This is a genomic window from Brevundimonas vesicularis NBRC 12165 (genome assembly GCF_001592205.1).
Classification (GTDB): domain Bacteria; phylum Pseudomonadota; class Alphaproteobacteria; order Caulobacterales; family Caulobacteraceae; genus Brevundimonas; species Brevundimonas vesicularis.
Genome location: NZ_BCWM01000011.1, coordinates 53949 through 108387 on the forward strand (window position 1 = coordinate 53949; position 54439 = coordinate 108387).

The 54439-nt window shown below is 67.5% G+C and carries 55 protein-coding genes (2 of these 55 only partly in view); 20 read left to right on the forward strand and 35 right to left on the reverse strand.

Features of this window, described 5'->3' with window-relative positions:
• The 3 genes in view from murJ to typA are tightly spaced (at most 51 nt apart) and all read right to left on the reverse strand, a layout consistent with a single transcriptional unit that may run on beyond the window.
• Positions 1 to 205, reverse strand: the start of a protein-coding gene (gene murJ / locus BVE01S_RS10350; protein ID WP_066627185.1) for a murein biosynthesis integral membrane protein MurJ. Its footprint begins 1391 nt before the window's first position; only the first 205 of its 1596 coding nucleotides appear in the window; its start codon is at positions 203 to 205; its stop codon lies beyond the left edge, outside the window.
• 36 nt (positions 206 to 241) lie between these two features.
• On the reverse strand, positions 242 to 2947 hold the full coding sequence (glnD, locus tag BVE01S_RS10355) for a [protein-PII] uridylyltransferase (protein ID WP_066627193.1): 2706 nt from the start codon (positions 2945 to 2947) through the stop codon (positions 242 to 244).
• A 51-nt stretch (positions 2948 to 2998) separates the two neighbouring features.
• On the reverse strand, positions 2999 to 4831 hold the full coding sequence (gene typA / locus BVE01S_RS10360; RefSeq protein WP_055755091.1) for a translational GTPase TypA: 1833 nt from the start codon (positions 4829 to 4831) through the stop codon (positions 2999 to 3001).
• Between the two features lie 233 nt (positions 4832 to 5064).
• Between typA and BVE01S_RS10365 the strand changes: the two genes are divergently transcribed.
• Positions 5065 to 5370 (forward strand): UrcA family protein, encoded by a 306-nt coding sequence (locus BVE01S_RS10365; RefSeq protein WP_167544801.1) that lies wholly within the window; start codon positions 5065 to 5067, stop codon positions 5368 to 5370.
• On the opposite strand, the gene BVE01S_RS10370 is transcribed toward BVE01S_RS10365, so the two are convergent.
• From BVE01S_RS10370 to BVE01S_RS10390, 5 genes are all read right to left on the reverse strand, one after another.
• On the reverse strand, positions 5367 to 5864 hold the full coding sequence (locus BVE01S_RS10370; protein ID WP_066627198.1) for a GNAT family N-acetyltransferase: 498 nt from the start codon (positions 5862 to 5864) through the stop codon (positions 5367 to 5369). The two genes, BVE01S_RS10365 and BVE01S_RS10370, sit on opposite strands and share 4 nt — an antisense overlap.
• The gene (locus tag BVE01S_RS10375) at positions 5864 to 6298 is read right to left on the reverse strand and encodes a DUF1178 family protein (RefSeq protein ID WP_066627203.1); all 435 of its coding nucleotides are present in this window, start codon (positions 6296 to 6298) and stop codon (positions 5864 to 5866) included. The genes BVE01S_RS10370 and BVE01S_RS10375 overlap by 1 nt, the downstream gene beginning before the upstream one ends.
• Positions 6299 to 6304: 6 nt before the next feature.
• A complete protein-coding gene (locus BVE01S_RS10380) occupies positions 6305 to 7144 on the reverse strand; it encodes a carbon-nitrogen hydrolase family protein (RefSeq protein ID WP_066627205.1) in 840 nt (279 codons plus the stop codon).
• Between the two features lie 3 nt (positions 7145 to 7147).
• Positions 7148 to 7405 carry a glutaredoxin 3 gene (gene grxC / locus BVE01S_RS10385; RefSeq protein WP_066627207.1) on the reverse strand — a complete coding sequence of 86 codons (258 nt, stop codon included), beginning with the start codon at positions 7403 to 7405 and terminating at the stop codon, positions 7148 to 7150.
• Between the two features lie 72 nt (positions 7406 to 7477).
• Entirely contained in the window at positions 7478 to 8272 is a 795-nt protein-coding gene (locus BVE01S_RS10390; protein ID WP_066627210.1) for a ComF family protein, read from the reverse strand.
• On the opposite strand from BVE01S_RS10390, the gene BVE01S_RS10395 reads away from it, so the two are divergent.
• Positions 8271 to 9173, forward strand: a complete 903-nt coding sequence (locus BVE01S_RS10395; RefSeq protein WP_066627214.1) for a methyltransferase domain-containing protein — start codon at positions 8271 to 8273, stop codon at positions 9171 to 9173. The two genes, BVE01S_RS10390 and BVE01S_RS10395, sit on opposite strands and share 2 nt — an antisense overlap.
• Here BVE01S_RS10395 and BVE01S_RS10400 read toward each other — a convergent pair.
• Genes BVE01S_RS10400 through BVE01S_RS10415 form a run of 4 tightly spaced genes read right to left on the reverse strand, consistent with a single transcriptional unit; the run spans position 9170 to position 12086 of the window.
• The gene (locus tag BVE01S_RS10400; protein ID WP_039246696.1) at positions 9170 to 9358 is read right to left on the reverse strand and encodes a Flp family type IVb pilin; all 189 of its coding nucleotides are present in this window, start codon (positions 9356 to 9358) and stop codon (positions 9170 to 9172) included. The genes BVE01S_RS10395 and BVE01S_RS10400 overlap by 4 nt on opposite strands.
• 25 nt (positions 9359 to 9383) lie before the next feature.
• Positions 9384 to 9797, reverse strand: a complete 414-nt coding sequence (locus BVE01S_RS10405; RefSeq protein WP_066627217.1) for a (deoxy)nucleoside triphosphate pyrophosphohydrolase — start codon at positions 9795 to 9797, stop codon at positions 9384 to 9386.
• Positions 9794 to 11188, reverse strand: coding sequence for a bifunctional glutamate N-acetyltransferase/amino-acid acetyltransferase ArgJ (gene argJ, locus BVE01S_RS10410; RefSeq protein ID WP_066627219.1), 1395 nt, complete (start codon positions 11186 to 11188; stop codon positions 9794 to 9796). The genes BVE01S_RS10405 and argJ overlap by 4 nt, the downstream gene beginning before the upstream one ends.
• A gap of 1 nt (position 11189) precedes the next feature.
• Positions 11190 to 12086: a peptidylprolyl isomerase gene (locus BVE01S_RS10415; protein ID WP_205678552.1), complete on the reverse strand. Its 897-nt coding sequence runs from the start codon at positions 12084 to 12086 to the stop codon at positions 11190 to 11192.
• A gap of 244 nt (positions 12087 to 12330) precedes the next feature.
• Here BVE01S_RS10415 and secA point away from each other — a divergent pair, with 244 nt between their 5' ends.
• Entirely contained in the window at positions 12331 to 15180 is a 2850-nt protein-coding gene (secA, locus tag BVE01S_RS10420; RefSeq protein ID WP_066627223.1) for a preprotein translocase subunit SecA, read from the forward strand.
• 83 nt (positions 15181 to 15263) lie between these two features.
• Complete coding sequence (locus BVE01S_RS10425) at positions 15264 to 16424, forward strand: aminotransferase class V-fold PLP-dependent enzyme (RefSeq protein WP_066627225.1); 1161 nt, start codon at positions 15264 to 15266, stop codon at positions 16422 to 16424.
• Here the strand turns inward: BVE01S_RS10425 and BVE01S_RS10430 are convergent, their stop codons facing one another.
• A complete protein-coding gene (locus BVE01S_RS10430; protein WP_066627227.1) occupies positions 16425 to 17321 on the reverse strand; it encodes a hypothetical protein in 897 nt (298 codons plus the stop codon).
• 449 nt (positions 17322 to 17770) lie between these two features.
• Between BVE01S_RS10430 and BVE01S_RS10435 the strand changes: the two genes are divergently transcribed.
• Positions 17771 to 22627, forward strand: a complete 4857-nt coding sequence (locus BVE01S_RS10435; protein WP_066627229.1) for an NAD-glutamate dehydrogenase — start codon at positions 17771 to 17773, stop codon at positions 22625 to 22627.
• A 73-nt stretch (positions 22628 to 22700) separates the two neighbouring features.
• Positions 22701 to 23168 carry a universal stress protein gene (locus tag BVE01S_RS10440; RefSeq protein ID WP_055809688.1) on the forward strand — a complete coding sequence of 156 codons (468 nt, stop codon included), beginning with the start codon at positions 22701 to 22703 and terminating at the stop codon, positions 23166 to 23168.
• Here BVE01S_RS10440 and BVE01S_RS10445 read toward each other — a convergent pair.
• A complete protein-coding gene (locus BVE01S_RS10445) occupies positions 23165 to 23632 on the reverse strand; it encodes a MarR family winged helix-turn-helix transcriptional regulator (RefSeq protein WP_066627232.1) in 468 nt (155 codons plus the stop codon). The genes BVE01S_RS10440 and BVE01S_RS10445 overlap by 4 nt on opposite strands.
• A gap of 126 nt (positions 23633 to 23758) precedes the next feature.
• Between BVE01S_RS10445 and BVE01S_RS10450 the strand changes: the two genes are divergently transcribed.
• Entirely contained in the window at positions 23759 to 24178 is a 420-nt protein-coding gene (locus BVE01S_RS10450; RefSeq protein ID WP_370667558.1) for an organic hydroperoxide resistance protein, read from the forward strand.
• Here the strand turns inward: BVE01S_RS10450 and BVE01S_RS10455 are convergent.
• Positions 24175 to 25299, reverse strand: a complete 1125-nt coding sequence (locus BVE01S_RS10455; protein ID WP_066627236.1) for an MltA domain-containing protein — start codon at positions 25297 to 25299, stop codon at positions 24175 to 24177. The genes BVE01S_RS10450 and BVE01S_RS10455 overlap by 4 nt on opposite strands.
• The gene (gene timA, locus BVE01S_RS10460; RefSeq protein WP_066627246.1) at positions 25299 to 25937 is read right to left on the reverse strand and encodes a TIM44-related membrane protein TimA; all 639 of its coding nucleotides are present in this window, start codon (positions 25935 to 25937) and stop codon (positions 25299 to 25301) included. The genes BVE01S_RS10455 and timA overlap by 1 nt, the downstream gene beginning before the upstream one ends.
• 198 nt (positions 25938 to 26135) lie before the next feature.
• Between timA and secB the strand changes: the two genes are divergently transcribed.
• Together secB and BVE01S_RS10470 are read left to right on the forward strand one after the other, a co-directional pair.
• Entirely contained in the window at positions 26136 to 26648 is a 513-nt protein-coding gene (secB, locus tag BVE01S_RS10465) for a protein-export chaperone SecB (RefSeq protein ID WP_017505358.1), read from the forward strand.
• 9 nt (positions 26649 to 26657) lie between these two features.
• Positions 26658 to 27608, forward strand: a complete 951-nt coding sequence (locus tag BVE01S_RS10470; protein WP_066627248.1) for a DMT family transporter — start codon at positions 26658 to 26660, stop codon at positions 27606 to 27608.
• Between the two features lie 4 nt (positions 27609 to 27612).
• On the opposite strand, the gene dut is transcribed toward BVE01S_RS10470, so the two are convergent.
• Together dut and coaBC are read right to left on the reverse strand one after the other, a co-directional pair.
• Entirely contained in the window at positions 27613 to 28068 is a 456-nt protein-coding gene (dut, locus tag BVE01S_RS10475) for a dUTP diphosphatase (protein WP_066627250.1), read from the reverse strand.
• Positions 28065 to 29294, reverse strand: coding sequence for a bifunctional phosphopantothenoylcysteine decarboxylase/phosphopantothenate--cysteine ligase CoaBC (gene coaBC, locus BVE01S_RS10480; protein WP_066627253.1), 1230 nt, complete (start codon positions 29292 to 29294; stop codon positions 28065 to 28067). The genes dut and coaBC overlap by 4 nt, the downstream gene beginning before the upstream one ends.
• Positions 29295 to 29396: 102 nt before the next feature.
• Between coaBC and BVE01S_RS10485 the strand changes: the two genes are divergently transcribed.
• Both BVE01S_RS10485 and BVE01S_RS10490 read left to right on the forward strand, forming a co-directional pair.
• Positions 29397 to 29909, forward strand: a complete 513-nt coding sequence (locus tag BVE01S_RS10485) for an S-type pyocin family protein (protein WP_066627256.1) — start codon at positions 29397 to 29399, stop codon at positions 29907 to 29909.
• Between the two features lie 34 nt (positions 29910 to 29943).
• Complete coding sequence (locus BVE01S_RS10490) at positions 29944 to 30813, forward strand: HAD family hydrolase (RefSeq protein ID WP_066627259.1); 870 nt, start codon at positions 29944 to 29946, stop codon at positions 30811 to 30813.
• Between the two features lie 9 nt (positions 30814 to 30822).
• On the opposite strand, the gene BVE01S_RS10495 is transcribed toward BVE01S_RS10490, so the two are convergent.
• From BVE01S_RS10495 to BVE01S_RS10505, 3 genes are read right to left on the reverse strand one after another with little or no spacing between them, the layout of a single operon-like run.
• Positions 30823 to 31185 carry a PilZ domain-containing protein gene (locus BVE01S_RS10495; RefSeq protein WP_240612164.1) on the reverse strand — a complete coding sequence of 121 codons (363 nt, stop codon included), beginning with the start codon at positions 31183 to 31185 and terminating at the stop codon, positions 30823 to 30825.
• Positions 31186 to 31194: 9 nt separating this feature from the next.
• Positions 31195 to 32010, reverse strand: coding sequence for a kinase (locus BVE01S_RS10500; protein ID WP_084375374.1), 816 nt, complete (start codon positions 32008 to 32010; stop codon positions 31195 to 31197).
• Position 32011: 1 nt separating this feature from the next.
• The gene (locus BVE01S_RS10505; RefSeq protein WP_066627263.1) at positions 32012 to 32332 is read right to left on the reverse strand and encodes a 2Fe-2S iron-sulfur cluster-binding protein; all 321 of its coding nucleotides are present in this window, start codon (positions 32330 to 32332) and stop codon (positions 32012 to 32014) included.
• Positions 32333 to 32419: 87 nt separating this feature from the next.
• On the opposite strand from BVE01S_RS10505, the gene BVE01S_RS17040 reads away from it, so the two are divergent.
• Together BVE01S_RS17040 and BVE01S_RS17045 are read left to right on the forward strand one after the other, a co-directional pair.
• Positions 32420 to 32641: a hypothetical protein gene (locus tag BVE01S_RS17040; protein WP_167544800.1), complete on the forward strand. Its 222-nt coding sequence runs from the start codon at positions 32420 to 32422 to the stop codon at positions 32639 to 32641.
• Positions 32638 to 33015: a PIN domain-containing protein gene (locus BVE01S_RS17045; protein ID WP_066627271.1), complete on the forward strand. Its 378-nt coding sequence runs from the start codon at positions 32638 to 32640 to the stop codon at positions 33013 to 33015. Before BVE01S_RS17040 ends, BVE01S_RS17045 begins: the two co-directional genes overlap by 4 nt.
• Positions 33016 to 33060: 45 nt before the next feature.
• Here the strand turns inward: BVE01S_RS17045 and BVE01S_RS10520 are convergent, their stop codons facing one another.
• The 4 genes from BVE01S_RS10520 to sdhC are packed head-to-tail and all read right to left on the reverse strand — an operon-like array spanning position 33061 to position 36514.
• Positions 33061 to 33855, reverse strand: a complete 795-nt coding sequence (locus BVE01S_RS10520; protein WP_066627273.1) for a succinate dehydrogenase iron-sulfur subunit — start codon at positions 33853 to 33855, stop codon at positions 33061 to 33063.
• A gap of 1 nt (position 33856) precedes the next feature.
• Complete coding sequence (gene sdhA / locus BVE01S_RS10525) at positions 33857 to 35641, reverse strand: succinate dehydrogenase flavoprotein subunit (protein WP_055809722.1); 1785 nt, start codon at positions 35639 to 35641, stop codon at positions 33857 to 33859.
• A gap of 7 nt (positions 35642 to 35648) precedes the next feature.
• Positions 35649 to 36053, reverse strand: a complete 405-nt coding sequence (sdhD, locus tag BVE01S_RS10530; protein WP_066627276.1) for a succinate dehydrogenase, hydrophobic membrane anchor protein — start codon at positions 36051 to 36053, stop codon at positions 35649 to 35651.
• On the reverse strand, positions 36050 to 36514 hold the full coding sequence (sdhC, locus tag BVE01S_RS10535; protein WP_017506653.1) for a succinate dehydrogenase, cytochrome b556 subunit: 465 nt from the start codon (positions 36512 to 36514) through the stop codon (positions 36050 to 36052). Before sdhC ends, sdhD begins: the two co-directional genes overlap by 4 nt.
• A 206-nt stretch (positions 36515 to 36720) precedes the next feature.
• Between sdhC and BVE01S_RS10540 the strand changes: the two genes are divergently transcribed.
• From BVE01S_RS10540 to alaS, 4 genes are all read left to right on the forward strand, one after another.
• Positions 36721 to 37314, forward strand: a complete 594-nt coding sequence (locus BVE01S_RS10540; RefSeq protein WP_066627279.1) for a hypothetical protein — start codon at positions 36721 to 36723, stop codon at positions 37312 to 37314.
• Between the two features lie 52 nt (positions 37315 to 37366).
• Positions 37367 to 38227 carry a pirin family protein gene (locus BVE01S_RS10545; RefSeq protein ID WP_066627282.1) on the forward strand — a complete coding sequence of 287 codons (861 nt, stop codon included), beginning with the start codon at positions 37367 to 37369 and terminating at the stop codon, positions 38225 to 38227.
• A gap of 100 nt (positions 38228 to 38327) precedes the next feature.
• Positions 38328 to 38498, forward strand: coding sequence for a hypothetical protein (locus tag BVE01S_RS16810; protein WP_157076453.1), 171 nt, complete (start codon positions 38328 to 38330; stop codon positions 38496 to 38498).
• A 239-nt stretch (positions 38499 to 38737) separates the two neighbouring features.
• A complete protein-coding gene (gene alaS, locus BVE01S_RS10550; RefSeq protein ID WP_066627284.1) occupies positions 38738 to 41383 on the forward strand; it encodes an alanine--tRNA ligase in 2646 nt (881 codons plus the stop codon).
• Positions 41384 to 41765: 382 nt separating this feature from the next.
• Here the strand turns inward: alaS and BVE01S_RS10555 are convergent, their stop codons facing one another.
• From BVE01S_RS10555 to BVE01S_RS10565, 3 genes are all read right to left on the reverse strand, one after another.
• Entirely contained in the window at positions 41766 to 42320 is a 555-nt protein-coding gene (locus BVE01S_RS10555; RefSeq protein WP_066627286.1) for a DUF2939 domain-containing protein, read from the reverse strand.
• Between the two features lie 50 nt (positions 42321 to 42370).
• Positions 42371 to 42952, reverse strand: coding sequence for a DUF2939 domain-containing protein (locus BVE01S_RS10560; RefSeq protein ID WP_218015925.1), 582 nt, complete (start codon positions 42950 to 42952; stop codon positions 42371 to 42373).
• A 207-nt stretch (positions 42953 to 43159) separates the two neighbouring features.
• Positions 43160 to 44380, reverse strand: a complete 1221-nt coding sequence (locus tag BVE01S_RS10565) for an NADP-dependent isocitrate dehydrogenase (protein WP_066627292.1) — start codon at positions 44378 to 44380, stop codon at positions 43160 to 43162.
• A gap of 308 nt (positions 44381 to 44688) precedes the next feature.
• On the opposite strand from BVE01S_RS10565, the gene BVE01S_RS10570 reads away from it, so the two are divergent.
• The 3 genes from BVE01S_RS10570 to BVE01S_RS10580 are packed head-to-tail and all read left to right on the forward strand — an operon-like array spanning position 44689 to position 46966.
• Positions 44689 to 44901: a hypervirulence associated TUDOR domain-containing protein gene (locus BVE01S_RS10570; RefSeq protein WP_066627295.1), complete on the forward strand. Its 213-nt coding sequence runs from the start codon at positions 44689 to 44691 to the stop codon at positions 44899 to 44901.
• Entirely contained in the window at positions 44898 to 46061 is a 1164-nt protein-coding gene (locus tag BVE01S_RS10575) for a DUF1176 domain-containing protein (RefSeq protein WP_066627299.1), read from the forward strand. Before BVE01S_RS10570 ends, BVE01S_RS10575 begins: the two co-directional genes overlap by 4 nt.
• A complete protein-coding gene (locus BVE01S_RS10580) occupies positions 46058 to 46966 on the forward strand; it encodes an NAD(P)/FAD-dependent oxidoreductase (RefSeq protein ID WP_240612163.1) in 909 nt (302 codons plus the stop codon). Before BVE01S_RS10575 ends, BVE01S_RS10580 begins: the two co-directional genes overlap by 4 nt.
• Before the next feature lie 9 nt (positions 46967 to 46975).
• Here BVE01S_RS10580 and BVE01S_RS10585 read toward each other — a convergent pair whose 3' ends face one another.
• The 7 genes from BVE01S_RS10585 to BVE01S_RS10615 all read right to left on the reverse strand — a co-directional run.
• The gene (locus BVE01S_RS10585; RefSeq protein ID WP_066627305.1) at positions 46976 to 48808 is read right to left on the reverse strand and encodes a DUF885 domain-containing protein; all 1833 of its coding nucleotides are present in this window, start codon (positions 48806 to 48808) and stop codon (positions 46976 to 46978) included.
• Positions 48809 to 48956: 148 nt separating this feature from the next.
• Positions 48957 to 51191, reverse strand: a complete 2235-nt coding sequence (gene pnp / locus BVE01S_RS10590) for a polyribonucleotide nucleotidyltransferase (RefSeq protein WP_066627313.1) — start codon at positions 51189 to 51191, stop codon at positions 48957 to 48959.
• Positions 51192 to 51488: 297 nt separating this feature from the next.
• Positions 51489 to 51758 (reverse strand): 30S ribosomal protein S15, encoded by a 270-nt coding sequence (gene rpsO / locus BVE01S_RS10595; RefSeq protein ID WP_017506665.1) that lies wholly within the window; start codon positions 51756 to 51758, stop codon positions 51489 to 51491.
• Between the two features lie 73 nt (positions 51759 to 51831).
• Entirely contained in the window at positions 51832 to 52764 is a 933-nt protein-coding gene (gene truB, locus BVE01S_RS10600) for a tRNA pseudouridine(55) synthase TruB (RefSeq protein WP_066627315.1), read from the reverse strand.
• Positions 52765 to 52909: 145 nt separating this feature from the next.
• Positions 52910 to 53362 (reverse strand): 30S ribosome-binding factor RbfA, encoded by a 453-nt coding sequence (gene rbfA, locus BVE01S_RS10605; protein ID WP_066627318.1) that lies wholly within the window; start codon positions 53360 to 53362, stop codon positions 52910 to 52912.
• A gap of 65 nt (positions 53363 to 53427) precedes the next feature.
• A complete protein-coding gene (locus BVE01S_RS10610; RefSeq protein ID WP_066627321.1) occupies positions 53428 to 54111 on the reverse strand; it encodes a DUF2459 domain-containing protein in 684 nt (227 codons plus the stop codon).
• Positions 54108 to 54439, reverse strand: the 3' portion of a protein-coding gene (locus tag BVE01S_RS10615; protein WP_066627324.1) for a hypothetical protein. Its footprint extends 220 nt past the window's final position; 332 of the gene's 552 nt are visible here — the last part of the coding sequence; the start codon falls outside the window, past its right edge; the stop codon is at positions 54108 to 54110. The genes BVE01S_RS10610 and BVE01S_RS10615 overlap by 4 nt, the downstream gene beginning before the upstream one ends.

Sequence of the window (54439 nt, forward strand, 5' to 3'; positions counted from 1 at the left end):
CATAGACCGGCACGAAGGCCTGGGCGAAGGCGCCCTCGGCGAACAGGCGGCGGAACATGTTGGGCAGCATCAACGCCGTGGTGAAGGCGTCCATCATCGGTCCCTGGCCGAAGCGCGCCGCCAGCGCCATGTCGCGCACGAAGCCGAGAATTCGACTGCCCAGCGTCAGGGTCGACTGCACCAGGGTGTTTCGGGCGAGGCTCATGCGGACATTCGACAGGGCGCGGAGGAAGGGTGTCGCTTAGCGCGCTTGTTCGCCGGGCGATACGGGCTTTGCGCGCGGGCTGCGGCGGCCCAGGTCGGAGACGTCGCGCGCACTGGCGCGGGCTGAGGCGACCTTGCGTCCGGCGGGCGCGGGCGCGCGACTGTCCAGCACGGCCTCAAGCGCGGTGCGCAGTTCGGCGATCCGCTGTTCCGAGGTGATCTTTCGCCCTTTGCGATCCACGACGTAAAAACTGTCCACCGCCCGCTCGCCATAGCTGGCGACGTGGGCGGAGCGGATGCTCAGGCCTTCGTCGTTGAACACGCGCGACAGGTCCGCCAGCAGCCCCGGTCGGTCTGCACAGGACACCTCGACCACGGTGGCGACCTCGCTGGCATGGTGATCGACCATGACCACGGGCCGGACTTCGAAGGCGGCCTTGCGCGCATTGCCGGTCGGATCGGGCGCCTGGCCGATGCGACCCTCGCCCCGCGCAGCCTTTTCCAGCGCCTCGACCAGGGCCTTCAGGCGACGCGGTTCAGCCTGGCCATAGGGCAGGCCCGCTCCGTCCTGAACGCGAAACACGTCCAGGACGACGCCGTCCTCGGTCGCCACCCGGGCGTCGGTCACGTCGGCGCCCAGGGCGGCCATGGTCTGGGCCAGGTCGGCGAACAGGCCCGGTCGGTCGGCGGCGGCGATGGAGATTTCGGTCGTCTGGACCGTCAGCCCCTGCACCGGCGCGGTGGGCGCGCTCTCGGCGGCCGCGCCCGTTTCGCGCGCCCGCTGGACCAGGGCCGGGTGCGCCGCCAGCGGATCCTCGCGCGTCACGTCCTCACCCCGGAACAGGGCGGCGACCTGGTTGTAGAGGGTGCGCATCAGCTGACCCTTCCAGCCGTTCCACACGCCCGGCCCCACGGCCCGAATATCGGCCACGGTCAGGACCAGCAGCATCCGCAGGCGCTCGGGATCGCCGACCAGTTCGGCGAAGGCGCGGATGGTCGCCGGGTCCGACAGATCGCGCTTCTGGGCATAGTCCGACAACGCCAGATGGCTGCGCACCAGCCAGACAACCAGTTCGATCCGGCGCGGATCGACGCCCAGCCGTTCGCACGCCCGACGCGCGGCGATGGCGCCGTCCTCCAGCTGCCCCCGTTCGCCACCCTTGCCCACATCGTGCAGCAGCATGCCCAGCATCAGGGCTTCCATGTCCGAGATCAGATGCACGATCTCGCTGGCCATCGGGTGGTCGGTCTTCAGCTTGCCGCGCGCGATGTCGTTGATGATGCCGATGGCCTGAAGCGTGTGCTCGTCGACCGTATAGGCGTGGTACATGTTGAACTGGGTCTGGCCGACGATCCGCCCCCATTCGGGCAGGAACCGGCCCAACAGGCCCGTCTCGTTCATGATGGTCAGGACGCGATAAGGCCGCTGCCCGTGCGCCAGAACGTCCAGGAAGGCGCGCGTCGCCGCCGGATCGCGCCTCAGCCGGGGCGTCACCAGCGACAGCGACCGCGTCACCGCCGAAAAGGCGTCCGGATGCAAATCCAGGTCGTGCTTGTCGGCGCAGACGAACAGGGTCAGCAGCTTGACCGGATCGGCGGCGAACACCTCCGGCCCCTCGACCGACAGACGCCCCTGATCGATCCAGAACCCCTCGACCTCCAGCTTGCGCCGGGGGGCGGGCCGGAACGGCGCCATCAGACGCGACAGGCCGTGCGCCGTCTTCTGGTGGCGCGCCTCCAGCTTAGCCGACATGGCGCGCGTCAGGGCGCCGACGTCGCGGGCCACCAGAAAGTATCGCCGCATGAACCGCTCGACCGCCGGTTCGTCGCCGCGCCCGCGCCAGCCCATACGTCGGGCCACCTCGGGCTGCATGTCGAACGTCAGCTTCTCTTCGGCCCGGCCCGCGATCAGATGCAGATGGATGCGGACACGCCACAGGAAGTCGAACGCCTCGTCCGACGTCCGTCGCTCGCGCGGGGTGAACAGCTCGTCCATCACCGTGGCGCCCAGCCGGCTTTCGGGCGCCAGGGACCGGGCGATCCAGTACAGGGTGTTCAGGTCGCGCAAGCCCCCCTTGCCGTCCTTGACGTTGGGTTCGACCTTGTAGCGGGTCGAGCCGGCCTTTTCGTGCCGGGCGGCCCGCTCCTCCAGCTTGGCGGCGATGAAGGGGCGCGGATCGGATTTCGACACCATGTCGCGAAACCGGCCGATCATCAGCTGGGCCAGCGCCTCGTCCCCCGCCAGCGGACGCGCCTCCAGCAGGGTCGTCCGCACCGTCATGTCGGTGCGCGACAGGCTCAGACACTCTTCGACCGAGCGCACCGCCGACCCAACCTTGGCCCCTAGGTCCCACAGCACATAGAGGACGAACTGGATCACCTGCTCGCCGCGCGGCGTCGCTTTGGACGATCTCAGAAACAGCAGGTCGAGATCGGAATGGGGCGCCAGCACGCCCCGGCCGTAGCCGCCGACCGCGACCAGGGCCAGCCGCTCGGCCTCGACCGGCGAGGTCGGCCACAGCGTCTGGGTCGCCACCCGCCACAGGCCGGCCAGCATCTCGTCGGCCGCGGCGGCGTACAGACGCGCCACATCGCGGCCCTTCATGCCGCCGTCCAGCTTGCGCTCCGCCCGGGCGCGGGCGGCGTCATAGGTCTCGCGCAAAACGACAGAGACCGCTGCGCGCGGGTCTTCCGCGCGGGCGGCCTCGTCAAGGCGGTCATCCAGACTGGGCGAGGCGTTCATGTCAGCCGTCTATAGGCCGCATCCCACCGCACGTCAGTCAGGGATTGCTGACTACTCCGGGCGAACGCGCTTCTTGCGGAACGACGGGTTCAGCGTCTGCTTGCGCAGGCGGATGGACTTGGGCGTCACTTCAACCAGTTCATCGTCGTCGATATAGGCGATGGCCTGTTCCAGCGACATCTGGCGCGGCGGCGTCAGGCGAACGGCCTCGTCCTTGCCGGAGGCGCGGACGTTGGTCAGCTGCTTGCCCTTGATCGGGTTGACGTCCAGGTCGTCCCAGCGCGCGTTCTCGCCGATGATCATGCCCTGATAGGTCTTTTCGCCGGCGCCGACGAACATGATGCCGCGGTCTTCTAGGTTCCACAGTGCGAAGGCGGCGGTTTCACCGTCCGAGTTCGAGATCAGAACGCCCTTCAGACGACCGGCGATCGCGCCCTTGTGCGGCTCATAGTGGCTGAACACGCGGTTCAGTACGCCCGAACCGCGGGTGTCGGTCAGGAACTCGCCCTGATAGCCGATCAGCGAACGCGACGGCGCCTTCAGGCTGATGCGGGTCTTGCCGGCGCCCGACGGGCCCATGTCGGTCATTTCGGCCTTACGGGCCGACAGCTTCTCAATGACGATGCCCGAGAACTCGTCGTCGACGTCGATCATGACGTCTTCGATCGGCTCCAGCTTCTCGCCGTTCTCGCCGGTCTGGAACACCACGCGCGGACGCGAGATCGAAACCTCGAAGCCTTCGCGGCGCATGTTCTCGATCAGAACGCCCAACTGCAGTTCGCCACGGCCGGCGACTTCATAGGCGTCGCCGCCTTCGGTCGTGGTCACGCGGATGGCGACGTTGGCCTCGGCCTCCTTCAGAAGGCGATCACGGATGACGCGCGACTGGACCTTGTCGCCTTCGCGACCGGCCAGGGGGCTGTCGTTGACCGAGACGGTCATGGAGATGGTGGGCGGATCGATCGGCTGGGCGGGCAGAGGCTCGGTGACTTCCATCGCGCACAGGGTGTCGGCCACGGTCGCCTTGGACATGCCGGCGATGGCGACGATGTCGCCCGCTTCCGAACCCTCGTCCAAGGCCTGACGCTTCAGGCCGCGGAAGGCCAGCACCTTGGTGATGCGGCCGCGTTCGATTTCCTTGCCTTCACGGTCCAGGGCGTGGATCGCCATGCCGGGAACGGCCTTGCCGCTCTCGATGCGGCCGGTCAGCAGACGGCCCAGGAACGGATCGCTTTCGATCAGCACGTCCAGCATGCGGAAGGGCTTGTCGCGGTTGGCCTGGACGGCGGGCGGCGGGACGTGATCGACGATCAGGTCGAACAGCGGGGCCAGATTGTCGTTGGGCTGGTTCAGGTCCAGCGTCGCCCAGCCGTTGCGGCCCGAGGCGTAGATGTGCGGGAAGTCCAGCTGCTCGTCCGTCGCGCCGATGGCGGCGAACAGGTCGAAGGTCTCGTTGTGGACGCGGTCCGGATCGGCGTGGGCGCGGTCGACCTTGTTGATGCACAGGATCGGGCGCAGGCCCATCTTCAGCGCCTTGGTCAGCACGAACTTGGTCTGGGGCATGACGCCCTCTTCGGCATCCACCAGGATGACGCAGCCGTCCACCATGCCCAGGATGCGCTCGACCTCGCCGCCGAAGTCGGCGTGGCCGGGGGTGTCGATGATGTTGATGCGGGTTTCGCCCGCCTTGCCGTTCCAGAGCACCGAGGTGCACTTGGCCAGGATGGTGATGCCGCGCTCTTTTTCCTGGTCGTTGGAGTCCATCGCGCGCTCGGTCTGCGCCTCGTTGGCTCGGAAGACGCCGGACTGGGCGAGCAGTTGGTCCACCAGGGTCGTCTTGCCGTGGTCGACGTGGGCGATGATGGCGACGTTGCGCAGGTTCATTTGAGTATCGCGAAAAGGCGCGGCCGGCATACGGGCGGCCGCTGGTCATGAAAAGGCATGCGGGAGGCGCGCGCCTCTTACAGGCATGTGGACAGAAAGACCAGAGCGGGCGTTCGCCGCGCTGATCGCCGCCTTACCGATATTTCATCCGCGACGCCGCATCTGACGCCGCTGACGGACGCCTCCCTCCTACGACGGGCCTGACGCAGGCCCATTCCGATGGGGAGATGACGATGGGTTTGATGATCGCAGCCGCGCTTGCCGCCGCCCTTGCCGCGGGCGAGGCGCCGGACATGCATGTGGATGCCGAGGGGCTGAACATGGCCCGACCGGGCGAGGCGATGATCCTGGCCGGCCGCATCCGCGCCGCCAGCCGCGACTGGTGCGCCGTCCATCGCGCGGTCCTGACCCCCGACAGCCTTGGCGACGCCAGCGTCTGCGAGCGTGAAATGAGACGCCGGGCCTATGTCGCCCTGCCCCGTCCTCAACGCATCTATTTCGTGCGCGCGGGCGGCCAGACCGCGCTCAATCGGCGCTAGAGCGGTCGCAGCATATAGCGGGCGTCGGCGCCGTAGCTGGCCAGTTTGGCCGCCATGGCCTCGGCGGGTTGCTCGACGAAATCTTGTCGCGACCAGAATCCGACAGCGTCATTGACCGCGACCAGGGCGATGGCGGGCCAGCCGTCTTCCGTCGCCTGTTCGGCCAGCCGCTCAACGATGGCGCCGGTCACGCCCCCGCCCCGCGCCTCGGGGTGCAGAGCAAGATCGTGCAGATAGATCAAATCCGGCTGGGGCGGCAGGCCTTCGATCACCGTGTTCAGCGGCGGCGCGCTCTCGGCCTTCCACGGATAGGCGATCAGATAGCCCCGCGCGGCGCCCTCGCTCTCCGCCAGCACGAAACAGCCGCGCGGATAAAGCGCCAGCCGGTTTTGGAAACAGGCGCGATCCTCGAAATGGTCGGGAAACGACAGCCGCGCCACCTCCACCACCGCATCGATGTCCGTCGGCCGCATAGGCCGCCATTGCACGGTCATCAGTTCACCTTGGACGGGTCTGGCAGAGCGTCAGGCAGGGCGGAAACCGGAACGCCGTCGTCCTTCAGCTTCTTCACCTCGGCGGGCGTGGCCTCGCCATAGATTTCGCGCTTCTCGGATCGGCCCTCGTGGATGTCGCGCGCCTCGCGGGCGAAGGTGTCGCCGACGTAGTCGAAGTTGGCCTCGACATGGGCGCGGACCTCGCGGGCGGCGGCCATCATCATCGTCTGCATCTTGGCGGCGACGTCAGAGGCGGGATCGGCCTTGCGGGCGCCGCTGATGGCCGGGGCCATGATCGCCTTTTCCACCGCGCGCGAACCGCAGAACGGGCATTCCACCAGCCCCCGCGCCGCCTGATCGTCATAGTCGGTCGAGGAGCCGAACCAGGCTTCGAAGGCGTGGGCTTGGTCGCATTTCAGGGCGTAGCGGATCATGGGGCGTTAAACAGCGGGCAGGAAATCGCGATCGTGGGTCAGGCTGGGCACGGCGGCGCGCGCCCTGGCCACGGCCTCCATGTCCAGTTTCGCACGCACGATGCAAGGTTCGTCGTGATCCGCCTTGGCGATGATCTCGCCCCAGGGTCCGACGACGGTGGATCGCCCCCAGGTTCGGCGAGCATCCTCGTGCAGTCCGCCCTGCGCTGGGGCCAGGACGAACGCCCCCGTCTCGATGGCGCGGGCGCGTAGCAGGGTCTCCCAATGCGCCTCGCCCGTCGGGGCGGTGAAGGCGGCTGGCACGGCGATCACCGACGCCCCGGCCTTGGCCAGCTGGCGGTGCAGATGGGGAAAGCGGATGTCGTAGCAGATGGTCAGGCCCAGCCGGCCCCAAGGCGTGTCCGCCACCGACGCCCCGTCGCCGGGCCTCACCGTCGCGCTTTCGCGATAGGTCTCGCCATTGGGCAGGTTCACGTCGAAGACGTGCAGCTTGTCGTATCGGGCCACGATCCCGCCCGACCCATCGATCAGCAGCGACCGATTGGCGGCGCGGCCATCTCCCGCCTGGCCAGACCGGACGATGGCCGAACCGATCAGTAGCCAGACGCCTAGTTCCGCCGCCAGACGACGCAGACCCAGAACGGCGACGTCCTCGTCCTCGGTCGTAATCGCCGCATCGCGCCGGTCTCGGCGCTGCTCCAGGACATTGGTCCCCTCGGGCGTCAGGATGAACTTCGCTCCGCCCGACGCCGCCTCGCGGATCAAGGGCTCAACATGGGCCAGCGCCGCTCGCGCCGTCGCCGGCGTGCGCGTCTGGATCAGGGCGATGTCGAGCCCGCTGCTCATGGATCAGGCGGCCAGAAGTCCGTCCAGCTTGCCGTCGCGATCCAGCGCGTGGATCTCGTCGGAACCGCCGATGTGCTGGCCGTCGATGAAGATCTGCGGGAAGGTCATGCGGCCGCCCGACTTCTCGACCATCTCGGCCTTCTTGTCGGGATCGTTGGAGGCGACGATCTCGGTATAGTCCACGCCCTTTTTCTTCAGCAGCGACATGGCGCTGAAGCAGTAGGGGCAGCCAGGCTTGGTGTAGATGACGACGTCGGCCAAGTTCAGATCTCCAAAATAAAATCGAGCGCCCTCAAGCAGCGAGCCGCCGCGCGGCGAGCGATAGGGCGCTCTTCACATAGTCAGTTCACGGGCGTTTCGCACCCGCGCGATGACGGCGAGGTCCACGGCGCGCGCTCCGGCGTCGATCAGGGCGCGCGCGCAGGCCTCTCCGGTCGCGCCCGTGGTCAACACATCGTCGATCAGAAGGATGCGTCGCCCCCGGATCCGACGCCGGCCCGCCTCGGTCACGGCGAAGGCCTGCTTGACGTTCAGCCGCCGCCCGCGCTGGCTCTTGCCGCCCTGGCTGGTCGTGTGGGTCGTGCGGACCAGACCGTCGGGCAAATAGTCGCGGTCGGCGTGCCGGGCCAGCGGCCGGGCGATTTCGGCGGCCTGATTGAAGCGCCGCGACAACAGGCGAAACCGATGCAGCGGCACGGGCAGGATCACATCCGCGTCTTCTACCAGATCGGCGGCGGCGCGTCCGATCCAGCGCGCGAACAGGGGCGCGAACTGTTGCTGGTCCCCGTGCTTGAACCTCAGGATCAGGCCGCGCGACGCCTCGTCATACAGGCAAGCCGCGCGCGCTCTCTCGAACGCATAGGGCTTGGCGATACAGGCGGCGCAGCGATCCTCGGCGAAGGCGCCGCCGTCAAAGTCGAATGCCGCCCCGCAGCCGTCGCAGACCGGCGCCTCCAGAAATTTGATCCGGCTCCAGGCGTCGGGCGTCAGGCCGGCCGCAGCCGTCGCCTCTCGGCTGTCGTGCGCCATCGGCGGCAGGATCAGGTCGGCCAGTCCCCGCCCCGCTCCGCGCAAGTGACGGCCCGCCCCTTCCCAGGCGCGTCGCCAGCCCCCATCCTGTGCGTCCATGACCGCCCCCCAATCCCCTTCCGAAGGCCCCCCGCGCATCTTCGACGCCGTTCGACGTCAGGCGCGGCTTGTGCGGTCCGCCTCCCGGTTCCCCCAAGCCGACTTCCTGCACGCCCGCGCCGCCGCCAACGCCGCCGAGAGCCTGGAAGCCATACTGCGCGATTTTCCCGTTACGGTCGATCTGTCCGCCCATCCAGGCGTGTTCGATGCGGCGGTGCGGTCCAGCGACGCTGCGGGACGGGTCGGCCCCGTCCAGACGCCCGTCTCCCTGGCCCAGCGCGCAGCGCCGGGTGCGGACGCGCTGCCGCTGGCCGACGCCTCGACCGATCTGATCGTCTCCCTTTTGACCCTTCACTGGGCCAACGACCTGCCTGGCGCCCTGGCCCAGATCCGGCGCGCGTTAAAACCGGACGGCCTGTTTATCGGCACGCTGTTCGGCGCGGGCACGCTGAAAGAGCTTCGCGCCGTCCTGACCGAGGTCGAACTGGAAGAGCGCGGCGGAGCCCAGGCGCGGGTTTCGCCCTTCGCTGACGGCTATGACGGGGCGGCCCTCTTGCAGCGCGCCGGGTTCGCCCTGCCGGTATCGGACGTGGATCGGTTCACCGTCCGCTACGCCGACCTGTTCGCCCTGATCCGCGACCTGCGCGCCATGGGGGAGACCAATGTGCTGCACGGACCCGTTCGGCCGTTGAGCCGCCGTATCGTGGCGCGCGCCGCCGCCCTCTATGCCGAGCGATACGGTCTCGACGACAGCCGCATACCGGCGACGTTCGAGATCATTCACCTGGCCGGCTGGAAACCCCACGACAGCCAGCAGAAGCCCCTGCCGCGCGGCTCGGCCAAGACGCGGCTGGCCGATGCCCTGGGCGTCAAGGAAATGACGGGCGAAGAGCCGGACTAGCTGATCGCGGCCTGTATGGCGGCGCTCAGCTTGTTCACCGTCGCGGCCAGGCCGCCGTTCTGGCTGTTCGCCAAGGCGCTGATCGAAGTCACGATCGCCAGGAAGATCAGGGCGCAGAGCAGCCCGTATTCGATGGCTGTGGCCCCGCTCTCATTGCGCAGGAACCGGCCGATAAGACGTCGCATGGCCGGCCTCCCTGGTCGGCGGTGGTCAGAGCAGGTCGCGCAACCAGGCGACCAGAGGTTCGTCCGCCGGGGGCATGGGATAGTCCGAAAGTTTGCTCGGCTTCACCCAGGCCAGGCCGTCGTGTTCACGCGCCGTGACCACGCCGTCCCACCGTCGGCACAGATACAATGGCATCAACAGGTGAAACGAATCGTAAGCGTGACTGGCGAAAACGAACGGCGACAGACAGTTTTCGCTGACGTCGATGCCCAGCTCTTCCTTCAGCTCGCGGATCAGGGCCTGTTCAGGCCGCTCTCCGGGCTCGACCTTGCCGCCCGGAAACTCCCACAGACCGGCCAGCTTCTTGCCCTCGGGACGCTTGGCGATCAGAACCCGCCCATCCACGTCAATCAGGGCGACGGCGACGACCAGGATGGTGGGAAGGGGCGCAGCGGTCACGAGCGATAGTCGCCGTTGATCTCGATGTAGCCCTTGGTCAGATCGCAGGTCCACACGGTCGCCGACGCCCGGCCCGAACCCACGTCGACGGTGATGTCGATTTCGGGGTTCTTCATATAGGCGGTCATCTTGGCCTCGTCGTAGGTCGGGGACGGGGCGCCGTCGATGGCGGCCTGGTGCGGACCGAACTTGATGGCCAGGCGGTCGCGATCGACCGGTTCCTCGGTCTTGCCCACCGCCATGACGACCCGGCCCCAGTTGGCGTCCTGACCGGCGATGGCGGTCTTGACCAGAGGGCTGTCGGCGATGGACTTGGCCAGCTTGCGGGCCGAGGCGGGCGAGGCGGCGCCGTCCACCGTCACCTTGACGAACTTGGTCGCGCCTTCGCCGTCGCGCACCAGCTGGTGCGCCAGGTCCAGCATCACCTTGTCCAGGGCGGCCGAGAAGCTCTTCAGCCGGCGATCCCCAACCCGCCCGATTCGCGGCGCGCCCGAGGTCCCGGTGGCGAACAGCAGGGCCGTGTCGTTGGTCGAGGTGTCGCCATCCACCGTCACGCTGTTGAAGGTGGTGCGTACATGCAGGCCCAGCAGAGCCTGCAGCACGTTCGGATGGATGTCCGCATCGGTGACGATGAAGGCCAGCATGGTCGCCATGTCCGGCGCGATCATGCCTGATCCCTTGGCGATGCCGGCGATCCGGACCTTGTAGCCCTCGATCTCGGCCTCGGCGTAGGAACCCTTGGGGAAGGTGTCGGTGGTCATGATGCCGCGACCCGCCCGGGCCCAGGCGTCCGCCTCCAGCCCGTTCTCGATCTCGGGCAGTTTGGCGACGATCTTCTTGTCGTCCAGCACCACGCCGATCACGCCGGTCGAGGCCAGCATGACGTCGCGTTGGCGACAGCCGAACCGTTTGGCGACCTCCGAGGCCGTGCGCCGCGCCGCGTCCGCGCCGGCCTTGCCGGTGAAGGCGTTGGCGCATCCGGCGTTGATCACCAGGGCGCGCACATCCTTGCCGCCCTCGGCCCCGGCCAGATGCTTCTTGCACCAGTCCACGGGCGCCGAGCCGATCTTGTGGCGGGTGAAGACCCCGGCGCAGCTGGTCCCCCGCGCGAACCGGAACACCACCAGGTCGTCGCGCTCATGCTTGTAGAAGCCGGCGCGCGCGGTCGCGATCTCGACCCCGCCGATCGGCGGAATGGTCGGGAACGGCATGGCCAGGGGCGAGATGGCCAGACCCGGCTTGCCGGCGGCGGCCGGCGCAGGCGCGGCGGCTGGCGCCGCATCCGATCCCGGCGTGCGGGTTGCGCGCTTCAGCGCCGTGGCGAACGGGTCCAGCGCCTTTTCGAATGCATGCTCGATCTTCTGGCCGGTCGTAGAGGGAGGCTTGGTCATGTTAGGCGCCCGGAGAAGCGGAAGGAGCAGGCGATGCGGGCGGCGTCTGCGCGGGCAGGCGGACATCCACCTTGGCCTTGCCGCGAAGTTGTTCCAGCAACTGTCGCACGCCCTCATAGGTCAGATAGCGCACGATTTGCGGTCGGGCCTGTTCCAGCGTCGGCGGGTTTTCCTTGCGCCGGTCCTCAACCCTCAGAACGGCCCAGCCGCCCTCGGTCTGGAACGGCCCGACGGTCGCACCGGCCGGCTTGTCGCGCAGAGCGTCGGCATAGGCTTGCGGCATCACGTCCAGCGTGGAATACCCCAGGTCGCCGCCGGAGAACCGCGTCGCCTCGTCGATCGACCGCTCCGCCGCCACCGCCTCGAAGCCGGCGCCCTGGCCCAGAATGCCGATCACGGCGTCCGCCTCGGGCTTTGTGCGCGACAGGATCAGCCGCACGCGGATCTCTTCCGAGGTCTTCGCCAGCCGCAGCTGCTCATTATAAAGAGTCTGCACCGCCTGGTCCGAGACGGCTTTGTTGACCACGCTCTCGACCAGCATGTCGCCTAGGATGCGCTCGCGCGTCGCTTCCAGACGCCGCTGCGCCAGAGGCGAGGAATCCAGCCGCCGCCGCTGCGCCTCTCCGGCCAGCAGCTTTTGGTCGATCACCTCGTCCAGCACCCGGCGGAAGAGATCCGACGTCGTGTCCAGCGTCTCGTCCTCGCCGATCAAACCTTGGGCAACCGCCTCGCGCTTCACGTCCGAGGCCCAGATGGTCTCGTCCTGGACCGTGGCCACAGCCTGGTCCCCCTGTTCGGGCGGCCGGTTGTCGCCGCCGCGCGAACAGGCGGCGGTCGAAAGCGCCGCCGTCAGCACCGCCGCTGTCAGAAGACGTGAAGATCGCCGGAAGGGGGTCAAGGGGGCGCTCCGTCGAAGGCGGCCGAAAGCCCCTCGCGTTGACAGGGGTTAGGCCGGTGCTTAAGTCCCGCCTGCGCCCAAGTCGAGGGGTTTTGATCGTCTGCGCGGCCCTTCGCGCGCGCCTGATGCGGCGCTCCGGGGCTGCGGTCGGTCAGGGCCTCTCTCACGGCGTCCGTATCGCCGCCCCTCACGGGATTTCAGAGCCGCTCAGCTCGCAGACGCTCGACCGCTTACCGGATCCAATATGCTCGGCTTCGCCAAGAAACTTTTCGGCTCTTCCAACGACCGCAAGGTCAAGGCCTTCCAGGACCACGCCCAGCGCATCAATGCGCTGGAGCCCAAGTTCGCCGCCCTGTCCGACGACGAACTGCGGATGATGACCGACGCCTTCCGCGATCGGCTGGCGAACGGCGAGACCCTGGACAAGATCCTGCCCGAAGCCTTTGCGGTCGTGCGCGAAGCCTCCAAGCGCGTGCTGGGCCAGCGTCAGTACGACGTTCAGCTGGCCGGCGGCATGATCCTGCATGAAGGCGGCATCGCCGAAATGCGGACCGGCGAAGGCAAGACCCTGGTCGCCGTGGCGCCGGTCTATCTGAACGCTCTGCCCGGCAAGGGCGTGCACGTCATCACCGTCAACGACTACCTGGCCCGCCGCGACGCCGAGACGATGGGCAAGGTCTATCGCTTCCTCGGTCTTGAGGTCGGCGTCATCGTCAACGGCCTCAGCCAGGGTCAGCGCCAGCAGGCCTACAACGCCGACGTCACCTACGGTGCCAACAACGAGTTCGGCTTCGACTATCTGCGCGACAACCTGGTCTATGACCGGCGCGAGATGGTGCAGCGTCCGCACAACTTCGCCATCGTCGACGAGGTCGACTCCATCCTGATCGACGAGGCGCGCACGCCTCTGATCATCTCGGGCCCGACCGAGGACCGTTCGGATCTCTACAAGATCCTCGACGGCCTGATCAAAGACCTGATCAAGGACAAGGACACCTTCGAGCTCGATGAGAAGCAGAAGCAGGTCCTGCTGACCGAGCTGGGCTCCGAGCGGATGGAAGAGGCCCTGGAGGCCGGCGGTCACTTCGCAGCCGACACCACCGGCCTGTACGACGCCGCCAACATCAGCCTGGTTCACCACGCCAACCAGGCCCTGCGGGCCAACACCCTGTATCAGCGCGACAAGGACTATATCATCAAGGGCGGCGAGATCGTCCTGATCGACGAGTTCACCGGCCGCATGATGACCGGCCGCCGCCTGTCCGAAGGCCTGCACCAGGCCATCGAGGCCAAGGAAGACGTCAAGATCCAGCCCGAGAACCAGACCCTGGCCTCGGTGACGATCCAGAACTACTTCCGCCTGTACGAAAAGCTGTCGGGCATGACCGGCACGGCTGCGACCGAGGCCCAGGAATTCGGCGACATCTACAAGATGGACGTGCTGGAAGTGCCGACCAACCGGCCGATCCAGCGCAAGGACTACGACGACGAGGTCTATCGGACCCACGCCGAGAAGAACCAGGCCATCGCGCGCCAGATCGCCGAATGCCACCTCGCCGGTCAGCCGATCCTGGTCGGCACCGTATCGATCGAGCGTTCGGAACAGCTGTCGGACCTGCTGAGCCGCTTCGAATACAAGGTCGAGACCTCGCGCACGCTGAAGCCGGAATATGCGGGTAAGGCCAAGGAAGCCGAGAAGATCGGCGACGCCGCCTATGACATCACCTATGAGACCAAGCTGCGCGGCATTCCGCACAGCGTCCTGAACGCGCGCCAGCACGAACAGGAAGCCTATATCGTCGCCGACGCCGGCCTGCCGGGCGTGGTGACCATCGCCACCAATATGGCGGGCCGCGGCACCGACATTCAGCTCGGGGGCAACCTTGAGATGAAGATGCAGAAGTGGCTGCTGGAACAACGCAACATGGCCGTCGAGGTCACGCCGGAAATGGAAACGGCCAAGGAGGCCGAGTTCAAGGCCGAGATCGCTGTCCAGAAGAAGATCGCGCTGGAGGCGGGCGGCCTGTTCGTCCTGGGCACCGAGCGCCACGAGAGCCGCCGCATCGACAACCAGCTGCGCGGCCGCACCGGCCGTCAGGGCGACCCCGGCACCTCGAAATTCTACCTGTCCTGCGAGGACGACCTGCTGCGCATCTTCGCCGGCGACCGTCTCGACTCGATCATGAAGACCTTCGGCGTGGCGGAGGGCGAGGCCATCACCCACCCCTGGCTGAACCGCGCCATCGAGACCGCCCAGAAGCGCGTCGAGACCCGCAACTACGACATCCGCAAGAACCTGCTGAAATACGACGACGTCGTGAACGACCAGCGCAAGGCCGTGTTCGAACAGCGTCAGGAGTTCATGGACTCCGAGGATCTGTCCGAACTGGTCGGCGACTTCCGCCGCGACGTCGTGTCGGACCTGGTCGAACGCTATATGCCGCCCAAGGCCTATGCCGAGCAGTGGGACATCGACGGCCTGGACGAAAAGGTCCGCTCGACCCTGGGGCTTGAACTGCCGCTGCACGACTGGGCCGCAGAGGAAGGCGTGTCGAACGAGGAGATCGAGGAGCGGCTGCTGGCCGCCGCCGACGCCCGCGCCGCCGAACGCCTGGAACAGATCGGCGCCGACCAGACGCGCGGTCTGGAAAAACAGTTCATGCTGCAGATGATCGACATGCAGTGGCGCGAGCACCTGGTCCACCTGGACCACCTGCGCGGCGTCATCGGCCTGCGCGGCTATGGCCAGCGCGACCCGCTGAACGAATACAAGACCGAAGCCTTCTCGCTGTTCGAGAACCTGCTCTACGACCTGCGCCACAACGTCACGCGCTGGCTGATGACGGTCGAGTTCCGCTTCCAGGCCCCGCCCGAACTGCCCGAGTTCCAGGAAATCCACCTGAACCCCGGCACCGGCGAGAACGAGATGGCCAATCCGTCGGCGCAGAACCCCGAAGGCACGTTGATCGGCGACGACCGCTCCAAACTGCCGATCGAGGCCCTGCCGCCCGGCTGGGAAATGACCGGCCGCAACTCCCCCTGCCCCTGCGGCTCGGGCCGCAAGTTCAAACACTGTCACGGGGCTCTCGTTTAAGAGGCGCGCTACCCGCAGCGCTATCGCTCGCCGCGCGGCGGCTCGCTGCTTGAGCGCTGGGTGAGATGTCCTAAAGAAGAGGGATGACCTACAAGTCCCTCTTCTCCCGCGCCCTGTCAGCGGCGCCCGGTCGGCTGCATTTCGCCGCGCACAGCCATCACCTGTGGCCCGACGCCAGTTTCGAGGCGCAGCAGCAGACCTGGCTCGACGCCAACTTGCATGCCGACCACAAGTGGGATCTCGTCTTCGGTCAGGTGATCCCCGAGGCCCAGGCCCATGTCGCGGCCGAGCTGGCACTGCCCTCGCCCGACAGCATCGTCTTTTCGTCCAACACCCACGACTTCCTGCTGCGTCTGTTTTCGGGCGTGGAGACCAAGCCGGTCCGCATTCTGGCGACCGACGGCGAATTTCACTCCTTCCGTCGTCAGGCCGAACGGTGGGAAGAAGTCGGGGCGGCGGTGATCACGCGCGTTCCGCTCGCGCCCTTCGACACCTTCGCCGATCGCTTCATCGCCGAGGCGTCCAGGGGCGGTTACGACTGGATCGTGGTCAGCCAGGTGTTCTTCCGCACCGGGGGGCTGTTCGACCGGATCGAGGAGCTTGCCGCCCTGGCGAGACCCGAAGGGCCTTGGGTGCTGATCGACGGCTATCACGGCTTCATGGCGACCCCGACCGACCTGTCGGCGGTGGCGGACCGGGTCTTCTATGTCTCCGGCGGCTACAAATACGCCATGTCGGGCGAGGGCGTCTGCTTCCTGCACGCCCCACCCGGCTTCTGCCCGCGTCCTGTCGTCACCGGCTGGTTCGCGGAGTTCGGCGACCTGTCGGGGCCTCCCGGCGGCGTTCAGTATCGCAGCGACGGTGGTCGCTTCTGGGGCGCGACCTTCGACTGCACGCCGCTATATCGCTTCAACGCCGTGCGCCGAACGCTGGATCAGCAGGGGCTCGACACCGCCGCTATCGCCGCCCATGCGCGCGATCTGGCGACCACGTTCCAGCAGGCCGTTCAGGCTGGACAGGCCGGGGTCTTGTCGCAAGCCGAAATCCTCAATCCGGTTGAGGGCGACGCGCCGCGCGCCCGTTTCCTCGCCCTGCGTCATCCCGACGCCCAGGCCAGGTGCGCCGGTCTGCGGGCGGCCAACATCGTCACCGACGTGCGCGACGACGTGATCCGCTTCGGCTTCGGCCTGTATCAGGACGCCGAGGACGTCGATCGCCTGATCGCGGCTTGCCGATCCCTCTGATCAGTAGAAGGTCGTGTCGTCCTGCTTGCTGGGCGCCGGGGCCGTGCGCGGCGGCGTCGTCGGACGGTTTGATGCGGGCGGGGTCGCCGGGCGGGCTTCAGGCGAGGGCGGCGTCGGCGTGGTCCCGCCCGTCGGCGCATTGACCGGAGGGATCGCCGGCAGGTCCGGATAGGGCATGGCCGAGGGGCGGGCGTCCTGCGCCGGCGCCGCTTCATCGGGCGCGATCGGTGCCGCATTGGACTGGCCCAACCGGTCGGGCGCGCCGACATCGTCGCGGATGAAGGCCCAGGCCTGTCGGTCCGAGCAGCCGCAGGCCTTCAGGAAGCCCTGCTTGTCCCGCCACAGGATCAGCGGATAGCTGATGTCGACGCCGGACTCCTTGAGCAGCTGGCTCAGCCGTTCGTTGAAGCGGCGGCCGGCCTCGACCACGGCGGTGCGCGCCAGATTGCCGTCCGCCTGCGGCACGCCGGCGGCGGTCCAGCTGTTCGACGGCGTCGCCATCCAGCGTTGATACAGCGGCCAGTCGCGCGTCAGCCACAGCTCGGCGACCGTCGCCCGCTCCGCCGCCGTCGATTGCGCCGCGCCTTCCAAATCGGGACGAGCGAACAGGATGTAGCGCGTCTCGATCCCCGCCGCCTTCAGCTTGGGCGCCTCGTCGCGCGCGTAACGCAGGGCCGAGGCGCTGTCGCGATAGGTGACGATATACAGGGCCTGTCCCCCGCTGCCGTCCGACACCCAGGACGCCTCGTCCAGCAGTTGTTGCACTTCGGCCTGATTGCGGCTGATCGTGACCGGCTGGAACCGCGAATAGAAGTTCCAATAGGCCCAGTATCCGGCGCCGGCTAGCAGCAGGCCGACCACGGCCGCCACGATCGAACCCATCAAAAAGCGACGCATGTAATCGGGTCCTCCAGCTTCACCGTTGACCCCTCCTAACGCATAGCATCGGAATCCGTTGTCCCCCGCATCCGCCGACGTATTCGTAGCCGCTCGGAGGCGCCAAAATGTCGCGAAAGATTCCGCCCGATGCGCTCTTGAACGGCGCAGGGGGCTTCCCATTTTCGATCTCGACGCTGCGGGACACTCCCCCTCCGAACCGCAGCGAAGCGAAGCCGGCGCCCTCCCCTCCCCTCCAGGCGCCGCTCGCGCAGGCCGCCGGACTCCCCCAGTCCGGCGGCTTTCTGCTTTGTGGCGCTGCACAATAATTCCAACCTGATCACTGATCATTACAATGAACGGTCGCCGGGGGCTTCCCGAGCGACCGGACCTGGCCTAGTCAGCGGGGGTGGCGCCCCGTCGCGCCGCATCCCTTGCGGCCCTGCCGCGTCGTTCGAGACTGCTCGTCCATGACCGCCCACGATCTGCGCCAACCCGTTCAGCCGATCACCAAGGCCGCGCTGGAGGCGGCCTTCGCCAAGATCGTGGGGACCGGGCCCGGCGCAGTCGAACAGACCTATCTGACCCAGGCGCACGAAGACTATTCCGCCGATGAGACGCCTGAGCTGAGCGGCGAGGATCTGGCCGCCCTGCTTGCCGCCTCCTGGGCCGCCGCCAAGGCCTATCCGACCGACGCGGCCGCTCCCGCCATCACCGTCGGCCCGCTGCACGGCGCGTCGGACAAGGTGCTGGATTACGATCTGGTGCGCATCGTCCAGTCCGACGCGCCCTTCCTGGTCGATAGCGTCATGGGCGCCCTGGCCGAGGCCGCCGTGTCCGTGCGCGCCCTGTTCCACCCGGTGGTCGAACTGGACGGCCGCCGCCTGTCGATCATCATGCTGGTCATCGACAGCGTGCCGCAGGAGCGCCGTGACGCCCTGGGCGAAGGCCTGGCCCAGAGCCTGTCGGACGTTCACGCCGCCGTCGCCGATCATGACGCCATGACGTCCCTGATGCGCCAGGCCGTGCAGCGACTGGAAGAGACCCCGCCCCCGGTCGATCCCGCCGTCCTGGCCGAGAACATCGCCTTCCTGAAATGGCTGAAGAGCGACCATTTCGTCTTCCTGGGCGCGCGCGACTACGACTATCCGCTAAACGCCGACGGCGACTATGAGGCCGAGGCGCCGCTGGGACTGTCCACCGACGGCCTGGGCATTCTGGCAGATCCCGAGCGCACCGTGCTGCGCCGCGCCTCCGAACCCGCCGTCCTGACGCGCCAGATGCGCCGCCAGCTGGATCTCAGCGAACCGGTGACGGTGGCCAAGGCCAACGCCCGCTCGCGCGTCCACCGTCGCGCCTACATGGACTATGTCGGGGTCAAGCGTTACGGCCCGGACGGCAAGGCGACGGGCGAGACCCGTTTCGTCGGCCTGTTCACGTCGGAAGCCTACGACCAGCTGGCGACCGAGGTGCCGCTGCTGCGTCGCAAGGTGGCCAACGCCCTGGCCCGCGCCGACAAGGCGCCCGGCAGCCACAATGAAAAACGCCTCAAGAACATCCTTGAGAATTATCCGCGCGACGAGCTGTTCCAGGTCAGCGAGGACGAGCTGCTGTCCATCGCCCTGGGCATCCTTCACCTCTACGACCGGCCGCGCATCCGCCTGTTCTCGCGCCAGGATCCGTTCGACCGGTTCGTCTCGGTCCTGTGCTTCATCCCGCGCGAGAAGTTCGATTCCGCCGTGCGCGAACGCATCGGCCAGATCGTCGCTCGCGCCTGGGGCGGCCGCATCTCGGCCTGGTACCCGCAGCTGTCCGATGCGCCCCTGGTGCGCATCCACTACATCATCGGCGTGGAGCCCGGCGCCCACCCGATCCCGGATGCCGCCCAGCTGGAGGCCGACGTCGCCGAGGCCGGTCGCGGCTGGGTCGATCGTTTCGAAGGCGCCCTGCGTCGCTCGGGCGTCGAGGAAGTCGCCGTCGGGCCGCTGAGCGCCCAATGGGCCCGCGCCTTCGGCGCCGCCTATCGCGATCGCTATGACGCCGATGAGGCCGCGACCGACCTGCAATACGTAAACCGGCTGAACGAGACCGGTCTGCCCGGCGAGGGCAAGGCCGTCGCCGTGCGCGCCTTCCGCACGCCGGACGACAGCCGCCTGCAGTTCCGCTTCAAACTCTATCGTCGCGGCCCCGCCGTTCCCCTGTCCGACGTCCTGCCGATCCTGGCCGACATGGGCCTGAAGACGCTGGAGGAATATGGCTATCCGATCCGTCCGATGGGCGAGGAGGAGATCCACGTCCACGAGTTCCTGATGGAGGATCCGCGCGGCGAGGCGCTGGTCTTCGACGATGTGAAGGGCCCGTTCGAGGACGCCTTCGCCGCCGTCTGGACCGGACGCAACGAAAGCGACGGCTTCAACCGCCTGGTGATCGAACTGGGCGTGGAATGGCGCGACGCCGCCCTGATCCGCACCCTGGCCCACTATCGCCAGCAGACGGGCCTGGACCCTTCCCAGACGGTGCAGGAAGAGGCCCTGCGCGAATATCCCGACGTGGCGCGCGCCCTGCTGTCGCTGTTCAAGGCCAAGTTCGCGCCTGAAGGGGGCTCGGCCGACGACCGCGCGCCGGCCGTCGCCGAGCTTGACGCCAAGATCGTCACCCTGCTGCAGGACGTGAAGAGCCTCGATCACGACCGGGCACTGCGCCGAATCGCCGCCCTGATCGGCGCGATCAAGCGCACCAACTATTTCCAGCTGGACGCCGACGGTCAGCCCAAGCCGCACATCTCGATCAAGATCGCCTCGCGCGAGCTGGACGACCTGCCCCTGCCCAAACCCTATCGCGAAATCTTCGTCTGGGCGCCGCATGTCGAGGGCGTGCACCTGCGCTTTGGTCCCGTCGCGCGTGGTGGTCTGCGCTGGTCGGACCGTCGCGACGACTTCCGCACCGAGGTCCTGGGCCTGGTCAAGGCGCAGCAGGTGAAGAACGCGGTCATCGTGCCGGTCGGCTCCAAGGGCGGCTTCTATCCCAAGCAACTGCCCCGCACGACGGACCGCGAGGCCATCCAGGGCGAGGCCATCCGCGCCTATCGCACCTTCCTGTCCGGCCTTCTGGATATTACCGACAATATCGCCGCCGACGGTTCGGTGACCCATCCGGCCAATGTCATCGCCTGGGAAGGCGACGACCCCTATCTGGTCGTGGCCGCCGACAAGGGCACGGCGACCTTCTCCGACATCGCCAACGGAGTCTCGGCCGCCTACGGCTTCTGGCTGGGCGACGCCTTCGCCTCCGGCGGCTCCATCGGCTATGACCACAAGGCTATGGGCATCACCGCGCGTGGCGCGTGGGAGGCGGTCAAGCGCCACTTCCGCGAGATGGGCAAGGACATCCAGACCCAGCCCTTCACCATGGTCGGCGTCGGAGACATGTCCGGCGACGTCTTCGGCAATGGCGTCCTCCTGTCCAAGGCGACGCGTCTGGTCGCCGCCTTCGATCACCGCGACATCTTCATTGATCCGAACCCGGATCATGTGGCCAGCTGGACCGAACGCAAGCGTCTGTTCGACCTGCCGCGCTCGTCCTGGCAGGACTACGACAAGGCGCTGATCTCGGAGGGCGGCGGCGTCTTCTCGCGCTCGGCCAAGTCGATCCAGCTGACGCCGCAGATCAAGGCGGCCCTGGACATCGCCGAGGACGAGCTGGACCCGGTCAGCCTGATCCGCGCCATCCTGAAGGCGCCGGTCGAACTGCTCTATCTGGGCGGCATCGGCACCTATGTGAAATCGGCGGCCGAAACCGACGCCCAGGTCGGGGACAAGGGCACCGACGCCCTTCGCATCAACGCCGACGAACTGCGGGTCAAGGTGGTGGGCGAGGGCGCAAACCTCGGCTTCACCCAGGCGGGGCGCATCGCCTTCGGTCAGGCCGGCGGCCGCATCAACACCGACGCCATCGACAACTCCGCCGGGGTCGACACCTCCGACCACGAGGTCAACATCAAGATCCTGGTCGGCTCGGCCGTGACCAACGGCGTCCTGCCGGCCGAGGAGCGCACGCCGCTTCTGGCCTCAATGACCGACGAGGTCGGCCTCAAGGTGCTGGCCCACAACTACGACCAGACCTTGGCCCTGACCCTGCAACAGGCCGAAGGCGTCGGCGCCCTGGACGCCCAGCAGCGGTTCATGCAGAGCCTGTCGGCGCGCGGAAAGCTGGACCGCAAGGTCGAGGGCCTGCCCAACGACGCCCGCGTCAAGGAGCTGATGACGGCGGGCATTCCGCTGGCCCGGCCGGAGCTGGCCGTCCTGATGGCCTACGCCAAGCTGGAGCTGTCGGACGATATCGTCGCCTCGCAGGCGCCCGAGGATCCCTTCTTCGAACAGATCCTGGTCCGCTACTTCCCCGAGGCCCTGGCCCGGTTCGAACCGGAGATGAAGAGCCACCGTCTGCGGCGCGAGATCATCGCCACCGTCATGGCCAACGAAGTCGTCAACATGTGCGGCCCGACCTTCCCCGACCGCCTGCGCGGTTCGGCCGAATGCGACACCACCGCCCTGATCATCGCCTTCGAGGCCGCGCGCCGCGTCTTCCGCCTGGACGAGGCTTGGGACGCCGTGTCGGCCCTGGACCTCAAGATTTCGGCCGAGGCGCAGATCGCCCTCTATCAGGAGATCGCCGTCGTCCTGCGTCGTCAGACCTTCTGGCTGGCCCGCCGCGCCAAGGGCGGTCTGTCGGTTCAGGCCCTGATCGACCGCTATCGTCCGATCGCCGACGCCTTGCAGGCCGAGGGCGCGCCGGTCCTGTCGCGCTTCGAACAGGGGCGCCTGGATGCGCGCGTCAAACGCTTCGCCGACCACGGCGCGCCTGAGGATCTGACCCGCAGCATCGCCATCATGCGCCCCCTCGTCGCCGCCTCCGACATCGGGGACCTGGCGCAGGAAGCGAACTGGCCGGTCGCAGCCATGGCGCGCCTGTATCACCAGGTCGGGGCGGCCTTCGACTTCGACCGTCTGCGCGCCGCCGCCGGCTCCATTCCGTCTGCGGATCATTTCGATCGTCTCGCCGTCCGTCGTCTGATCGAGGATCTGATGAACGAGCAGGCGGCCCTGACCCGCGCCGTCGCCCGCGCCTCTGATCCGTCGGTCGGCGTCAGCGAGGACGCGGCCGAGGCCGCCGTGGACGCCTGGATCGGCTCCAAACAGGCGACGGTCGAGGGCGTGCGCGCCTCGGTGGACGAGATCGAACAGTCCGGCTCGGGCTGGACCTTCGCCAAACTGACGATCGCCAACGCGACGATCCGCGATCTGGCGACGGCGGCCGTGAATGGCTGAGCAGCGGGTCTTCGCTTGACGAAGCCGTCGTCGCACGGCCTCTTCAGCCGCTGATCAGGCTGGGGAGGCCGCAATGCCGAGAAAGTTCCTCGTCGTCGTCGACGACAGTCCGGAGTTCGAGGCCGCCCTGCGGTTCGCCTCGCGCCGGGCGAAATCGACGGGCGGGCGCGTGGTCATGCTGCGCGTCCTGCCGACCGACAGCGACGCCCACTGGTCGGGCGTGCGCGAGGAAATCGAACGCCAGCAGCGCCAGGAGGCGGAAATCCTGCTCAACCGCCTGGGCGAGGAGGCGCAGACCCGCTCCGGCGCCGCGCCGGTCTTCCTGATTGAAAAGGGCGACGCCCAGGCCGCGATCAAGAAGGTCGTCGCCGCCGACCCTGAGATCAAGATCCTGGTGCTGGCCGCCGGAACCAGCTCGCGCGGCCCCGGCCCGCTGGTCTCGGCCATCATCAAACAGGGCGCGCAGATCGGCGGCCGCAAACTGCCCGTCACCATCGTCCCCGGCGAACTGACCGAAGACGAGATCGAAGACCTGGCCTAGCCCTCGGCCGGCGGCTGGGCCGCCCGCAGCTTGTCGCGCAGCGCCCCCAGGCCTTGGCGCAGGTCGGTCAGGGCTTCGGGCGTGATCTCGGTGGCGTCCAATACCGATTGCGGCAGGCAGGCGGCCTCGACAGCCAACGCCCGTCCTGCGTCGGTCAGGCTGACGCGCACCACCCGCTCATCCGCCTTGTCGCGGGCGCGCGTCACCAGCCCGGCCGCCTCCAGTCGTTTGATCAGCGGGGTCAGGGTGTTGGATTCCAGAAACAGCTGCTCGCCCAGCCGGCCGACCGTCTGTTCGTCCTCACGCCAGAGCAGGGCCATGGCCAGGAACTGCGGATAAGTCAGGCCCATCCGGTCCAGCAGCGGCTTGTAGAACCGGTTGAACGCCAGGTTCGCCGAGTAGGCGGCGAAACACAGCATGTCATCGACGGCCATGGCGGCGGGCGAGGGGGCGGGTGAGGTCATAGGCAAATAATAATCGCACGCGATACAATCGCAAGCTTGACGCCTCCTAACCCGGGGCACTAAATCACGTCACGCGATTAAATCGCGCACGATATTTACGACCTTCCGGAGCTGATCCCCATGTCCATCAACACCCTTTACCGCACCACCGCCGTCGCCACGGGCGGCCGCGACGGCCGCGCCGCCACCACCGACGGCGCCCTGGATGTCGCCCTGGGCACGCCCAAGGAGCTGGGCGGCGCCGGCGTCGGCAACAACCCCGAACAGCTGTTCGCGGCCGGCTATGCGGCGTGCTTCCTCGGCGCCATGAAGTTCGTCGCGTCTCAGGGCGGTTACGCCAAGGTGCCTGCCGATGCCACCGTCAACGCCACGGTCGGCATCGGTCCGCGCAGCGACAAGGGCTTCGGCCTTGAGGTGGCGCTTGAGGTCAGCCTGCCGGGCGTCGATCGCGCCGAGGCCGAAGCCCTGGTCGCGGAGGCGGATACGGTCTGCCCCTATTCTCACGCCACGCGGGGCAATATCGCGGTGACCCTGACCGTCGCCTAACTCCTCGGGACCAGGCGCCACATCCGCAAGGGGTGGCGCACGGTCCCGGCCTCGGCCCCCGCGCGGTCGCCGCGCCCCATATAGAGGTCGGCGCGCACCGGTCCGCGAATGGCCGATCCCGTGTCCAGCGCCATGGCCAGACCGCGATAGCTGGCTGTGGCGCCGCGCAGATTGCCCCCGTCGGCCTCCAGCCAGACCAGTTCGCCATAGCGCCAGTGCGCCGGATCGACCGCAATGGCCCGCCGCTCGGTCAGGGGCACGCCCGCCGCCCCCGCCGGGTGGCCGTCATCGTCCGGGTCCAGCCGGAAGAAGATGTAGCGTGGGTTCAGCGCCATGACCGCCTGCGCCTCATAGCCCCGGTGGCTGGCCAGCCAGTCCCGGATCGCGTCGCCAGAGGTGCCGTTCTGCGGCAACAATCCCTGCTGCGCCATCGGTCGGGCGATGCCCACGAAAGGCTTGCCGTTGTCGGCGGCATAGGCGGCGCGGCCGCGCGTGCCGTCCTCGAACGTCAGATAGCCCGACCCCTGGATCTGCAGAAAGAACAGGTCCTCGGCCCGCATCCAGGCCAAGGCCTGCTCGGGCCGTGCGGCGGATTCGATATAAGCCCGGTCGCCGGCCGCGCGTGGATTGGCGGGCTTGGGCAGGACGGGGGCCGAAAACTCGGCGTCCGGCCGTCGCCGCGCGGGATATTCGGGGGCGAAATAGGAGGTTAGCAGCCCCGGTCGCCCATCTGACGTCTGGGCCGGGATCGCGCTGAAGCTGGCCTCGAAGAAGGCGCGCGCCTGCGACGGCGTGATCGTCATCGTCGTCGCCATGGCCTTGGCGCGTCCGCAGACCCGGCGGGCGGCCTCGTCACGCGCCGCGCCGCACCCGTCAACATAGGCCCGGAAGGCGGCCAGATGGTCCTCCTGGCTCCAGCCCGGCAGCACGGCGGGGCTCAGGGCGTCGGACGGCGCGGGAAGCGGGATCGGATTGGGCGATGGCGTATAGGGGATCGGCCCTGTCTGCGGCCCTGTCGTCCCCGTCGCGCCCGTCGGCGTCATCGGCCCGGTCGAACAGGCCGCGACAGCCAGGGCGGCCGTCAGCGTCGCCAGCGCGCCCGATCGGCCGCGAACCGCCATCAGGCGTTGGCCGGCTCGACGCGCGCCAGGACCCAGTTCGGGTCCGCCGCGCCCAAGGTGCGTTCGAACGTCCAGTGTTCGGCCGTGCGGCGTTCCTCGACCAGCGGCTCGCCCGTCGTCGCGTCCGCCGTTTCGCCAGAAGCCTTGGTCACCCGGCTGCGCAGTTCGGCCAGGAACCGCACCTTGGCCACGGCCTTGTCGCCCTCGGCGACCGCGCCTTCCAGATCGGCCCGGGGCGGATACAGGAACTCGACGGTCTCGGTCTCGCCGCGCGTCTCGCGCGCCGCGATGCCGGCCTCGAACGAGGCGAAGACGTTCGGCTTCAGCAACGGCTTCAGCGCGGCCCGGTCGCCGGCGGCGTAGCCGCGCACGATGGTCTCATAGGCCTGACGCGCGCCGTCCAGGAAACGGGCCGGGTCGAACGCAGGATCGCGCGCCTTCAGGCTGGCGATGGAGGCCAGGGTCGCCGGGTCGATCGCCGCGACCTTGGGCGTTTCGGCCTGGGCCGGGCCGGGCGGCGCGATCTTGGCGTCTTCCTGCGGCTGACGGCCCACCCGCTTGCCCAGCACATTGTAGAGCTGGAACAGCACAAAGGCTGCGATGAAGGCGAAGACGACGACCTGGAACTGAACCGGCATGTTCAAGAGGAGATTCCTGTAGCGAACGACGGGTGCGCCAAACACTGAGTCTGGCGTGATTACGGGCTCATATAGGGTGAGGCAAGGCGAAGCGCGCCCCCAATCGCGCGCGCGACGTTGCGGCCAAGCGTCCCGGCATGGTAGTCGCGGCGCCTCATTCCGGCCTCATCGGCCCCAAACTGCGCCAAAGACCGTTTCATGACCGACGCCGCTCCTCCCGCCGAACAGCCCCAGCAAGGCGACGCCCAACAGGGCCAGCCCGCCGGTCCCGGCTTCCGCATCCTGGCGCAATACGTCCGCGACTTCTCGTTCGAGAACCCGCGCGCCCCGGAATCCCTGCGCATCGACGGCAAGCCCGCGATCGACCTGGGCGTCGAAATGGCCGCCCAGGGCCGCCCCGACGGCCTGTTCGAACTGGACCTGAAGCTGTCGATCAAGGCGACGCACGAGAACCAACCCGTCTTCCACGTCGAACTGGTCTATGGCGGCCTATTCCAGCTGGCCAACGTTCAGGAGCAGGACATCGAGCCTCTGCTGCTGATCGAATGCCCGCGCTATCTGTTCCCGTTCGCGCGCGAGATCATCTCGGGCGCCACGGCCGACGGCGGCTTCTATCCCCCGTTCCAGCTGGACCCCATCGACTTCGCCGCCATCTACATCGCGCGCCAGCAGCAGATCGCCCAGCAGCCGGTCGAAACCGGCCAGGCCTAAGCGCGCGACATGGTCGCCGCCGCGCGGCCTTCGCCTGATCCATCGAAAGCCGCGGGCGAGGACGTCGTCCGCGGCATTCTTCTGCGCATCGCCGCCGCGGGCTGTTTTTCGATCATGACGGCGACGTTGAAGCTGGCGTCGCAGGACGGTGTCGCGGCGCCGGAAATGCTATTCTACCGCGCCTTCTTCGGCCTGCCGGTGGTGCTGGCCTGGGTGCTGACCCAGCCGGGCGGGCTGTCGGCCCTGTCGACGCGCCGCCCCCTGGCCCATCTGGGACGCAGCGCTCTGGGCGTCGCGGCCATTCTGTGCCTGTTCCAGACGCTGACGCTGCTGCCTCTCGCCGACGCGACGACCCTCAGTTTCACCGCTCCGATCTTCGCCACCATCCTGTCCTTCTTCGTGCTGAAGGAGGCGGTCGGCCCGCGCCGCTGGGCCGCCGTCGCCGTCGGCTTCATCGGCGTGATCGTCGTCATGCGGCCGGGCGTCGGCCATTCGGTCCTGCCGCTGGCGGGCGTGGCCTTCGCCCTGATCGGAGCGGTGCTGACGGCCGGCGTCACCATCACCCTGCGCCAGCTGCGCGACACCGAACACGTCGCCGCCATCGTCTTCTGGTTCTTCGTCGCCTGTTCGGTCGTGGGGGCGATCCTGCTGCCCTTCGTCGGCCATTGGCACGCGCTCGGCACCCTCGGCCTGTTGATCGGATCGGGCATCGCCGGCGGCCTGGCCCAGCTGTTCATGACCGCCTCGCTGCAAAAGGCCCCGGTCGCCGTGGTCGCGCCCTTCGACTATCTCCAGATCGTCGGCGCCATCGTCTTCGGCTGGTGGCTGATGTCCACGACGCCCACCCTCACCACCCTGGCCGGCGCCGCCCTGATCGCCAGCAGCGGCCTCTACACCGCCTGGCGCGAACATATCCGCCGCAAGGCCAGCCTCATCCAGCCGACCGCGCCGCTGGTTTAGGGCGTCAGCGCCCCGTCGATCCGAAACCGCCCGTCCCGCGTGCGGTGTCGTCCAGAGTCTCGACCTCGATCCATTCCGCGCGCTCATGCCGGGCGATCACCAGCTGGGCGATGCGTTCGCCGCGGCGGATGACGAAGGGCTCGACGCCGATGTTGGCCAGGATCACGCCGCACTCGCCGCGATAGTCGCTGTCGATCGTGCCCGGCGCATTCGGGCAGATGATGCCGTGTTTCAAAGCGAGGCCAGAGCGCGCCCGCACCTGGGCCTCATATCCCAGCGGCAGGGCGATCTTCAGCCCCGTGGGCACCAGGGCCCGCTGACCCGGGGCCAGGGTCATCGGCTGATCCTCGGGCACGGCGGCGCGCAGGTCCATGCCCGCCGACCCGGCCGTCTCATAGGCGGGGAGGGGAAGGCCTTCGGAATGCGGCAGGCGCAGGATCTGGATCGGGGTCTGGGTCATTCGGGGACCTTGAAATGATCGGCGATGCGGACGGCGACGGCCCGGGCGATGGCGGTCTTGGACTGGCGCGGCCAGGTCTCGGTCCGATCGGCGGTGACCAGCAGCACGGCGTTGCCGTCCGATCCGAACACGTCGTCGGACACGTCGTTGCCCAAGATCCAGTCGCAGCCCTTTCGCGACAGCTTGGCGCGCGCATTGGCTTCCAGATCCGTCGTTTCGGCGGCGAAGCCGATGACCAGGGCCGGGCGGTTCGGACCGGGCGCGGCGACGCCGGCCAGGATGTCGGGGTTTTCGATCAGGGCCAGGGTCGGCGGGCCGCCGGGTCCCTTCTTGATCTTGCCGCCGGCGATGGTGTCCACGCGCCAGTCGGCGACGGCCGCCGACAGCACGGCGATGTCGGCGGGAAGGGCGCTCTGCGTCGCTGCCTGCATCTCCAGCGCGCTCTCCACATCGATCCGCGTCACGCCGGTCGGCGCCGCCAGCGCCGTCGGCCCCGACACCAACGTCACCTCGGCCCCCAGTTCGGCCAAAGCGGCGGCTATGGCGTAGCCCTGTTTGCCGCTTGAGCGATTGGTCAGGCCCCGCACCGGGTCGATCGGTTCGAACGTCGGCCCGGCGGTGACCACGGCCTTGCGTCCCTTAAGCGGTCGTCCGGCCGCGCCTGCCAGCAGGCCCGCAATGGCCTCCAGGATCGCGGCGGGCTCTGCCATCCGACCCGGCCCATATTCACCGCAGGCCATCTCTCCGTCATCCGGCCCCACCACCGCCACGCCATGGAAGCCCGGAAAGGCCTTTAACCGCTCCATATTGGCCTGGACCGCCGGATGCTCCCACATCCGCACATTCATCGCCGGCGCCAGCAGCACCTGCTTGTCCGTCGCGATCAGGGTGGTCGAGGCCAGGTCGTCGGCCAAACCATTCGCCGCCTTGGCGATCAGCCCCGCCGTCGCCGGCGCCACCACCACCAGATCGGCCCAGCGCGACAGCTCGATATGGCCCATGCTGGTCTCGTCGTCCGGGTGGAACAGGCCCGACCGCACCGGATGGCCGCTCAGCGCCGCCAGCGACAGGGGCGTTACGAATTCGGCCCCGGATTCGGTCAGGATGACCCGCGTCTGCCCGCCCGCCTTGGCGATCAGCCGCACCAGCTCCAGCGCCTTATAGGCCGCGATGCCGCCGCCCACGATCAGCAGGATTTTGCGGTTCGAAAGGGGGCGATTGTCCATGCCCACGGTCTAGCCGCCGCGCGTGACGCCGTCGAGACGAGAACATTGCGCGAACAATAAAGTTGTGCTTTCGTCGCGTCCAGCGGGTATCTGGAGGAAAGAATGAGAACGCTGACAAGGGGAGGGGCCGCGCTGGTCCTGTGCGGTCTGCTGGGGCTGAGTGCCTGCGACAACAGTTCGGCGGTCGAGACGCGGGATCGGACGGCGAGCGCCGAACCCGTCGCCCTGACGTCCATGCCGACGGCAAGCGAAGAGGCTGCGACGCCTCAGGAGAAGCCCGTCCTGACCGCCAATCGGCGCGAAACCGTCGACGCCAAGATCGCGCGTCTCTACGACCGCAACGGCGCAGACTTCGGCGCGCGCTCGGCCGAGGATTATCTGACGAAGGTCACGGCTTTCACGACAAAGCCTCCGCGTGACGCCGAGACCGTCAAACGGCCCAATGGCGACACCCTGATCTATCAGGCCTCGACCAACACTTTCGCCGTGGTGGCCCGTAACGGGTCGCCCCGCACCATGTTCAAGCCGACGACGGGCGCCGACTACTGGGCCGAGCAGAAGGCGGCGGCGCCCACCTTCGGCCAGCGGCGCCAATCGACGGGCGCGGCGGGCTGATATAGAGGGCGGATTCCATCAAGGATCTCGCCCCATGTCCGATACGGCCGAACCGAAGACCACGCTGCTGAAAACCGCCCTGATCTATGATTTCGACGGCACCCTGGCGCGCGGCAATATGCAGGAGGTGTCCTTCATCCCCTCCGTCGGCATGGGCATCGGCGCCTTCTGGGAAGAGGCCGAGCGCCTGACCAAAGACGCCGACGGCGACGGCATCCTGATGTACATGCAGCTGATGCTGCACCACGCGCGTCAGAACGGCGCCCCGGTGACGCGCGAGACCCTGCGCCAGCACGGCGAGGCGGTGGCCCTGTTCGAGGGTCTGAAGGATCTCAGCTGGTTCGACCGGATGAACGCCTTCGGGGCCAAATACGGGCTGGAGATCGAGCACTACATCATCTCCGCCGGGCTGGAGGAGATGATCGACGGCACGCCGATCCGCCCCGCCCTGACCCACGTCTTCGCCTCACACTACGTCTATGACGACAAAGGTGAGGCGGCCTGGCCGGCGGTCGGCGTCAACTACACCACCAAGACCCAGTATCTGTTCCGCATCAACAAGGGCGTGAAGAACCACTGGGAGCACGAACGCATCAACCACTTCATCCCCGACGACGAGCGCGCCGTGCCTTTCGACCGTATGATCTTCATCGGCGACGGCGACACCGACGTGCCGACCATGAAGATGATGCACACCAAGGGCGGTTTCTCGATCGCCGTCTATGATCCGCGCTCGAACGAGCGGGATCAGAAGAAGGTCTATTCCCTAATCTCGGAGGACCGGGTGAACTTCGTCGCCGCCGCCGACTATCGCGAGGGATCGGCCCTGGACCTGATCGTCAAGGGGCTGGTGGGCCGCATCGCCATCAACGCCGGCTCCATGCCCGCCGATACGACGGACTAGCCCGGCTGATCAGCGCCCGCCGGCCCTCAGCCAGGCGTCGCGCGCGGGAATCAGCCTCGCCGGCGCCAGGCCTCTCAGCGACTTGGCCCCGGTCTGCCTCAGCCCGGCCTCCTGCCCGCGCTGCCAGACGACGGTGGCGGGATAGGCGACGCCCGCAGTCACATCGACCACCACCACCTCGCGCGGCAAGGCCCCGCCTCTGTCCAGCCGCAGCTTCATCCCCGCGTCCGACAGATCGACGATCAGACACGCCGTCTCCAGGCCGGGCGCGCAGATGACGCCGCGCGCGTTTGCGGGTCGGCGCGCGCCCATGCGGCGGTCGGGCTCGACGGCGGGCTTGGGTCCAAACAGGCTCATGGTCCGATAACGCACAGATGCGGCTCAGGCGCCAAGCCCGCCTTCAAGGCTGCGAACCCCGCGATTCCGGTCCAGAGCGACGATCATGTCGGCCTCCACGCCGCCCGTCATCATATGCCGGCTCAGGCGCTCATAATGCTGGATGAAGACCGCCAGGGCCGCGCGTCGCTCGCGCGATACGACGTCCTGACCCCTCAGCCCCGCCTCCTGCTCGCAGCGCCAGTCCAGCACGACATCGAACCCCGGCGCCTTCAGAAAGATCAGGGCGTCCAGCCGCGCGCGCAGGCGGGCATAGGGCTGACCCAGCACCGCATTTACCGCCCTGCGCCATTCGGCCCCGACATCCTGCCGGGCCTCCAGGGTGTTGATCGGTGCAACCAGGTCCGCCTCGGCCTGCGGCGTCGCGCCTAGGCACCATCCCTCCAGCACGATGATCCGCGGCCGACCCTGCACGACAGGCCAGTCCGCCTCGGCCGTCCGGTCGTCGCCCAGCTTGTCGAAACGCGGCAGAGGCGTCAGATCGTCCGCCCCCGCCGCCTGCAACCGATCCAGCAGACGGTTCAGAAGCCCCAGGTCATGCGTCCCCGGCGGCCCGCGCGTGGCGAACAAGGGATGCACCCGCGCCGCCATGGCCGCCCGCTCCGCCTTCGTCAGATAGACGTCGTCCAGCGACAGGCTCGCCCCGCCGAACCGCTCGGCGACGGCCTTAGCCAGGGTCGATTTTCCTGAACCCTGCGATCCCGCGATCCCCAGGATCGGCGGCGGACCGTCTTGGCCCATCGCCTCGGCGCGCTGGTCGATCCATCGGCCGATCTGGTCGATCAGCCCCGCGTCGATCATTTCAGTGCTGGTTTTCCGGCAACCGCACGATCAGGCCGTTCAGCGCGTCCGACACCCGGATCTGGCACGACAGGCGGCTGTTCGGCTCGACCTCTTCGGCGAAGTCCAACATCGATTCTTCCATAGCCGACGGCTTGCCCGTCGCCTCTCGCCAGGCCTCGTCGACATAGACATGGCAGGTTGCGCAGGCGCAGGCCCCGCCGCAGTCCGCGTCGATGCCCGGCACATTGTTGCGGATCGCGCCTTCCATGACGCTCAGCCCCGACTTCACGTCGACGACGTGCTCGGTTCCGTCATGCTCGATATAGGTGATGCTGGCCATGCGCCGCTCTTATCAAGCCATGCCGCCTGCGCAAGACCGTAAGTTGGCGCCAGCGTCTCGATATGGCATCATCGACCTATGAACGACATGCGCAAGATTACCGCTATTTTGCCCACGCGCCTGCTCGCGGCCGCTCAGGATGCAACGGGCCAGGGCGTGACCGAAACCCTGCGTCGCGCGCTGGAAACCCTGGCGCACGCGGACTGGAGCCGCCGCATGCTGGCCCTGGAAGGCCGCGCGCCCTTGCAGGTCGATCTCGACGACCTGCGTCAGGACCGGACGCCAGGCGGATCGGACCGCACGGCTTGATCGCCGCCGATACCAGCGCGGTCCTGCACTTCCTGCACGGCTTTGACGGACCTGCCCGCCCTGCGGTTCGCCAGGCGCTGCGTGACGAAAGGTTGGTGTTGCCGCCGCTGGTTCTAACGGAACTGCTGTCCGCGCCATCGCCCGAGAGCGATCTCGACGGTCTTCTAGCCGCGGCGCCGCTCGTGCCGGTGATCGACGGCTATTGGGAACGGGCGGCGCTCAACCGACGCGCGCTTGCGATGCGAGGCCTGAAAGCGCGACTGGCCGACGCCCTGATCGCCCAGTCATGTATCGATGCGGGGATCCCGTTGATCTCCGGCGATTCCGACTTTCGGCACTTCGCCGCCCATTGCGGGCTCAAGCTGGCGCAGTAGGGTGCAGAAAAAACCCCCGAAGCACCGCTTCGGGGGTTTCTAAAATCAGGCGGCCTTCTTGCGGCTCGGCGCGACCATCAGCTTCTTGGTCTCGGCGATGGCCTTGGCGGGGTTCAGACCCTTGGGGCAAACCTGGGCGCAGTTCATGATCGTGTGGCAGCGATACAGTTTGAACGGGTCTTCCAGGTCGTCCAGACGCTTCTGGGTCGCGTCGTCGCGGCTGTCGGAAATCCAGCGATAGGATTGCAGCAGCGCCGCCGGGCCGAGGTACTCTTCCTGGTTCCACCAGTAGCTGGGGCACGAGGTCGAGCAGCAGGCGCACAGGATGCACTCGTACAGGCCGTCCAGCTTCTCGCGCTCGGCCGGGGTCTGCAGACGTTCCTTCTCCGGGTCCGGCTCGTCCGATTGCAGATACGGCTGGATCGAGTCGTACTGGGCGTAGAACAGGCTCAGGTCCGTCACCAGGTCCTTGACCACCGGCTGGTGGGGCAGGGGGGAGATGGTGATGTTGTTGGACGCGCATTCGTCCCAGCCCTTGGTGCAGGCCAGGGCGTTGCGCCCGTCGATGTTCATCGAGCACGAACCGCAGATGCCCTCGCGGCACGAGCGCCGGAACGACAGGGTCGGATCGATGGTGTTCTTGATGTGGATCAGGGCGTCCAGCAGCATCGGGCCGTGGTCGCCGGTCGGCACTTCATAGGTGTCCCAGCGCGGATCGGCGTCGGTTTCCGGATCGTAGCGATAGACCTTGTAGGTCTTCACGTCCTTGGAGCCCGGCGCGGCCTTGTGGACCTTGCCGGTCTTCGGCTTGGAGCCTCTGGGGAGAGTAAGCTGGACCATCTTAGTAAACCCGCGCCTTCGGTTCGATATACGCGATGTCGTCGGACATGGTGTAGTTGTGGACCGGACGATAATCGATCTGGACCTGCTCGCCCGGACGCTTCCACGCCAGGGTGTGCTTCATCCAGTTGACGTCGTCGCGATCGGGATAGTCCTCGCGGGCGTGGGCGCCGCGCGATTCCGTGCGGTTAAGGCCGCCCTCGATCGTCACCATCGCCTGGGCGATCAGGTTGTCGTACTCCAGCGTCTCGACCAGGTCCGTATTCCAGATCAGGCCGCGATCGGTGGTCTTGATGTCGGCGCCGGCCGCCTCGATGGCGCGCAGCTTGTCGGTGCCCTGTTGCAGGGTCTCGCCGGTGCGGAACACCGCCGCATCGGCCTGCATCGCGCGCTGCATCGACAGGCGCAGCTCGGCGGTCGGAGTCGAGCCGTCGGCGTAGCGGAAGCGATCCAGGCGGGCCAGGTGCTGGTCGGTCTGGCTCTTGGAGGCCGACGGCACGGCCGAAGCCTTGTCGACGACTTCACCGCAGCGAAGGCCGACGGCGCGCCCGAAGACCACCAGGTCGGTCAGGGAGTTGGAGCCCAGGCGGTTGGCGCCGTGCACCGAAACGCAGGCCGCCTCGCCCACGGCCATCAGGCCCGGCACCACGCTGTCGGGGTTGCCGTCGCGCAGCGTTAGGACTTCGCCGTGATAGTTCGTGGGGATGCCGCCCATGTTGTAGTGCACGGTCGGCAGGACCGGGATCGGCTCCTTGGTCACATCCACGCCGGCGAAGATTTTGGCCGACTCCGAGATGCCCGGCAGGCGCTGGTGCAGGATCTTCGGATCCAGGTGATCCAGGTGCAGGAAGATGTGGTCCTTGTTCGGACCCACGCCGCGACCCTCGCGGATTTCGATGGTCATGGAGCGCGAGACCATGTCGCGCGGGGCCAAGTCCTTCACGGTCGGCGCATAACGCTCCATGAAGCGCTCCCCTTCCGAGTTGGTCAGATAGCCGCCCTCGCCGCGCGCGCCCTCGGTAATCAGGCAGCCGGCGCCATAGATGCCGGTCGGGTGGAACTGCACGAACTCCATGTCCTGCAACGGCAGGCCGGCGCGCAGCACCATCGCATTGCCGTCGCCGGTGCAGGTGTGGGCCGAGGTGGCGCTGAAATAGGCGCGGCCGTATCCGCCGGTCGCCAGAACCACCATCTTGGCGCGGAACTGGTGAAGCTGACCGTTGTCGAGCTGCAGCGCCGTCACGCCGGTGCAGGCGCCGTCCTGCATGATCAGGTCCAGCGCGAAATATTCGACGAAGAACTTCACTTCGCGGCGCACCGACTGGCCGTACAGGGTGTGCAGGATGGCGTGGCCGGTGCGGTCGGCGGCCGCGCAGGTGCGCTGCACCGGGCCCTCGCCGAAGTTGCGGGTCATGCCGCCGAAGGCGCGCTGATAGATCTTGCCTTCTTCGGTGCGGCTGAAGGGCACGCCCCAGTGTTCCAGCTCATAGACGGCCTTGGGCGCGTTACGGACCAGATATTCGATCGAGTCCTGGTCACCCAGCCAGTCCGACCCCTTGACGGTGTCGTACATGTGCCATTGCCAGCTGTCCTCGCCCATGTTGCCGAGCGAGGCGGAGATGCCGCCTTGGGCCGCGACGGTGTGCGAGCGGGTCGGGAAGACCTTGGTCACGCAGGCGACCTTCAGCCCCTGCTGGGCGGCGCCGAGCGCGGCGCGAAGGCCCGAGCCCCCGGCGCCGACGACGACGACGTCGTATTCGTGATCGATCAGTTCGTAAGCGGCCATCAGGTAATCAGGCTCCGAAACCAGCGGGCAGCGGCGCCGAACCCAGCGCCAGCCGCACGATGAAGAAGACGCTGGCGGCGGCCAGCACCAGGAAGACGACGTTCAGCAGCAGGACCAGAAGGCCGCGCGTTCCGACGTTGGGCACGTAGTCTTCCAGAATGACTTTCCAAGCCAGGCTGACGTAGCCGAAGAAGATCACCGCGGTGATCGCCATCAGGACGGCGTTCAGCGGATTGGCGAACCAGGCCATCGCCGCGTCATAGCCGGCGCTCGCCAGGGTGAAGCCGGTCGAGGCGACCCACAGGCCCAGCGGCAGCAGAGCCACCAGCAGGATGCGCTCGATCAGCCATTCGCCGGCGCCGTGACGCTCGGAGACCTTGACGTTGTTCTTGAACTTTGCGGCGCCGCTCACAGCGAAACCCTCCCCGTGGCGAACAGCACGACCCAGAACAGCACGGCCAGCGGGATCGGCCCCCACACGGCGATGTTCGACAGGGCGGTCGCCGACTTCACCGTCAGCCCGTTGCCGGTGTCGTTATAGGTGTGGCGCGCGCCGTTCAGGATGAAGGAGAACAGCACGACCGTCAGACCGAAGAAGACCAGCAGACCCAGCGGCGATCCGGCCAGATCGAGCGCGCTCTGGAACGCCTCGGGCCCGAACGCCAGCGCGCCCAGCCAGGCCAGGACGAACAGCACGCCGACCGTGGCGGCGATGATCGTCGCGCGGAACAGGATCGAGGCCGTCATGGTGACGTGCCAGCGCCAGACGCCCATGTGGGGCGACAGCGGCGCGATATGTCCGTTTGGTTGAGTGACGAAGCGACCCGTCCGGTCGCTTGAGGCGCCACCCGGCGTCGGGTTGGGCTGGTTCATGCGAATGGTTCTCAAAAGCGAATGAATTCAATCGCCGTGTGCGGTTGCGAAGGCTTTTGTGACCCTGTGGGGCCGGTGTCAACGCACAGACCCCCAGATCGACGGATTGTGCGGTTTACGTCGGTTCCATCACGACGGATCACGTTTGCGTTCAGCGCTCGTTCGGCAGCTAGGCGACGCGCCGGACGATTTGGCAGGGTGGGCTCATGTTGCTGCTCGCCCTGATGTCCGCCGTCGCCCTGGAGCCCGCCATTCACACGACCGGTCTTCTGGAAGCGACGCCTGAGACCTATCGCGCGCCGGCCGTTCGCCCCTATCAGCCGCCGTCCCGTTTCGGGCGCGAAACGGCCGAGGGGGACGCCGCGACCGACCTGCATCGCCGCCCCCTGACGGCTCCGGTCGCGGTCGACGACTACGCCGGCGACTATGAGTTCAGCCCCTCCGACAGCCAGACAACCTATGATCAGGGCGTGGCCCAGGCCGCGATCGACGCCGAAGCCGCAATGGGCCCGCTGGACGACCGCTGGCGCATCGCCCAGCCGGACGGAAAACCCTTGCTGTCGCTGTCCCTGACCGACCGGGGCGAGGGCCGTCGGGTCGAGGGCGCCTGGCGAAGTCTGGATGCGCCGGCCGGGATCGACCGAATGGGCTTCGCAGGCCCGGTCTCGACCCAGGGCGAGGTCGTCATCATTCCCCTGTCGGAGGGCGAACTGCGTCTGCATGCGGCGGCGAACGGCTGGGCCGGAGAATGGGTTCAGGACGGCCGCGCCCGTCCTATCACGGCGACCCGTCCAGGCTGATCTCGCCACCTCTGATCTCGCCAGCGTCTATCCGCCACCCTATATGTAGCGAATGACCCAGCCCCGTTCCGTCCTTCGCCTGCACCCCGCCCATCGCGACGACATCGGCGACCTGACCACCCGCCGTCCGGTACCCGGCCCCGGCCTGGACCAAATCGATCCCTTCCTGTTCCTGAACCACCACGGGCCCCAGATCTATGCGCCGGGCAACGCCGGCCTGCCGTTCGGCCCGCACCCGCACCGGGGCTTCGAGACCGTCACCTTCATTCTGGACGGCGAGCTGGCCCACAACGATTCCGGCGGCGGCGAGAGCATCATCAAGGCGGGCGGGATTCAGTGGATGACCGCCGGCTCAGGCCTGATCCACGCCGAACTGTCCCCGGCCGCCTTCAAGCGCGACGGCGGGCCGATGGAGATTCTGCAGCTGTGGGTCAACCTGCCGTCGCGGCTGAAGATGACCAAGCCGGACTATGTGGGCCTGCAGAAGTCCGACATCCCGACCTTCACCACCGAGAACGGCGTCACGGTCGAGCCGGTCTCCGGCGACTGGCTGGGCGTCAAGGCGCCGATCCAGTCCTTGATCGACATCCATCTGGCCGTCGTCCGCCTGCCCGCCGGCGCGACGTTCGAAACGCCCGTCGCCCCCGGCCGCAACGTCTTCCTGTATGGCGTCAAGGGCGAGGTCTTCGTCGCCGGAACCCCCGTGCCCCAATGGAACCTCGCCGCCCTGTCCGACGGCGATGCGGTCCAGATCACGGCGACCACCGACGCCGTGGTGCTGCTAGGCCACGCCGATCCCATCGGCGAGCCGGTCTTCAGCCACGGCCCCTTCGTCATGAACACCCGCGACGAGATCATCCAGGCGATCCAGGACTACCAGTCCGGCAAGTTCGGTCCGCCGCCGAGGGTGTGAGGCGCGCTGTCACTGTACAAGCTGGCGCGGACGCATAGGCTGGACGCATCAACGGCTGTTCTAAGTGGGAAACTAACCTGGCTCACGTTAAGGTGGAAATATGTACGATCCGCCCGGCTCATCCCTTTTTGCACTGCGTCTTGCTATGGGCTGCGCAGGCATGTCTTGCATTGGCTTCTTTGCAGGTTGGTATTGGTTGGCGGTGCCGCTTGCCGCTGCAGGTGTCTATTGCTTCTGGGAGTCCATCAAAGCGAAGGGCACAGATTACTGACGTCAGAAGATTGCTAGGGGTGGAAGCTGGAATTCAGACTACCGTCAGGTCTCCAACTGCCGAATAGTCTCCGATAGTTTTGGTGCCTTCATCCCCCGCTCCTTTGCACAGTGCCAAAACGTGAGAAAAGCGGAGCGGGCTTTAGGGTCTGCCCGCCTCTCCCCGCGCAGATGATGCGCTCCCCGCCAAAACCCTATATGACGCCGGTTCCTAGCGACCGCCCCATCCGAAGACCGCATATGCCCAGCCTGAACGAGATCCGCGCCACCTACCTCGACTATTTCGCGGCGGACGGCCACGCCAAGGTCCATTCGGCCCCGCTGGTGCCGCAGAACGATCCGTCGCTGCTCTTCGTCAATGCGGGCATGGTGCCGTTCAAGGACTATTTCACCGGCGCCGCCAAGCCGCCCTATCCGCGCGCGACCAGCTCGCAGAAATGCGTGCGCGCCGGGGGCAAGCACAACGACTTGGACAACGTCGGCTATACCGCCCGCCACCTGACCTTCTTCGAGATGCTGGGCAACTTCTCGTTCGGCGACTACTTCAAGGAACACGCCATCGAGAAGGCGTGGAACCTGGTCACCCAGGACTTCGACCTGGACCCCAAACGCCTGCTGGTCACCGTCTATATCGATGACGACGAGGCCGCCGCGATCTGGAAGAAGGTCACCGGCTTCTCCGACGACAAGATCATCCGCATCGCCGGCTCGGACAACTTCTGGGCCATGGGCGACTCGGGCCCCTGCGGCCCCTGCACCGAAATCTTCTGGGATCACGGCGACAAGATCGCGGGCGGTCCTCCCGGTTCGCCGGACGAGGACGGCGACCGCTACGTCGAGATCTGGAACAACGTCTTCATGCAGTATGAGAAGGAGAACGATCAGATCGTTCGAAACCTTCCCAAGCCCAGCGTGGACACCGGCATGGGTCTGGAACGGATGACCACCGTGCTCCAAGGCGTGCATTCGGTCTTCGAAACCGACCTGTTCAAGACGCTGATCGCCGCGTCCGAAGACGCGACCTCGACCAAGTCGGACGGCGATCAGGCCGCCAGCCACCGGGTCATCGCCGATCACCTGCGCTCGTCGTCCTTCCTGATCGCCGACGGCGTCACGCCCTCGAACGAAGGCCGGGGCTATGTGCTGCGCCGCATCATGCGCCGCGCCATGCGCCACGCCCACCTGCTGGGCGCCGCCGACCCCCTGATGCACCGTCTGGTCCCGACCCTGGTGGCGCAAATGGGCGACGCCTATCCCGAACTGGCCCGCGCCCAGCCCTTCATCGAGGACACGCTGAAGCAGGAAGAGGTCCGCTTCCGCACAACGCTCGGCCGCGGCATGGCCCTGTTCGACACGGCGGTTCAGGGCTTCCGGCCCGGCGACATGCTGGACGGCCAGACGGCCTTCACCCTGTCCGACACCTACGGTTTCCCCTTGGACCTGACCCAGGACGAGGCCCGTCGTCGCGGCTTCTCGGTCAATGTCGATGGCTTCGAGGCCGCCATGGCCGAACAGCGCCAGCGTTCGCGCGAGAACTGGAAAGGCTCGGGCCAGACCGCCAACACAAACGAATGGCTGGCGATCCGCGACCGGATGGGGCCGACCGTCTTCACCGGTTATGACAATATCGAAGGCTCGGGCGAGGTCCTGGCCCTGATGAACGCCGGCGCGCCGGTCGAAACGGCCGAGGCCGGCGACATCGTCGAAGTCTTGTTCGACACCACCCCCTTCTATGCCGAAAGCGGCGGCCAGGCCGGCGATCACGGAACCCTGGAGTGGCCGGGTGGCGAGGCCGAGGTCATCGATGTGCGCAAACACGCCGGCGACCTGCATGTCCTGGTGGCCCAGGTCACGGCCGGCAAGCTGGAGATCGGAACCCGCGCGGCCCAGCTGGTGGACGCCGAAAAGCGCCGCACCAGCCGCGCCAACCACTCCGCCGCCCACCTGCTGCACACGGCGCTGAAGAATGTGCTCGGCCCCGCAGTCGCCCAGAAGGGTCAGCTGGTCGATGCCGAGCGCGCCCGTTTCGACTTCAGCCACGGCGCCCCGCTCACCGAGGCCGAACTGTCGGCCATCGAGACCGAGGTCAATGCCGTCATCCGCCAGAACGTCCCGGCGGAAACCAAGCTGATGGCGCCGCAGGAGGCGATCGAGGCCGGCGCCATCGCCCTGTTCGGCGAGAAGTACGGCGACGAGGTGCGCGTGCTGACGCTGGGGCGCTCGCTGGTCAGCGACAACGCCCCCTATTCGGTCGAACTGTGCGGCGGCACCCACGTCGCCCGCACCGGCGACATCGCCCTGTTCAAGATCGTTCAGGAAACCGGCGTCGCCGCCGGCGTGCGCCGCATCGAGGCCCTGACCGGCGAGGCCGCGCGTCAGTATCTGCTGGCCCAGGCCGGCGTCGCCCGTGCGCTGGCCCAGAGCTTCAAGGTCCAGACCGCCGACGTCCCCGCCCGGGTCGACAGCCTGACCGCCTCGGTCAAGTCGCTGGAGAAACAGGTCGCCGAGCTGAAGAAGCAGCTGGCCCTGGGCGGCGGCTCGGGCGCCGCGTCCGCGCCTGAGGAGATCAACGGCGTCAAGCTGATGGCCCGCGTGCTCGACGGCGTGGACGGCAAGGGTCTGCGCGGCGTCGCCGAAGACTTCAGGAAACAGGTCGGAACCGGCGTGGTCGCCCTGATCGGCGTCACCGAGGGCAAGGCGGCGGTCACCGTCGCCGTGACCTCGGACCTGACCGACCGCGTCAACGCCGCCGACCTGGCTCGCGCCGCCGTCATCGCCATGGGCGGCCAGGGCGCCGGCGGCAAACCCGACTTCGCCCAGGGCGGCGCCCCCGACGGCTCGAAGGCCGAAGACGGCCTGGCGGCGGTTCGTGCGGCGCTGGCGTAAAAATACGATGACCTTCTCCCGTTGGGAGAAGGTGGCCCAAAGGGCCGGATGAGGGTCGGCCGGCGGACCATGTCGCACCAGCCGACCCTCACCCTTTCGCGCAAGTACGATCGCTGCGCGCTCATGCGCTCAAGCCCTCTCCCAAAGGAAGAGGGTAATCCATCGCAATTTCGAACCTGACAGCCTTGCAACTCAGCGGCTTAGCCGGCCGCAGCGTCCGCTTCCTGAGCATGCCGCAGAGACGGCCTATACTCTGCGCTCACCACAGAGGAGGCCGCGCACCCAAGGCAAAGCGCACCAATTGCACTCACTTTCTGATTGGCCCCCCCCGTCCAATCAGACGAATTAGACACTTTAGACGGTGTTTTTGTCCCCGACCGTCTCAACCCATCGGGTCGGGCGTCAGATCGACCCCGGCCAGCTTCCAGGAAAACGGCGTCCGGCGTTCCATGATCAGCACCAGCGCATCGTCCGGCCGGTCGTCGCGCGTCAGGGTGACGGCGAAGGTGTTGAGCCCGCGATAGGCCCAGGACTGGCGGATCTTGTCCTTGTCGACGGCCGGGGTGTCGTCAGCGGGCACGGGCCGTTCCGGTTCGGGCGTCTCGCCGGAGCGGACCATGGCGGCGATCCCCTGCGGCGTGACGAAGTTGTCGACCGCCCCCTCGACCAGCGACGGGGCCAGCAGCATGCCCAGCGCCGCCAGGCCGGTGTCCCCCTTGGTCCGATTGCGGATTTCCAGGGCCGCGCGCGCGTTCAGCTCGCTCTTCAGGCTGGTGCGGAACGCCGGGAAGTCCACCTGCCGCTCCAGCCCGGCCGCATCCCCGGTCCGCGCGGCCCGCACCAGCGCCTGGGCGGCGATGAAGGGCGAAACGAACAGGGCGACGACCACGCCGATGACGACGGCGATCAGGGCTCCGGTGATGATCTTGCGGCTCATGTCGTCTCCTTGGAAAGCCAACGCAGGCTGGGCGGCGTCGGTTGCCGGGTTTATCGCGGGGTGACGGTCACGGCGGGCGCCGCCGGGGCAGTCCCGTCGGGCAGGCCGATGTGAACCAGCTTCCACTCGAACGGCCCGCGCCGCTCGAAGGTGAACAGGGTGCGCGACCCGCCCTGATCCGTCACCGCCATCCGCGCTCGATTGACGCTCCAGTAGGCGGGGCTGGGCCAGGGCTTGCGGCTGCGCTCCGAGACCGGCGCCACGCCCGCCGACGTGCGCTGGCTGGCGTATCGGCCCTCGCCCTTCAGCAGGGCGTTGAGGGCGGCGGGCGTCAGATAGGCGTCCACGTCCGGCTGGCGCAGGATCGGGTTCTGCTCAATCTGACGCCGGAAGGCGCCGATGGGGTCTTCCAGGAAGGACGGCGCGGGCGCCATCGCCTCGGGCCGTCCCGCCAGCTGCGGCCGCAGCGACTGGCGCACGGCGTTGAAGTCGATCAGCCGCGCCAGCCCCGCCACGTCGTTCGCCTCGGCCGCCGACCGAATGGCGAAGAAGGCCACCGCGGGCGCCGCGAAGAAGGACAGCACCGCCACGACCACCGCCGCCAGCACCAGGTTTCCGAACAACCGCTTCAAGAACGCATCCTCATTACCGCCGATCATGCACGCCCCGGCCGATCACACAACGAAAAGCCCCGCCGGAGCGATCCGACGGGGCTCATTGTTCTTGTCCTACCGCGCTTCGCACTGCTTGAGGACGTCTCCTCCCCCATCGGGGGAGGGGGACCGCGAAGCGGTGGAGGGGGCCGGACGCCTCGCGACGTTTCCGGCTCCCCCTTATCCTTAGCCCACGTCCGGCAGGGCGGTCTTCAGGTTCTCGGCGACCTTGTCGAGGAAGCCCTCGGTGGTCAGCCAGCCCTGCTGATCGCCGACCAGCAGCGCCAGGTCCTTGGTCATGAAGCCGGCCTCGACCGTGTCCACGACCACCTTCTCCAGGGTGTCGGCGAACTGGTCCAGGGCGGCGTTGCCGTCCAGCTTGGCGCGGTGCTTGAAGCCGCGCGTCCAGGCGAAGATCGAGGCGATCGAGTTGGTCGAGGTGGCCTCGCCCTTCTGGTGCTGGCGATAGTGGCGGGTCACGGTGCCGTGGGCGGCTTCCGTTTCCAGCACCTTGCCATCCGGCGTCATCAGGACCGAGGTCATCAGGCCCAGCGAGCCGAACCCTTGAGCCACCACGTCGGACTGCACGTCGCCGTCGTAGCTCTTGCACGCCCAGACGAAGCCGCCCGACCACTTCATCGCGGCCGCGACCATGTCGTCGATCAGGCGGTGCTCATAGGTCAGGCCGCGCGCCTTGAACTCGGCGGCGTAGTGTTCGTCGAACACTTCCTGGAACAGGTCCTTGAAGCGGCCGTCATAGGCTTTCAGGATCGTGTTCTTGGTCGACAGATAGACCGGATAGTTGCGCTGCAGGCCATAGGCGAAGCTGGCGTGGGCGAACTCGCGGATCGAGGCGTCTTGGTTGTACATGGCCATGGCCACGCCGGCGCCCGGGGCCTTGTAGACTTCGTGCTCGATCACTTCGCCGTCTTCGCCGACGAACTTGATCGTCAGGGTGCCGGGGCCAGGCATCAGGAAGTCGGTGGCCTTGTACTGGTCGCCGAAAGCGTGACGGCCGACGACGATCGGCTGGGTCCAGCCCGGAACCAGGCGCGGCACGTTCGAGCAGATGATCGGCTCGCGGAAGACCACGCCGCCCAGGATGTTGCGGATGGTGCCGTTCGGCGACTTCCACATCTTCTTCAGGCCGAACTCCTTCACCCGCGCCTCGTCCGGGGTGATGGTGGCGCACTTCACGCCGACGCCGTGCTTCTGGATGGCGTGGGCGGCGTCGATCGTCACCTGGTCGTCGGTGGCGTCGCGGTGCTCCATGCCCAGGTCGTAGTAGTCCAGCTCGAGATCCAGGAACGGGAAGACCAGCTTGTCCTTGATCATCTGCCAGATGATGCGGGTCATTTCGTCGCCGTCGATGTCGACGATGGGGTTTTCGACCTTGATCTTGGCCATGCGTGCGGTCCGCCTGTGACTGTGGGGAAGGGAATGTCGTGGCGGCGGTATAGCGAGGCCGCGCGCCCGCGCAAACCCCGCCGCCCGTCGTCGCCCCCCGGAATAACGCAGATCGATCCTGAACCCTTTGGCCAGCCCGGACTTCTCTTGGGCCCAGCAACAGAGACGGACGGCAGGATGACGGAAGAAGAGCGCCAGCTGGTGGATCGTTGGATCGTCACCTTCTGCGAGGCGCCGCCCGTGATCGACGCGGAACTGATGCGCAGGCTGATCGCTGAACAGGAAGCGACACAGCAGGAGTCATCGTCATGTCAGAAAAGACGTTCAAGGCCGGCGACAAGGTGAAGTGGGATCACAGCCAGGGCGCCACGACCGGCAAGGTGGTCAAGAAGGTCACTTCGGAAACCAAGATCAAGGGCCACAAGGTTGCGGCCTCCAAGGATAATCCGGAGTATATCGTCGAAAGCGCCAAGACCGGCGCTCGCGCGGCGCACAAGCCGTCGGAGTTGAAGAAGGCATGACCCCGAACGGCCTGTGGCGCGGCGTCGCCCGATCAGCCCCAGGCCTGTCCGCCCTCGCCGTGTCTGCGCTGGTCGTCGCCGGATGCGGCGACAGGGATGCGGACAGGGCGCCTGTTGCGACCAGGGCCACGGACGCGGCTGCGCCCGCCGCCGCTGCGCCGGTGCTGCAGATCCGCCCTGAAACCAAGACCTTCCGGGACTGGAGCGCCACCTGCGGCAACGACGGGACATGCTGGGCCTTCGGCTTTGCGCCAGAGTTCGCCGCTGGCTGGGTCCGCATAACCCTGGCGCCCGGTCCGGACGCCCAGCCGCAAATCCTCTTCGGCTATTGGCCCGACAGTGAGGCCAAGGGCGCCGGCTCCCTCAACCTGACCATCGACGGCCGCGCCTATCCGGCCGTGTTGGGCGCAACGAGCGACGCCGAGGCGCCGATCGGCGAAATCCGCGAAGGCGCTCGCGCCGCCCTCGACGCCCTGGCTCAGGGCAAGGTCATGATCATTCGCGGCGCCGCAACCCAGGAGGTCTCGCTGCACGGCGCCGCCGCCGCCCTGTTGTGGATCGACGAGAAGCAGGGACGTCTGAATACGCCAACCGCCCTGATCCGACGCGGCGACCGCCCGGCCGCCCTCGTTCCTGTCGCGCCGCCGCTGCCGACCGTCACCCCCGCCCCGGCCGTCGATCAGGTCGGGTTTAGCGATCAGAACCAGAAGGCGCCCGCCGCGCTGCGCGCCCGCACCGAGGTCGGCGACTGCCTCAAGGAATCGGCCATGCCGGCCGTCAGCGACATGGTCATGTCCGCCCGGCTGGACGCCCGCACCGAGCTGTGGGCCGTGCCCTGCGGATCGGGCGCCTATAACGTCACCCACAACTGGTATCTGACAGGATCGGGCGGTCGCGACCCTCGGCCCGCGATCCTCGCCGGATCGGAAGGGCCGGGTTCCGATCCCGTCATGCCGGACAACGCGACCGTCAACGGCGTCTATGATCCCAAGACCCGCACCCTGTCGGCCTTCGCCAAGGCGCGGGGCATCGGGGATTGCGGCGCGGCGCAGACCTGGGCCTGGACGGGACAGGGCTTCACCTTGACGCAGGAAAGCATCATGGGCGAATGCGCCGGCGTGCCGTCCGACCTTTGGCCTGTCACTTGGCGCACGCGGTGACCGATCCGGAGGTTCTGATCATCGGCGCGGGCCCGGCCGGCCTGACGGCGGCGACCTATCTGGGCCGCTTTCGGCGGCGGACCCTGGTGGTGGATGGCGGCGCGCCCCGCGCCTGCTGGATCCCGCTCAGCCACAATATGCCGGGCTTTCCGGCCGGCATCACCGGCGCCGACATCCTGAAGCGGATGCGCGAACAGGCCGAGGAATATGGCGCGGTCGTTGAACCGGGTCGCGTCCAACGCCTGACCCACGAAAGCGACGGCTTCGTCGCTGAGATGGATGGCCGCACCATCCGCGCCCGCGCCGTCCTGTTGGCGACCGGGGTCGTCGATCACCATCCGGATCTGCCCGGCGTCGAAGCAGCGGTGCAAAAGGCGCTGGTCCGCATCTGTCCCATCTGCGACGGCTATGAGGCGACCGACAAGGCTGTCGCCATCATCGGCCAAAGCGACAAGGGCGCGCGCGAGGCCGCCTTCATGCGCACCTATTCCGACCGTGTGACCCTGATCCACATCGGCGCGCACGACGCGCTCAGCCGGCGTGACGAACTGGAACGGCTGGGCGTCGAACTGATCCTGGCGCCGCTGGACGCGATCGACATCGAAAACGACCGGGTGACGGCCCTGAGTTACGCCGGCCAGAGCCGCGCATTCGACCTTGTCTATTCGGCGTTGGGCACATCGCCGAACGCCGAACTGGCCGAGGGGCTGGAGGCGCGTCTGGCCGACGACGGCCGGTTGGAGGTCGATCTGCATCAGGCCACGAGCGTGCCGGGCCTCTATGCCGCCGGCGACGTCGTGCGCGGCCTCAACCAGATCGCCGTCGCGACCGCCGAAGCCGCCGTCGCCGCCACCGACATCCACAACCGCCTGCGCCAGGCCGACGGCCTGACCGTCGCCGACTGAGCGCCGGAACTAGGCCTGGGTCGCGACCCAGCCGTCGACGATCCGCTCCAGCACCGACAGGGGCACGCCGCCGGCGGCGAGCGCCGTGTCGTGGAAGCCCTTGATGTCGAACCTGGGCCCCAGGGTCGTCTTGGCCTTTTCGCGCAGGCGAACCCATTCGTTGTGACCGACCTTGTAGGCGCAGGCCTGGCCCGGCCAGCCGCAATAGCGTTCGACCTCGGACGTCGCCGCGCCTTCCTGATCGCCATAGGCCTCCATCATGTAGCGGATGCCCTCTTCGCGGCTCCAGCCCTTGGAATGGATGCCGGTGTCGACCACCAGGCGCGCGGCGCGGAACATCAGCGATTGCAGGTAGCCGATCTGACCCACCGGATCGTTCTCATAGGCGCCCAGTTCGTCGGCCAGCTGTTCGGCGTACAGCCCCCAGCCCTCGACGTAGGACGAGAAGCCCAACAGGTTCATCAGCAGCGGCGCGGACTCACTCTCCTGCTGCAGGCTGATCTGCAAATGGTGGCCCGGCGTCGCCTCGTGATAGGTCAGGGTCGGCAGGGTCCAGGACGGCCATTCCGCCGTGTCCTTCAGATTGATCCAATAGATGCCGGGCCGCGTCCCATCCAGGCTGGGCGAATTGTAATAGCCCATCGGCGCGCCGGCCTCGATCTCGGGCGGCACCCGCTTGATCTCGACCTTGGCTTTAGGCAGGCGGCCGAACGCGTTGGGCAGGCGGGCCTGCATGTCGGCCATCTGGGCGTTCAGCTTGGCGATCAGCTCGGCCTTGCCGGCGTCGGTGTTGGCATAGACGTATTTGGGATTATCCCCCAAGGCCTTGATCCGCTCGGCGACCGAACCCTGCGTCAGGCCTTGCGCCTTCAGCAACACATCGGCGCGCGCCGTCAGATCGGCCATTTGTTCCACGCCGGTGCGGTGGATCTCGTCGGCGGTCAGCCGGGTCGTGGTGATGTAGCGCAGGCTGTTGGCGTAATACTGCTCGCCCTGCGGCAGGCGGCGCACCGAGGCCTCGTGCACGGCGTTCGGTTGGGCTGCCTTGAGCACGGCGTTCTGGGCGGCCAGGGCCGGATAGACCCGCTCGGTCACAAGCCGTTCGACCTGGGCGCCCCAGTCGCCGGTTAGGCCCTTGGCGCGGGCCCGATCCACGACCGACTGGGTCAGGGGCGAGGTCGCCGCGGGGGTCGCCAGGACGCCGTCCTGCTGGCGGATCGCCTTGGCCAGGATGAAGTCGGGCGGGATGACGCCCAGCGCATAGTCTTCCTTCAATCGATCCGTCTCGGCCAGCAGCACGTCCGCGAAGGCGTTGACGCGGGCGACATAGGCGTCGGCGTCGGCGGCCGTCTCGATGGTGTGCTGGTTGGCCAGGAAGTCGGGCGTGGACTGATAGGCGCCGCCCTGCTGGCTGACGCGGTACGGATTGGGCCAGCCGCCTTGGCCGTAGGGGATGTCGTAGGTGGCGATCACCCCGTCCAGATTCTGGGTCAGGCTGTCGTAGTAGTTGGCGTTGCGGGCATCGAGTTTAGAGCGGTCGATGTGGGACAGTTCGGCGCGTTGGCGACGCGTGAAAGCGCGCTGGTCGTCTTCCTCGGCGCGGGTCGGAACGGTCAGTTTGGACTTGGCGGCGGCGCGGTCGCCCTTGTCCAAGCCGAACATGGTGACGACCTCAGGGCTCTTGTCCAGCGTCTGCTCGAACGTGGCGTCCATGAAGGTTTTGAGTTGGGCGGCGGCGTCGCCCTGCGATGCCCCGGCCTGACGCGCGAAGGCGGGGCCGCCCACGGCGACGAGACCGGCGCCCAAGGCGGCGGACTGAAGAAGACGACGACGATCGAACATGGAACGGCCCCTCGAACTTGGATGCGGCAATGGAAACTGCATGGGCCGAAGCGGCAAGTGAAATCGCGGACAGCCGTTGCGCGGCCCCAAAGAAAAAGGCCCGGCGGATCGCTCCGCCGGGCCTCATCAGTCTTGGATGCGAGGTCGCTTAGTCGCGACGACGACGTCCGCGATCGCCACCGCGATCCCCGCCGTCACGTTTCGGACGACCGCCGGTGTCTTCCGACAGGGGCTCTTCGCCACGCTGGGCGCGCTCCGCGTTGATCTTGGCCGTCAGGTCTTCACCCGTGGCCTGATCGACAACCTTCATCGACAGCTTGGTCTTGCCGCGATCGTCGAAGCCCAGGAACTTGACCTTGACCTCTTGGCCTTCCGACAGAACGTCGGCCGGATTGGCGACGCGTTCCAGAGCGATTTGGGACACGTGGACCAGGCCGTCCTTGGCGCCGAAGAAGTTCACGAAGGCGCCGAAATCGACGACCTTGACGACCTTGCCGGAGTAGATGGTTCCGACTTCCGGCTCCGAGGCGATGGACTGGATCCAGGCCTTGGCGGCGTCGATCTTCTCCTGGTCGTTGGCGGCGACCTTGATTGTGCCGTCATCGCCGATGTCGATCTTGGCGCCGGTCTTCTCGACGATCTCGCGGATGACCTTGCCGCCCGAACCGATGACTTCACGGATCTTGTCGACGGGGATCTTGACCGTTTCGATCTTGGGCGCGTGTTCACCCAGTTCGGCGCGCGGCGCATCCATAGCCTTGGACATCTCGTCCAGGATGTGCAGGCGACCGGCCGAAGCCTGCGTCAGAGCCTGCTTCATGATCTCCTTGGTGATGCCGGCGACCTTGATGTCCATCTGAAGGCTGGTGATGCCTTCCGACGTGCCGGCGACCTTGAAGTCCATGTCGCCCAGGTGGTCTTCGTCACCCAGGATGTCCGACAGGATGGCGAACTCGCCCGACGGCTCCAGGATCAGGCCCATGGCGATGCCCGAGACCGGACGAACCAGCGGCACGCCGGCGTCCATCAGGGCCAGCGACGAACCGCAGACCGTGGCCATCGAGGACGAGCCGTTCGACTCGGTGATCTCGGAGACCAGACGGATGGTGTAGGGGAAGTCTTCCTTGGTCGGCAGCATCGGACGGATCGCGCGCCAGGCCAGCTTGCCGTGACCGATTTCGCGACGGCCGGGCGAACCCATGCGGCCCGCTTCACCCACCGAATAGGGGGGGAAGTTGTAGTGCAGCAGGAAGTTCTCTTTGTAGGTGCCCTGCAGGCTGTCGATGTACTGCTCGTCCTCGCCGGTGCCGAGGGTGGCGACGACCAGGGCCTGGGTTTCCCCACGCGTGAACAGGGCCGAACCGTGGGTGCGCGGCAGGACGCCGACTTCCGACACGATGGCGCGGACCTTGTCGAGGGCGCGGCCGTCGACGCGGTGCGCGTTCTCGATGATGTCGCGACGCAGGACTTCGGCTTCGCACTCCTTGAAGGCGGCCGAGAACTTGGAACCGTCGACGCCGTCGGGGTTCTCGTCGGTCTTCACCAGCTTGGCGGCGGCGGCCTTCTTGGCGGCGTCGACGCCCGAACGGCGCTCGTATTTGCCGGCGTGGGTGTAGGCGCTCTTGATGTCTTCGCCGACCAGCGACTTGATCGAGGCGACGACGTCGGAGTGATCTTCGGCCTGGAAGTCGAATGGCTCCTTGGCGGCGTGTTCAGCCAGTTCGATGATGGCGTCGATCACCGGCTGCATGCCCGCATGCGCGAACATCAGGGCCTCGAGCATCTTCTCTTCCGACAGCTCCTTGGCTTCGGATTCGACCATCATCAGGGCGTCTTGCGTGCCGGCGACCACCAGGTCGAGGTCCGAGGACGGGATCAGGTCGATGGCGGGGTTCAGCACCAGCTCGCCGTCGATCAGGCCGACGCGCGCGGCGCCGATGGGGCCCATGAAGGGCACGCCCGAGATGGTCAGGGCGGCCGAGGCGGCGACCATGCCCAGAACGTCGGGATCGTTTTCCATGTCGTGCTGCAGCACGGTCACGACGACCTGGGTCTCGTTCTTGAAGCCCTTGACGAACAGCGGGCGGATCGGACGGTCGATCAGGCGGGAAACCAGGGTTTCCTTCTCGGACGGACGGCCTTCACGCTTGAAGTAGCCGCCCGGGATCTTGCCGGCGGCGAAGGTCTTTTCCTGGTAGTTGACCGTCAGGGGGAAGAAATCCAGGCCGGGCTTGGGCGCGCGGCCATAGACGACGGTGGCCAGAACCACGGTCTCGCCGTAGGTCGCCAGCACGGCGCCGTCGGCCTGGCGGGCGATGCGGCCCGTTTCCAGGGTCAGCGGGCGGCCGGCCCAGTCGATCGTCTTGCGTTTGATGTCGAACATATTTCGTCTTTCGTATCCCGGACGGCGTATTCCGTGCGGGGTCCCATCATGGGGCGGATGCGTCGGCGTTCAGTCCTTCGATCCAGAGGCCGCCGCGCCATCGCGACGACCGGGAGAGGACCGTCATGGCCCTCGCAGCTGCGCCGGTAAGTCCTGCGGCGCACAGGTCGTGTCTTATAGTCGCGCTTCCCGGGCGGCCAACCGGCAGCCACTTGGCCTGGAAGCGCTTAGTTGCACAACGAGGCGCGGACGTGACCGCCCGCGCCTCGAAAGCGTATTCTACACTGTTCCGACGCCTTAGCGGCGCAGGCCCAGTTTGGAGATGAGCGCCTGGTAGCGACCGGCGTCGACCTTGTTCAGGTGGTCGAGCAGGCGGCGACGTTGCGACACCATCTTCAGAAGGCCACGACGCGAGTGGTTATCCTTCTTGTGGGTCTTGAAGTGTTCGGTGAGGTTGGCGATGCGTTCCGACAGGATCGCGACCTGAACCTCGGCCGAGCCGGTGTCGCCGGCGGAGCGGGCGTTATCGGCGATGATCTCGTGCTTGCGTTCAGCAGTAACCGACATCGTAGTTCTCCCTTGGTGGCCTACCGCGCTTTCGCGCTACTTGAGGCCGGGTTGGAGTCTCCTGATCAGGCGATCAGGAAAGATTGAAAACGCGGTCGGGTTCTAGCCGACCGGCCCGCAACTGACAGAGGGCGACGAGGGTCTGGCCCTGAAAGGCTGAAACCGTGCGCGAACCGCCGGTAAGACGATCCTTGAGGGTTTCCACCTGACGGGGGAGCAGAACGATCGGGCGTCCCTGCCGAAGCGAGAAGGCGTCCTGTTCATTCACGGCCAGTTCCGGGATGTCGTCCAGAGCGGTCGCGACGGCAAGCAAGCCTTCCGAGGCGGCGCCCCTATGCACCATTTCCTCCAGAGAATCCAGAGTGACGGCGTTTTGCGTGCTGAACGGCCCCACGCGCTCGCGTCTCAGGGCGCTGACATGACCCTCGGCACCGAGGGCGGCGGCCAGGTCGCGGGCCAGCGAGCGGACATAGACGCCCTTGCCGGTGCGGATGGTCAGTTCCACGTGGTCGGCGTCGGGCGCGTCGCTGACCTCGGCGGAATGGATGGTCACGCGGCGAGCCTGAAGCTCGAACTCCACCCCGTCGCGGGCCAGGTCATAGGCGCGGGCGCCGTCCACCTTGATCGCGGAAAAGCGCGGCGGCGTCTGGTCGATCTCGCCGACGAAGGTGGGCAGGGCGGCCTTCACCTGATCGACCGTGGGACGCACGTCGGAGCGGCCGATGATCTCGCCCTCGCGGTCCACGCTGTCCGTCGAGACGCCCCAGTTGATGGTGAAGCGATAGACCTTCTGCGCCTCCATCATCATCGGCACGGTCTTGGTCGCCTCGCCCAGCGCGATGGGCAGGATGCCGCTGGCCAGCGGGTCCAGCGTTCCGGCGTGACCGGCCTTCTGGGCGTTGAACAGGCGACGGATGCGGCTGACGGCCTCGGTCGATCCCATCTCGAACGGCTTGTCCAGGCAAACCCAGCCGTCGACGACGTCGCCCTTCTTCTTGCGGCCCATCCTCAAATCCTCCCCTGCGAAGCTGGGGAGGGGGACCACGAAGTGGTGGAGGGGGCGGACGCAAGGCCGGTGTCTGGGGTCGCCCCCTCCACCACGCTGCGCGCGGTCCCCCTCCCCCGTGAAGGACGGGGGAGGATCGCCAGCATCAGTCTTCGCCCTCGTCGTCGCGGCGCTCCAGGTCGGCGCGGACGCGGGGGTCGTCGAACAGGCGGTCGATGTGGCTGGCGGCGTCGAAGCTTTCGTCGTGGCGGAACTTCAGGTCGGGCGTGAACTTCATGTCCAGACGACGGCCCAGCTGGCCGCGCACGAATTTGGCGTGCACGTTCAGCGCCTTGATAATCTCGCTCTCATGCCCATTGGTCGGTGCGGCCTCGACGCCGGCGCCAAGAGGCTCGACGAAACAGGTGGCGTGTTTCAGGTCCGGCGACAGGCGCACCTCGGTCACGGTGATGGACACCCCGGCCAGGGCCTCGTCGCGGATATCCTCCTCGCGCAGGATGTCGACCAGGGCGTGACGGATCAGCTCGCCGGCGCGCAGCTGGCGCTGGCTGGGTCCGGCGGGGCCGGAGGCGTTGCGGGTGTGTTGCTTGTGGGCCATCGGCCTCTCCTCCTTGTTCGCCCGCTGGGGATCGGACCCGGCCGGATAGGCGAAAGTCGGGCGGTCTAGTCCCGCAGCGGGGGTCTGTCCAGTTTTCGCGCCCGTTCGGCGGCCCGAACCGAGCGCATCACCTCGCCCGAGATGATCGCTGGAACTGGCCGGACCGCCACGCCGCTGGCGTTCAGGACACCGGCCGTCCAGTGATTGCACAGGTGCAGGATGGAGAAGGTCTCGCGGCTGGCGAAGAAGCGCGCGTCATCGCCGGCACGTATGGCTGCGATGCGCGGCCGGCCGTTCGACAGATCGAGCGAGGCCTCGACCCGCGCGGCCAGACGCTGGAACGCAGAGCGGCTCAGGGTCAGGGCGCCGTTGTCTTCGCCATAGGCCAGACGCGGATCGTCGCGTCGAGGGGCCAGCATCAGTACCGATCGATTGCCGGGATGCAGGAAGGCGCGCGCGCCGTCGGGAAGGCGATCTGAAATCGGGCGCTGATCGACGTAAAACTTCGCATCGCCCCATCCGATCAGGATCCAGTCGCCAGGCGCCAAGGATTGGACTGCAAGCGCCAGAGTACCGCCGCGGCGTTCCAGCGCGGCGCGCGGCACGGCGATATCGGTGTGAAAGCCGTTGTCGAGCACCTGAATGACGACAGGGTCCGTCGCCGTCCCATCCGTAGCGCCCGGCCGGGTCCAGGTCAGAAGCGCCGCCGCCAGTCCGATCAGCGCCGCCAGCATCAGGCCTCGCATCATCGGCTCAGGTCCAGCACAGCGCACAGGCGGTCGTCGGCCAGCAGGGCGCCCGGCGGCGGTCCCTGTCGCACCGGCATGAGGACGAAACCGTCGCGCCGCACGGCCAAGGCCAGCCATCCGACGGGATGACCGGCGCACAGCCGCGTGTCTTCGTCAGCCGTGACGCGTCGCACCTCGATCTGGGCCATCGGCGGCACGGCCATAGCGTCGGTGAACCTCTTGGAGACGCTGGCCTGCTGATCCGCCTGAACCAGCCGATGCGGCGACGAGGTCAGGCGGCCGCCCGTGGTCGTGCTCAGCGCTCCACCGTCCACGTCGAGCGCCATGT

What these genes read in the sequence shown, in the direction of transcription:
- BVE01S_RS10490 (WP_066627259.1), top strand. Translation starts at nt 29,944, where the DNA reads ATGTCCGATACGGCCGAACCGAAGACCACGCTGCTGAAAACCGCCCTG.
- BVE01S_RS10500 (WP_084375374.1), bottom strand. Translation starts at nt 32,010, where the DNA reads ATGATCGACGCGGGGCTGATCGACCAGATCGGCCGATGGATCGACCAG.
- BVE01S_RS10575 (WP_066627299.1), top strand. Translation starts at nt 44,898, where the DNA reads ATGACCCCGAACGGCCTGTGGCGCGGCGTCGCCCGATCAGCCCCAGGC.
- BVE01S_RS10455 (WP_066627236.1), bottom strand. Translation starts at nt 25,299, where the DNA reads ATGGCGGTTCGCGGCCGATCGGGCGCGCTGGCGACGCTGACGGCCGCC.
- rpsO (WP_017506665.1), bottom strand. Translation starts at nt 51,758, where the DNA reads ATGTCGGTTACTGCTGAACGCAAGCACGAGATCATCGCCGATAACGCC.
- BVE01S_RS10440 (WP_055809688.1), top strand. Translation starts at nt 22,701, where the DNA reads ATGCCGAGAAAGTTCCTCGTCGTCGTCGACGACAGTCCGGAGTTCGAG.
- dut (WP_066627250.1), bottom strand. Translation starts at nt 28,068, where the DNA reads ATGACCCAGACCCCGATCCAGATCCTGCGCCTGCCGCATTCCGAAGGC.
- argJ (WP_066627219.1), bottom strand. Translation starts at nt 11,188, where the DNA reads ATGACCAAGCCTCCCTCTACGACCGGCCAGAAGATCGAGCATGCATTC.
- sdhA (WP_055809722.1), bottom strand. Translation starts at nt 35,641, where the DNA reads ATGGCCGCTTACGAACTGATCGATCACGAATACGACGTCGTCGTCGTC.
- alaS (WP_066627284.1), top strand. Translation starts at nt 38,738, where the DNA reads ATGCCCAGCCTGAACGAGATCCGCGCCACCTACCTCGACTATTTCGCG.
- BVE01S_RS10400 (WP_039246696.1), bottom strand. Translation starts at nt 9,358, where the DNA reads ATGCGACGTCTTATCGGCCGGTTCCTGCGCAATGAGAGCGGGGCCACA.
- coaBC (WP_066627253.1), bottom strand. Translation starts at nt 29,294, where the DNA reads ATGGACAATCGCCCCCTTTCGAACCGCAAAATCCTGCTGATCGTGGGC.
- BVE01S_RS10540 (WP_066627279.1), top strand. Translation starts at nt 36,721, where the DNA reads ATGTTGCTGCTCGCCCTGATGTCCGCCGTCGCCCTGGAGCCCGCCATT.
- BVE01S_RS17040 (WP_167544800.1), top strand. Translation starts at nt 32,420, where the DNA reads ATGCGCAAGATTACCGCTATTTTGCCCACGCGCCTGCTCGCGGCCGCT.
- BVE01S_RS10555 (WP_066627286.1), bottom strand. Translation starts at nt 42,320, where the DNA reads ATGAGCCGCAAGATCATCACCGGAGCCCTGATCGCCGTCGTCATCGGC.
- BVE01S_RS10585 (WP_066627305.1), bottom strand. Translation starts at nt 48,808, where the DNA reads ATGTTCGATCGTCGTCGTCTTCTTCAGTCCGCCGCCTTGGGCGCCGGT.
- BVE01S_RS10375 (WP_066627203.1), bottom strand. Translation starts at nt 6,298, where the DNA reads ATGATCCGCTACGCCCTGAAATGCGACCAAGCCCACGCCTTCGAAGCC.
- secB (WP_017505358.1), top strand. Translation starts at nt 26,136, where the DNA reads ATGACCGACGCCGCTCCTCCCGCCGAACAGCCCCAGCAAGGCGACGCC.
- BVE01S_RS10505 (WP_066627263.1), bottom strand. Translation starts at nt 32,332, where the DNA reads ATGGCCAGCATCACCTATATCGAGCATGACGGAACCGAGCACGTCGTC.
- BVE01S_RS10370 (WP_066627198.1), bottom strand. Translation starts at nt 5,864, where the DNA reads ATGACCGTGCAATGGCGGCCTATGCGGCCGACGGACATCGATGCGGTG.
- typA (WP_055755091.1), bottom strand. Translation starts at nt 4,831, where the DNA reads ATGAACCTGCGCAACGTCGCCATCATCGCCCACGTCGACCACGGCAAG.
- sdhC (WP_017506653.1), bottom strand. Translation starts at nt 36,514, where the DNA reads ATGAACCAGCCCAACCCGACGCCGGGTGGCGCCTCAAGCGACCGGACG.
- BVE01S_RS16810 (WP_157076453.1), top strand. Translation starts at nt 38,328, where the DNA reads ATGTACGATCCGCCCGGCTCATCCCTTTTTGCACTGCGTCTTGCTATG.
- BVE01S_RS10610 (WP_066627321.1), bottom strand. Translation starts at nt 54,111, where the DNA reads ATGATGCGAGGCCTGATGCTGGCGGCGCTGATCGGACTGGCGGCGGCG.
- truB (WP_066627315.1), bottom strand. Translation starts at nt 52,764, where the DNA reads ATGGGCCGCAAGAAGAAGGGCGACGTCGTCGACGGCTGGGTTTGCCTG.
- BVE01S_RS10445 (WP_066627232.1), bottom strand. Translation starts at nt 23,632, where the DNA reads ATGACCTCACCCGCCCCCTCGCCCGCCGCCATGGCCGTCGATGACATG.
- pnp (WP_066627313.1), bottom strand. Translation starts at nt 51,191, where the DNA reads ATGTTCGACATCAAACGCAAGACGATCGACTGGGCCGGCCGCCCGCTG.
- BVE01S_RS10570 (WP_066627295.1), top strand. Translation starts at nt 44,689, where the DNA reads ATGTCAGAAAAGACGTTCAAGGCCGGCGACAAGGTGAAGTGGGATCAC.
- secA (WP_066627223.1), top strand. Translation starts at nt 12,331, where the DNA reads ATGCTCGGCTTCGCCAAGAAACTTTTCGGCTCTTCCAACGACCGCAAG.
- BVE01S_RS10520 (WP_066627273.1), bottom strand. Translation starts at nt 33,855, where the DNA reads ATGGTCCAGCTTACTCTCCCCAGAGGCTCCAAGCCGAAGACCGGCAAG.
- rbfA (WP_066627318.1), bottom strand. Translation starts at nt 53,362, where the DNA reads ATGGCCCACAAGCAACACACCCGCAACGCCTCCGGCCCCGCCGGACCC.
- BVE01S_RS10365 (WP_167544801.1), top strand. Translation starts at nt 5,065, where the DNA reads ATGGGTTTGATGATCGCAGCCGCGCTTGCCGCCGCCCTTGCCGCGGGC.
- BVE01S_RS10390 (WP_066627210.1), bottom strand. Translation starts at nt 8,272, where the DNA reads ATGGACGCACAGGATGGGGGCTGGCGACGCGCCTGGGAAGGGGCGGGC.
- BVE01S_RS10470 (WP_066627248.1), top strand. Translation starts at nt 26,658, where the DNA reads ATGGTCGCCGCCGCGCGGCCTTCGCCTGATCCATCGAAAGCCGCGGGC.
- glnD (WP_066627193.1), bottom strand. Translation starts at nt 2,947, where the DNA reads ATGAACGCCTCGCCCAGTCTGGATGACCGCCTTGACGAGGCCGCCCGC.
- timA (WP_066627246.1), bottom strand. Translation starts at nt 25,937, where the DNA reads ATGCCGGTTCAGTTCCAGGTCGTCGTCTTCGCCTTCATCGCAGCCTTT.
- BVE01S_RS10380 (WP_066627205.1), bottom strand. Translation starts at nt 7,144, where the DNA reads ATGAGCAGCGGGCTCGACATCGCCCTGATCCAGACGCGCACGCCGGCG.
- BVE01S_RS10430 (WP_066627227.1), bottom strand. Translation starts at nt 17,321, where the DNA reads ATGCGTCGCTTTTTGATGGGTTCGATCGTGGCGGCCGTGGTCGGCCTG.
- BVE01S_RS10565 (WP_066627292.1), bottom strand. Translation starts at nt 44,380, where the DNA reads ATGGCCAAGATCAAGGTCGAAAACCCCATCGTCGACATCGACGGCGAC.
- BVE01S_RS10435 (WP_066627229.1), top strand. Translation starts at nt 17,771, where the DNA reads ATGACCGCCCACGATCTGCGCCAACCCGTTCAGCCGATCACCAAGGCC.
- BVE01S_RS10395 (WP_066627214.1), top strand. Translation starts at nt 8,271, where the DNA reads ATGACCGCCCCCCAATCCCCTTCCGAAGGCCCCCCGCGCATCTTCGAC.
- BVE01S_RS10545 (WP_066627282.1), top strand. Translation starts at nt 37,367, where the DNA reads ATGACCCAGCCCCGTTCCGTCCTTCGCCTGCACCCCGCCCATCGCGAC.
- BVE01S_RS10485 (WP_066627256.1), top strand. Translation starts at nt 29,397, where the DNA reads ATGAGAACGCTGACAAGGGGAGGGGCCGCGCTGGTCCTGTGCGGTCTG.
- BVE01S_RS10425 (WP_066627225.1), top strand. Translation starts at nt 15,264, where the DNA reads ATGACCTACAAGTCCCTCTTCTCCCGCGCCCTGTCAGCGGCGCCCGGT.